The organism is Streptomyces lincolnensis, assembly GCF_021173675.1.
Classification (GTDB): domain Bacteria; phylum Actinomycetota; class Actinomycetes; order Streptomycetales; family Streptomycetaceae; genus Streptomyces; species Streptomyces lincolnensis_B.
In genome coordinates this window covers 226929-278686 of record NZ_JAIHON010000008.1, presented here as the reverse complement: position 1 = coordinate 278686, position 51758 = coordinate 226929, and the positions used below count along the sequence as shown (strand labels likewise).

53 protein-coding genes (1 of these 53 only partly in view) are annotated in these 51758 nt (G+C 72.2%); 24 read left to right on the top strand and 29 right to left on the bottom strand.

Features of this window, described 5'->3' with window-relative positions; all coding sequences use genetic code 11:
• On the bottom strand, positions 1–241 hold a 241-nt coding region (locus tag K4B79_RS25065), incomplete at its 3' end, for a hypothetical protein (RefSeq protein ID WP_232029152.1).
• A gap of 37 nt (positions 242–278) precedes the next feature.
• Positions 279–1127, bottom strand: coding sequence for an LLM class F420-dependent oxidoreductase (locus tag K4B79_RS25060; protein ID WP_232029151.1), 849 nt, complete (start codon positions 1125–1127; stop codon positions 279–281).
• A 166-nt stretch (positions 1128–1293) separates the two neighbouring features.
• On the opposite strand from K4B79_RS25060, the gene K4B79_RS25055 reads away from it, so the two are divergent.
• The gene (locus tag K4B79_RS25055) at positions 1294–2835 is read left to right on the top strand and encodes a CehA/McbA family metallohydrolase (RefSeq protein ID WP_232029150.1); all 1542 of its coding nucleotides are present in this window, start codon (positions 1294–1296) and stop codon (positions 2833–2835) included.
• A 179-nt stretch (positions 2836–3014) separates the two neighbouring features.
• Positions 3015–4118 (top strand): glycosyltransferase, encoded by a 1104-nt coding sequence (locus tag K4B79_RS25050; protein ID WP_232029149.1) that lies wholly within the window; start codon positions 3015–3017, stop codon positions 4116–4118.
• 31 nt (positions 4119–4149) lie between these two features.
• Here K4B79_RS25050 and K4B79_RS25045 read toward each other — a convergent pair whose 3' ends face one another.
• The 6 genes from K4B79_RS25045 to K4B79_RS25020 form a co-directional block, all read right to left on the bottom strand.
• Positions 4150–4563: a hypothetical protein gene (locus tag K4B79_RS25045; protein WP_232029148.1), complete on the bottom strand. Its 414-nt coding sequence runs from the start codon at positions 4561–4563 to the stop codon at positions 4150–4152.
• A 32-nt stretch (positions 4564–4595) separates the two neighbouring features.
• Positions 4596–5084, bottom strand: a complete 489-nt coding sequence (locus K4B79_RS25040) for a protease inhibitor I42 family protein (protein WP_232029147.1) — start codon at positions 5082–5084, stop codon at positions 4596–4598.
• Positions 5085–5135: 51 nt separating this feature from the next.
• The gene (locus K4B79_RS25035) at positions 5136–5507 is read right to left on the bottom strand and encodes a hypothetical protein (protein WP_232029146.1); all 372 of its coding nucleotides are present in this window, start codon (positions 5505–5507) and stop codon (positions 5136–5138) included.
• A gap of 306 nt (positions 5508–5813) precedes the next feature.
• Positions 5814–6131, bottom strand: coding sequence for a hypothetical protein (locus tag K4B79_RS25030; RefSeq protein WP_232029145.1), 318 nt, complete (start codon positions 6129–6131; stop codon positions 5814–5816).
• Positions 6128–6910, bottom strand: a complete 783-nt coding sequence (locus K4B79_RS25025; RefSeq protein WP_232029144.1) for a phytanoyl-CoA dioxygenase family protein — start codon at positions 6908–6910, stop codon at positions 6128–6130. Before K4B79_RS25025 ends, K4B79_RS25030 begins: the two co-directional genes overlap by 4 nt.
• Before the next feature lie 109 nt (positions 6911–7019).
• Positions 7020–7484, bottom strand: coding sequence for a hypothetical protein (locus K4B79_RS25020; protein ID WP_232029143.1), 465 nt, complete (start codon positions 7482–7484; stop codon positions 7020–7022).
• A 342-nt stretch (positions 7485–7826) separates the two neighbouring features.
• Here K4B79_RS25020 and K4B79_RS25015 point away from each other — a divergent pair, with 342 nt between their 5' ends.
• A complete protein-coding gene (locus K4B79_RS25015; protein ID WP_232029142.1) occupies positions 7827–8249 on the top strand; it encodes a hypothetical protein in 423 nt (140 codons plus the stop codon).
• Positions 8250–8269: 20 nt separating this feature from the next.
• Here the strand turns inward: K4B79_RS25015 and K4B79_RS25010 are convergent, their stop codons facing one another.
• Positions 8270–9355, bottom strand: coding sequence for a hypothetical protein (locus K4B79_RS25010; protein WP_232029141.1), 1086 nt, complete (start codon positions 9353–9355; stop codon positions 8270–8272).
• Positions 9356–9493: 138 nt separating this feature from the next.
• Here K4B79_RS25010 and K4B79_RS25005 point away from each other — a divergent pair, with 138 nt between their 5' ends.
• Positions 9494–9895: a nitroreductase/quinone reductase family protein gene (locus K4B79_RS25005; protein WP_232029140.1), complete on the top strand. Its 402-nt coding sequence runs from the start codon at positions 9494–9496 to the stop codon at positions 9893–9895.
• A gap of 8 nt (positions 9896–9903) precedes the next feature.
• On the opposite strand, the gene K4B79_RS25000 is transcribed toward K4B79_RS25005, so the two are convergent.
• From K4B79_RS25000 to K4B79_RS24980, 5 genes are all read right to left on the bottom strand, one after another.
• Positions 9904–10680: an alpha/beta fold hydrolase gene (locus K4B79_RS25000; RefSeq protein ID WP_232029139.1), complete on the bottom strand. Its 777-nt coding sequence runs from the start codon at positions 10678–10680 to the stop codon at positions 9904–9906.
• A 132-nt stretch (positions 10681–10812) separates the two neighbouring features.
• Entirely contained in the window at positions 10813–12264 is a 1452-nt protein-coding gene (locus K4B79_RS24995) for an aldehyde dehydrogenase family protein (protein ID WP_232029138.1), read from the bottom strand.
• Between the two features lie 50 nt (positions 12265–12314).
• Positions 12315–14045 carry an N-acyl-D-amino-acid deacylase family protein gene (locus K4B79_RS24990; RefSeq protein WP_232029137.1) on the bottom strand — a complete coding sequence of 577 codons (1731 nt, stop codon included), beginning with the start codon at positions 14043–14045 and terminating at the stop codon, positions 12315–12317.
• A 121-nt stretch (positions 14046–14166) separates the two neighbouring features.
• Positions 14167–15285, bottom strand: a complete 1119-nt coding sequence (locus tag K4B79_RS24985; protein WP_232029136.1) for an LLM class flavin-dependent oxidoreductase — start codon at positions 15283–15285, stop codon at positions 14167–14169.
• Positions 15286–15408: 123 nt separating this feature from the next.
• Positions 15409–16179 carry an SDR family NAD(P)-dependent oxidoreductase gene (locus K4B79_RS24980; RefSeq protein ID WP_232029135.1) on the bottom strand — a complete coding sequence of 257 codons (771 nt, stop codon included), beginning with the start codon at positions 16177–16179 and terminating at the stop codon, positions 15409–15411.
• Positions 16180–16304: 125 nt separating this feature from the next.
• On the opposite strand from K4B79_RS24980, the gene K4B79_RS24975 reads away from it, so the two are divergent.
• Positions 16305–17039, top strand: a complete 735-nt coding sequence (locus K4B79_RS24975; RefSeq protein WP_232029134.1) for a hypothetical protein — start codon at positions 16305–16307, stop codon at positions 17037–17039.
• A gap of 42 nt (positions 17040–17081) precedes the next feature.
• Complete coding sequence (locus tag K4B79_RS24970) at positions 17082–17858, top strand: hypothetical protein (RefSeq protein ID WP_232029133.1); 777 nt, start codon at positions 17082–17084, stop codon at positions 17856–17858.
• Positions 17859–17902: 44 nt separating this feature from the next.
• Here K4B79_RS24970 and K4B79_RS24965 read toward each other — a convergent pair whose 3' ends face one another.
• The 3 genes from K4B79_RS24965 to K4B79_RS24955 all read right to left on the bottom strand — a co-directional run bounded on the left by K4B79_RS24965 (position 17903) and on the right by K4B79_RS24955 (position 20838).
• On the bottom strand, positions 17903–18550 hold the full coding sequence (locus tag K4B79_RS24965; RefSeq protein ID WP_232029132.1) for a response regulator transcription factor: 648 nt from the start codon (positions 18548–18550) through the stop codon (positions 17903–17905).
• A 69-nt stretch (positions 18551–18619) separates the two neighbouring features.
• Complete coding sequence (locus K4B79_RS24960; RefSeq protein WP_232029419.1) at positions 18620–19564, bottom strand: LLM class F420-dependent oxidoreductase; 945 nt, start codon at positions 19562–19564, stop codon at positions 18620–18622.
• Positions 19546–20838, bottom strand: a complete 1293-nt coding sequence (locus K4B79_RS24955; protein ID WP_232029131.1) for an amidohydrolase family protein — start codon at positions 20836–20838, stop codon at positions 19546–19548. Before K4B79_RS24955 ends, K4B79_RS24960 begins: the two co-directional genes overlap by 19 nt.
• A gap of 232 nt (positions 20839–21070) precedes the next feature.
• On the opposite strand from K4B79_RS24955, the gene K4B79_RS24950 reads away from it, so the two are divergent.
• The gene (locus tag K4B79_RS24950) at positions 21071–24028 is read left to right on the top strand and encodes an AfsR/SARP family transcriptional regulator (RefSeq protein WP_232029130.1); all 2958 of its coding nucleotides are present in this window, start codon (positions 21071–21073) and stop codon (positions 24026–24028) included.
• Between the two features lie 220 nt (positions 24029–24248).
• Positions 24249–24431 carry a hypothetical protein gene (locus K4B79_RS24945; protein ID WP_232029129.1) on the top strand — a complete coding sequence of 61 codons (183 nt, stop codon included), beginning with the start codon at positions 24249–24251 and terminating at the stop codon, positions 24429–24431.
• Between the two features lie 123 nt (positions 24432–24554).
• On the opposite strand, the gene K4B79_RS24940 is transcribed toward K4B79_RS24945, so the two are convergent.
• Positions 24555–26120: a FadD3 family acyl-CoA ligase gene (locus tag K4B79_RS24940; protein WP_232029128.1), complete on the bottom strand. Its 1566-nt coding sequence runs from the start codon at positions 26118–26120 to the stop codon at positions 24555–24557.
• A 93-nt stretch (positions 26121–26213) separates the two neighbouring features.
• Between K4B79_RS24940 and K4B79_RS24935 the strand changes: the two genes are divergently transcribed.
• Genes K4B79_RS24935 through K4B79_RS24920 form a run of 4 tightly spaced genes read left to right on the top strand, consistent with a single transcriptional unit; the run spans position 26214 to position 29556 of the window.
• A complete protein-coding gene (locus K4B79_RS24935) occupies positions 26214–27365 on the top strand; it encodes a lipid-transfer protein (RefSeq protein ID WP_232029127.1) in 1152 nt (383 codons plus the stop codon).
• Complete coding sequence (locus tag K4B79_RS24930; protein ID WP_232029126.1) at positions 27365–27781, top strand: Zn-ribbon domain-containing OB-fold protein; 417 nt, start codon at positions 27365–27367, stop codon at positions 27779–27781. Before K4B79_RS24935 ends, K4B79_RS24930 begins: the two co-directional genes overlap by 1 nt.
• A complete protein-coding gene (locus K4B79_RS24925; RefSeq protein ID WP_232029125.1) occupies positions 27778–28551 on the top strand; it encodes an enoyl-CoA hydratase/isomerase family protein in 774 nt (257 codons plus the stop codon). Before K4B79_RS24930 ends, K4B79_RS24925 begins: the two co-directional genes overlap by 4 nt.
• A gap of 36 nt (positions 28552–28587) precedes the next feature.
• Positions 28588–29556: an alpha/beta fold hydrolase gene (locus tag K4B79_RS24920; protein WP_232029124.1), complete on the top strand. Its 969-nt coding sequence runs from the start codon at positions 28588–28590 to the stop codon at positions 29554–29556.
• An 18-nt stretch (positions 29557–29574) separates the two neighbouring features.
• Here K4B79_RS24920 and K4B79_RS24915 read toward each other — a convergent pair whose 3' ends face one another.
• From K4B79_RS24915 to K4B79_RS24905, 3 genes are all read right to left on the bottom strand, one after another.
• Entirely contained in the window at positions 29575–30099 is a 525-nt protein-coding gene (locus K4B79_RS24915) for a hypothetical protein (protein ID WP_232029123.1), read from the bottom strand.
• A 33-nt stretch (positions 30100–30132) separates the two neighbouring features.
• Positions 30133–32505 (bottom strand): outer membrane protein assembly factor BamB family protein, encoded by a 2373-nt coding sequence (locus K4B79_RS24910; RefSeq protein WP_232029122.1) that lies wholly within the window; start codon positions 32503–32505, stop codon positions 30133–30135.
• Positions 32506–32691: 186 nt separating this feature from the next.
• Complete coding sequence (locus K4B79_RS24905; RefSeq protein WP_232029121.1) at positions 32692–33456, bottom strand: VOC family protein; 765 nt, start codon at positions 33454–33456, stop codon at positions 32692–32694.
• Between the two features lie 133 nt (positions 33457–33589).
• Here K4B79_RS24905 and K4B79_RS24900 point away from each other — a divergent pair, with 133 nt between their 5' ends.
• A complete protein-coding gene (locus tag K4B79_RS24900; RefSeq protein ID WP_232029418.1) occupies positions 33590–34225 on the top strand; it encodes a TetR family transcriptional regulator in 636 nt (211 codons plus the stop codon).
• Between the two features lie 118 nt (positions 34226–34343).
• On the opposite strand, the gene K4B79_RS24895 is transcribed toward K4B79_RS24900, so the two are convergent.
• A complete protein-coding gene (locus K4B79_RS24895) occupies positions 34344–34796 on the bottom strand; it encodes an Lrp/AsnC family transcriptional regulator (protein ID WP_232029120.1) in 453 nt (150 codons plus the stop codon).
• An 82-nt stretch (positions 34797–34878) separates the two neighbouring features.
• On the opposite strand from K4B79_RS24895, the gene K4B79_RS24890 reads away from it, so the two are divergent.
• Complete coding sequence (locus K4B79_RS24890) at positions 34879–35502, top strand: LysE family translocator (protein WP_232029119.1); 624 nt, start codon at positions 34879–34881, stop codon at positions 35500–35502.
• A gap of 22 nt (positions 35503–35524) precedes the next feature.
• On the opposite strand, the gene K4B79_RS24885 is transcribed toward K4B79_RS24890, so the two are convergent.
• Positions 35525–35995, bottom strand: coding sequence for a nitroreductase/quinone reductase family protein (locus K4B79_RS24885; protein ID WP_232029118.1), 471 nt, complete (start codon positions 35993–35995; stop codon positions 35525–35527).
• A gap of 84 nt (positions 35996–36079) precedes the next feature.
• Positions 36080–36235 (bottom strand): Arc family DNA-binding protein, encoded by a 156-nt coding sequence (locus K4B79_RS24880; RefSeq protein WP_232029117.1) that lies wholly within the window; start codon positions 36233–36235, stop codon positions 36080–36082.
• Positions 36236–36285: 50 nt separating this feature from the next.
• Here K4B79_RS24880 and K4B79_RS24875 point away from each other — a divergent pair, with 50 nt between their 5' ends.
• The gene (locus tag K4B79_RS24875) at positions 36286–37518 is read left to right on the top strand and encodes an RNA-guided endonuclease InsQ/TnpB family protein (RefSeq protein ID WP_232029116.1); all 1233 of its coding nucleotides are present in this window, start codon (positions 36286–36288) and stop codon (positions 37516–37518) included.
• Positions 37519–37554: 36 nt separating this feature from the next.
• Here K4B79_RS24875 and K4B79_RS24870 read toward each other — a convergent pair whose 3' ends face one another.
• Complete coding sequence (locus K4B79_RS24870; protein WP_232029115.1) at positions 37555–38814, bottom strand: acyl-CoA dehydrogenase family protein; 1260 nt, start codon at positions 38812–38814, stop codon at positions 37555–37557.
• Between the two features lie 96 nt (positions 38815–38910).
• Here K4B79_RS24870 and K4B79_RS24865 point away from each other — a divergent pair, with 96 nt between their 5' ends.
• The 3 genes from K4B79_RS24865 to K4B79_RS24855 all read left to right on the top strand — a co-directional run bounded on the left by K4B79_RS24865 (position 38911) and on the right by K4B79_RS24855 (position 41327).
• Positions 38911–40092, top strand: coding sequence for a thiolase C-terminal domain-containing protein (locus tag K4B79_RS24865; protein WP_232029114.1), 1182 nt, complete (start codon positions 38911–38913; stop codon positions 40090–40092).
• A gap of 91 nt (positions 40093–40183) precedes the next feature.
• Positions 40184–40612 (top strand): pyridoxamine 5'-phosphate oxidase family protein, encoded by a 429-nt coding sequence (locus tag K4B79_RS24860; protein ID WP_232029113.1) that lies wholly within the window; start codon positions 40184–40186, stop codon positions 40610–40612.
• 49 nt (positions 40613–40661) lie between these two features.
• Positions 40662–41327: a pyridoxine/pyridoxamine 5'-phosphate oxidase gene (locus K4B79_RS24855; RefSeq protein ID WP_232029112.1), complete on the top strand. Its 666-nt coding sequence runs from the start codon at positions 40662–40664 to the stop codon at positions 41325–41327.
• Positions 41328–41447: 120 nt separating this feature from the next.
• On the opposite strand, the gene K4B79_RS24850 is transcribed toward K4B79_RS24855, so the two are convergent.
• From K4B79_RS24850 to K4B79_RS24840, 3 genes are read right to left on the bottom strand one after another with little or no spacing between them, the layout of a single operon-like run.
• Positions 41448–42080 (bottom strand): GNAT family N-acetyltransferase, encoded by a 633-nt coding sequence (locus tag K4B79_RS24850; RefSeq protein WP_232029111.1) that lies wholly within the window; start codon positions 42078–42080, stop codon positions 41448–41450.
• A gap of 55 nt (positions 42081–42135) precedes the next feature.
• Positions 42136–42573 carry a Zn-ribbon domain-containing OB-fold protein gene (locus K4B79_RS24845; protein WP_232029110.1) on the bottom strand — a complete coding sequence of 146 codons (438 nt, stop codon included), beginning with the start codon at positions 42571–42573 and terminating at the stop codon, positions 42136–42138.
• On the bottom strand, positions 42570–43019 hold the full coding sequence (locus K4B79_RS24840; RefSeq protein ID WP_232029109.1) for a DoxX family membrane protein: 450 nt from the start codon (positions 43017–43019) through the stop codon (positions 42570–42572). The genes K4B79_RS24845 and K4B79_RS24840 overlap by 4 nt, the downstream gene beginning before the upstream one ends.
• Positions 43020–43234: 215 nt before the next feature.
• Between K4B79_RS24840 and K4B79_RS24835 the strand changes: the two genes are divergently transcribed.
• From K4B79_RS24835 to K4B79_RS24810, 6 genes are all read left to right on the top strand, one after another.
• On the top strand, positions 43235–44824 hold the full coding sequence (locus tag K4B79_RS24835) for a subtype B tannase (protein ID WP_232029417.1): 1590 nt from the start codon (positions 43235–43237) through the stop codon (positions 44822–44824).
• Between the two features lie 138 nt (positions 44825–44962).
• Positions 44963–46177 (top strand): flavin-containing monooxygenase, encoded by a 1215-nt coding sequence (locus K4B79_RS24830; protein WP_232029108.1) that lies wholly within the window; start codon positions 44963–44965, stop codon positions 46175–46177.
• 192 nt (positions 46178–46369) lie between these two features.
• Positions 46370–48595: an acetate--CoA ligase family protein gene (locus tag K4B79_RS24825; protein ID WP_232029107.1), complete on the top strand. Its 2226-nt coding sequence runs from the start codon at positions 46370–46372 to the stop codon at positions 48593–48595.
• A gap of 17 nt (positions 48596–48612) precedes the next feature.
• On the top strand, positions 48613–49395 hold the full coding sequence (locus tag K4B79_RS24820) for an enoyl-CoA hydratase/isomerase family protein (RefSeq protein ID WP_232029416.1): 783 nt from the start codon (positions 48613–48615) through the stop codon (positions 49393–49395).
• Between the two features lie 41 nt (positions 49396–49436).
• Positions 49437–50030: a flavin reductase family protein gene (locus tag K4B79_RS24815; protein WP_232029106.1), complete on the top strand. Its 594-nt coding sequence runs from the start codon at positions 49437–49439 to the stop codon at positions 50028–50030.
• A 242-nt stretch (positions 50031–50272) separates the two neighbouring features.
• On the top strand, positions 50273–51202 hold the full coding sequence (locus K4B79_RS24810) for a bacteriocin fulvocin C-related protein (protein WP_232029105.1): 930 nt from the start codon (positions 50273–50275) through the stop codon (positions 51200–51202).
• A 281-nt stretch (positions 51203–51483) separates the two neighbouring features.
• On the opposite strand, the gene K4B79_RS24805 is transcribed toward K4B79_RS24810, so the two are convergent.
• Positions 51484–51758, bottom strand: partial view of an MFS transporter gene (locus K4B79_RS24805; protein WP_232029104.1) — the end only. Its footprint extends 1045 nt past the window's final position; 275 of the gene's 1320 nt are visible here — the last part of the coding sequence; its start codon lies beyond the right edge, outside the window — the gene reads right to left on this strand; its stop codon occupies positions 51484–51486.

The following is a 51758-nucleotide window of genomic DNA, read 5'->3' as shown; positions in this document are numbered from 1 at the left end:
CCCCGCGCAGTTCCCCGCGCAGTTCCCCGCGCAGTTCCCCGCGCAGTTCCCCGCGCAGTTCCCCGCGCAGTTCCCCGCGCAGTTCCCCGCGCAGTTCCCCGCGCAGTTCCCCGCGCAGTTCCCCGCGCAGTTCCCCGCGCCCCTGAAAGGCCGGGGCCGCGCCCCGTGCCTCCAGGGGCGCGGGGCCGTATCGACCTGCGGCTCCGCCGCGTGGGCGCGACCAGCCATGACGGACCCGCACCCCGGCCACCCAGCGCGCCCGGCAGACGAGACTCCGACTACCCCACGAACGCTCCGTACTCGTCCAACGCCCGCAATACTTCCGCCTCCCCCGCCGGAGGCAACTGCGCCACGACCTCCTCGATGCCGAGGTCGGCGTAGTGGGCGAGCTTGCCGGGGCTCGGAAACACGGCGTACGGCACCACCTGGAGCGCGGCCGGATCCCGCCCCGCCTCGGCCCACACACCCCGCAGGACCGGCAGCGAGTCGGACAGCCCGCGCCCGCCGATGGGCAGCCACCCGTCGGCGTACTCGCTGATCTGGGCGAAGAGCTTCGGCCCCGCGGCTCCGCCGATCAGTGTGCGCGGACCCACGACCGGTCCGCGCGGCTTCTGCGCGGGCTTGGGATACGCGGCGCTGGCCCGGACGCTCCCGAACTCGCCCTCGTACGCGGTGGGCTCCTCCGCCCACAGGGCCCGCATCAGGGCCATCCGGTCCCGGACCAGCTCCCGCCGACTGCGCCACTCCACGCCGTGGTCGGCGGCCTCCTCCACGTTCCAGCCGAAGCCGAGGCCGAGCGTGAAGCGGCCGCCGCTGAGGTGGTCCAGGGTCGCGACCTGCTTGGCGAGGTCGATCGGGTCGTGCTGGGCGACGAGCGTGATGCCGGTGCCGAGGCCGAGCCGTTCGGTGACCGCGGCGGCCTGGCCGAGCGCCACGAAGGGGTCGAGGGTACGGCCGTACTCGGGCGGCAGGTCGCCGCCCGCCGGGTACGGCGTGGTCCGCTCGACCGGGATGTGCGTGTGCTCGGGCAGATAGAGACCGGCGAACCCGCGCTCCTCCAGCTCACGGGCGAGCCGGGTCGGGGTGATCGTCTCGTCGGTGAGGAAGATCGTCACGGAGATACGCATGGTCCATCTGTACCGGGGACGGGGACGGATGTCCATACCGACCGGTCGGTAACACTGCTTGGTGTGGCATCGGACCCGGCGTCCGACTCCCGCCCCTCCCCTCACCGTTCCCGCCAATTTCCCCACCGTTGTGGACAGTTCACGCCCACGGGGAACACTGCTCCCCATGTGTGACGACGACGCGAGACCCGAATCGGCCCTGGGAAGACGCACACTGTTCGTGACGAGTGCCGCCGCCGCGCTTACGTTGGGAAGCGTGAGCTTCGCTTCAGCGGCAGACGCGGGCGACCCGGCCGACGGGAGCCAGGAGACGAGGACGCTCCGGGGCACCCTGCCCACCGGCTCCCCCGACTTCGTGTACGTACCCGTCGAGATCCCCGCCGCCGTGCGGGAGATCAGGGTCGCGTACACCTACGACCGGCCCACCGTCCCCGCGGGCACGGCCGGCAACGCCCTCGACATCGGCATCTTCGACGAGCGCGGCACCGACCTGGGCGGCCGGGGCTTCCGCGGCTGGTCCGGCGGGGCCCGCACGGAGTTCTTCGTCCGGGCCGACGACGCGACACCCGGCTACATCCCGGGCCCGGTGCGCGAGGGCACCTGGCACATCGCGCTCGGCCCCTACACCGTCGCCCCGCAGGGACTGTCGTACGAGATCACCGTGACGCTCATCTACGGCGAGCCGGGCGAGGTCGTGCCCCCGAAGTACCCGCCGTCCCGGGCCAAGGGACGGGGCCGGGCCTGGTACCGCGGCGACTGCCATCTGCACTCCTGGTACTCCGACGGCCGCCGCACCCCGGCGGAGATCGCGGCGCTCGCGCGGGCGGCGGGCCTGGACTTCATCAACTCCTCGGAGCACAACACGCACGCGGCCCACCCGCACTGGGCGGACCTGGCCGGCGACGACCTGCTGATCATGCTGGGCGAGGAGATCACCACCCGCAACGGCCATGTGGTCGCCCTCGGCACCGACCCCGGCACCTTCGTCGACTGGCGCTACCGGGCCCGCGACAACCGTTTCGGCCGCTTCGCCCGCCAGATCCGCCGCGCCGGCGGCCTGGTCGTCCCGGCCCATCCGCACGCCACCTGCATCGGCTGCAACTGGAAGTTCGGCTTCGGCGAGGCGGACGCGGTCGAGGTGTGGAACGGGCCCTACACACCCGACGACGAGGTGGCGCTGGCGGACTGGGACGGCATGCTGGTCGCGTCCGTGCGGGAGGGTCGTGACGGCCGGGGCTGGATCCCGGCGATGGGCAGCAGCGACGCCCACCGGGACCCGGACGCGGTGGGTTCCCCGCAGACGGTGGTGCTGGCCGACGACCTGACCCGCGAGGCGATCCAGGAGGGCATCCGGGCGGGCCGGTCGTACGTCGCCGAGTCCAAGAACGTGTCGGTGTCCTTCACCGCGACCGCCGGACCCGGTCAACACGCGGACATCGGCGGCCGGTTGGAGGTCGCCCCCGACACCCCGGTCACCGTCCGCGCGGAGGTGACGGGCGCGCCGCGGTGCGTGGTCCGGTTCGTCACCGACCAGGGCGTGCTGTTCACGAGCCCGCCGCTGCCGGTCTCGGGGGCGGGGGTCGTGGAGTGGCGTACGACGCCGTCCTACGCGGCCTATGTGCGCGCGGAGTTGCGGCACGACACGGCGGCGGGGCCGCTGCCGGGGGCGTTGGCGGCGTTCACCAATCCCATCTTCCTGGCCCCGTAGATCAATCCCATCTTCCTGGCCCTGCAGGTGATGACGCATCAGTACGTGAAAGTTCAAGGAAAATTGGGAAGGACGGGCGCGATCGCCCCTTGTCACCCACCCATGCGCCGCAAACTGACCTCGTGAAAACGATTTTCTGTAGCACGGGCGCATATGGCCACACTTATCCGCTCATCCCCTTGGCTCTCGCCGCGCACGACGCCGGCCACGACGTCCTGTTCGCCACGGCCGACCCCTTCGACACCGAGCTCAAGGCTTTCGGGCTGAAGACCGCGAGGGTGGGCCTGAGGATTGCCGACGCCTTGGACCTCGAACCCGGCGGTCACCTGGACTTCGACGCGATCGCACGCATGTTCGCCGAGACGCTCCCGCGCGCCGTCCTGGACGATCTGGGCCCGTTGCTCGCCGAGACGAAGCCCGATCTCGTCGTGCACGAGGCGGCCTGCGTGGGGGCGTTCTTCGCCGCGAAGCTGGCCGGTGTCCCGGGGGTCTGCCATGGCTTCGGGAAGGTCGACGGCTTTGTGACGACCGACCCCGCCGCGCCGGCCACGACCGACCTCCTCGCGGCCTTCGCCGACACCATCGGAGTTCCGTACGAGGGCTTGGCCATGGGCGGCGGTGGCGACCCCTACCTCGACATCTGCCCACCCGTGCTCCAGACCCCGGAACTGCTCGCCGCACCGAACCGCATTCCCCTGCGCCCGGTCGCGGTGAACGCCGAGGACGAGGAGCTGCCCGCCTTCGTACGCGAACGGAGGCAGGAACGGCCGTTGGTGTACCTCACGCTGGGGACCGTCTTCGCCGGCCTCGCGCAGGAGGTGCTGGCCGGTGCCGTCGAGGGCGTGGCCGCCCTCGACGTGGACCTGCTGGTGGCCACCGGCCCGGCCCTTGATCCGGCCGCGCTGGGTACCGTGCCGGACAACGTCCGCCTTGAGGCGTGGGTGCCGCAGTCCCGCCTGCTGCCCCACGTCGACCTCGTCGTGCACCACGGAGGAAGCGGCACCACGCTCGCCGGCCTGGCCGCCGGGCGCCCCCACCTCGTCCTGCCCCAGGGCGCCGACCAGCTCGCCAACGCCCATGCCGTCACCAACGCGGGAGCGGGCGACTGGCTCAGCGGCGAGGAGTTCGGCCCGGGCGCGGTGACCGCGAAGGTGCGCTCACTGCTCGCCGACGACAGTGTGCGCGGGGCCGCCCGGAGGGTGGCGGCGGACATCGCGGCGATGCCGTCGCCGGAGGACACGGTGCAGCGGCTGGTGCGGATCGCCGACGGGGCCAGGTCTTGACCTGGGCCTTGGGCTTGGGCTTGACCTGGGCCTAGGCGCGGCCGCGGGCGCGGGCGTCGCGGCGCAGGCCGATCAGTTCGGTGACCGTGTCCAGCCAGCGGGCGGTGCGGTCGGCGCGGGTGTCCCGGTCCTGGCCGGGGGCGGCCTGCGCGGCCGTCTCCAGCCAGTCCCGCAGATGCGCGGACGCCTCGCGAGAGGGCAGCGGCTCCGGCAGACCGGCGGAGTAGGCCAGCCCGCCGGCCCGGACGATCTCCGCCACGAAGTGCACCGACCGCGGCACGACACCGAGCCGGTCCAGCGTCACGGCCGCGGCGACGGCACCGTCCCCGAACAGGGCCGTACGGAAGGCGTCCTGGGTGAGGCCGTAGCGCAGCAGGACAGGGATGTCGGTGGCGGCGAGAAGCTCGTCGTCGGTGCGGGTGGCGGGGGTGGGGTCGGGTGACATGAGGGCCTCGTTCAGGGTCCGGTGCGCCGCGGTCAGCGGACGGTGATCTCGTACACGAAGTACTCCACGCGGTCGTCCGGCGCACCGGTGGCCGTGGGGACGGGGCTCGCGGCGGGGGCGCCGCTGGGCGCGGGCGAGGCGGTGACCTCGTCGGCGCCGTGACAGAAGCCGTTCGGACAGTGCAGCAGCTTCACGGTGGCCCGGCCCGCCTTCACACCGGTGAAGTCGAAGTACTCCATGCCGTCGTCACCGGCGTCGGTGTCCTCCCGCTTGCCTCCGTGATCGAGGACGCCCGGGTCCGGCTTCGGGTCGGCGAGATACCAGTTCTCGCCCATGGCCGAACTGGCCGGGACCTCCAGGGTGAAGTCCTGGCCGACGTCGATGGTGATGGTCCGCTGCGAGGTGCCATAGGCGGTGGAGCCGGAGTCCGAGGAACCGCAGGCGGTCAGGGCGAGGGCGGTCAGCGCGAGGGGCAGCGCGGCCACGACGGTCATCCGGCTCACTGCGGTGGGAGTACGCAAGGTCAGTCCTGCTCGATGTAGACGCGGTTGACGCTGTCGATGCCCCTCAGTTCAGTAGTCGGAGAGGGCCGAGGGACGCTCGGCGTACGTCGGCATGGTGGTGAGGTGACGGGCACCGGCCGGAGTGGGGGAGGTCGTCAAGGAGCCGTTCCCGGTCTCCACGGCGGCCGCCCGCGTCGAGACGAGCCCGTCGCTGCCCGCGTACGCCCCCTTCGCGAGGTGCACCTTGTCCGCGAGCTCGTGCAGGGCGTCCCGCAGGGTGCGGGTCTCCGCCTCCCACGCGGCCGCGTACGCGTTGAAGGCCGCGGCGGAGTCCTCACCGCCGAGCGCGTCCTGCGTGTAACACGCCACCGGCGCCACGGCCGCACGGATCTTCTCCGCGTCGTCCCCACAGCCGTCCAACTCCTTGGCCGGCCCCGACATCCTCGCCGTCGCTACCTGATAACCCTGCCCAGCGGCCATCGCCGTCCCCCGTACCCGTTCCCGTCCCACCGAACCGTCAACTCGCCTGCCCCCAACGGCAAACGACGAGCAAAGCGATCAAGCCGACGGGAGGCTAACACGCGCCATGGTGGCCGGATCCTGTGGATCGTGTGGTGTGCACAGGGCTCGCACATCGTCAGCCCCATCAGGTGCCACGACGTACGACAGTCCCCCGCCGTTGGAGCCGACGACCAGAGCCCAACCAGGCGGGCGACAGCAGACGTTCGCCGGTCTCCGGCGCGCCGCTCACCGTGACCTCCTCCGGCCCGCCTCGATCGTGAATACGGCGGTCAGGCAGATGGCCGCCACGGCCATCGAGCCGTAGAAGGCGCCGTTGAGGAGTGGGCTGTTCGCGCCCTCCGTCGTGCCGTCCGGGTGGGTGCAGGACTTCTCGAAGGGGAAGGTGGCGGTGTGCGGGCCGGCGCAGCGGTTGTGCAGGTCGTCGTCGAGTACGTGCGCCTTGACCCAGGAGAGTCCCCAGACGAGGAGGAAGATCCCGACGGAGGCGCACGCGGCTCCCCACAGCCGGTTCAGGCGGGCGTCGCGCGCGGCGGCTCCTGTCATGCGGCGGAGCGTACCCGGCCCAGGCCCTGGCGGATCGCGGTCTCCACGGGTGAGTACGCGCCGTCGGCCCGCTCCAGTTCGTACGGCGTGGCCGGGAGCAACGGCGGCTGGGCCATGAAGCGGGGGCGCGTCCCGTGGTGTGGCTGTGCCGAGTGCACCAGGAAGGGGTGGCAGAGGAAGACGTCGCCCGGGGATCCGGTGGCGAGGGCGAGTGGCCGGTGGTCGGAGGCGGCGACCAGATCGGGCGCGAGGGTCAGGCCGCTCGCCCCGTCCTCCCCGTACTTCTCCAGCACCTTCGGCACGTCGAGGTGTGAGCCGACCCGGATCCGGGTCGGGGCGTCCTCCTCGCCGACCTCGGTGAAGAGGTACAGCATCAGCAGCGCCCGGCCCCGGGAGCGCAGGTTGGTGAAGTACCAGGTCTCGCCCTCCGGCAGATAGCTCCCCTCGATGTGCCAGCCCGCGTCGTCCGGCTCCTCCTCGTGCGGGAAGCGCAGCGGGAACGTGCCGAGCGAGTAGCGCGGCTCCCAGCGCCCCGCGCCGACGAGCAGGTCGTACGCGTGGTGCAGGGCCGGTGAGTTGGGCGCGGCGGCGAAGGGCCCCTGCGCCATGCCGGGCACCCAGTGCACGGGCCGCGTCCACGTCGCCGGGTCGTCCGGGTCGCAGCCCGTCTCCCGCCACAGCAGCCGCGCGCAGTCCGCGGCCACGCGGGGCGCGACGGCGCCCTCCAGCTTCACGAAGCCGTCGCGGAGGAAACGGGATACCAGGGTCGTGTCGTCCATGCCCCCATCGTGCGGCGGCACGGACCCCGGCCACCCGACATTCCCGGCACGGCCTTTGTCGGGTGGGGCGCCGGTTCCCCCCTCGGCCCCCTCCCCGTTCCTGTGACGGTCAGCGCGAGTTGAGAGGTGACCTGCCATGGATACGGGTCAGTCGGTCGTGTCGGCTCTCGCGGGCGGCCGGGACCGGTGGTTCCTGTGTCCCGGAGGGAGCGAACACGATCAGATACGCCTCCAGGGCCGGGGCTCTCTCGGTATCCGCGCCCGGAGCCGCGGCGTCGAACCGCTCGCGGGAGTCCGAGCGGCCTTGGGCCCACACCCGCACGTCATACGTCCGGGACGGATCCAGCTCGATCGCCGGCGCCCCCGGGACGGCCTGCCGCCCGAACACGCCGACGGCTTCACCGGCACTCCCCGCCAGGCCGTTCATCGTGTCGAACGCCGCCATACGGCCCGCGTGGACAGGCCGGTACGCCACCGAGGCGAGTAGCTCCCACCCGTCCCCCGGCGCCTGGTCGTGCCGGCTGCTCAAGGCCAGGACAACGGGCGCGGTGTGCACCTGCACGCGTGATCTCACGATGATGCAACCAGGGATGGCGACGACCGCTTCGCTCGTCCGGAAGTCCAAGTCCGGTCCGTCATCCCTCTGTTCGAAGCCTGGTTCCCACAACTCCCCGACACGGAAGTGGCTGTACTCGATGCGGACGGCGCCGGCTCGGCTGATGTGCGGCATGCCCAGAGGTTGGCAGGAAGAGCCGTACCGCGCACGCCAAGAAGGCGACGCCTGCGTCCACCTGAAGGGGGCGCCCTGACATCTGTCAGGGACCGGAGGGCCCCGGCGGCCTTCTAGGTTGCGGTGCGCACCGCCTCTGTCGGTCCATCCACCGCTCCCCCCACAGACACAGGAGGAACCGAACCCATGCGTACCAAGAGCTCACTCCTCGGCGCGGTCGGCACCATGACCCTCATGCTGGCCTCGGTCTTCGCGTCCGGCACGGCCCAGGCGGCGTCGTCCGGCGCCTCCGCGGTCGCCCCGACCATCTCACCGGCGGCCGACTCTCGGCTGGTGCCCGACGGCAGCCACATCACCTGCGACACGGGGAACTTCTGCGCCGGGGTCTGGGACCCGACGGTCAACCAGTGGCGGGTCTTCTTCCTCTACCACTGCAACCGCTACTACCTCTCGAACTGGCAGGGCACGGGCGAGGTCATGAACAGCCAGACCGACAACGCCCAGGCCACCACCTACGGCCAGAGCGGCAACGTGATCCAGACCTTCCCGGTCAGCACCGACGCGCCCGACGTGGACTGGGACCCGGTCTGGTCGATCCGCAACTGCTGAACCTTCAGGGAGCCGGTGGGCTACTCGTCGCTGTCGAAGGCGATGTGCAGGTGGTCCCTGTGCACCCGGTCCGAGAAGTACGTCCCGCCGCCCCTGCCCAGCAGCCGCGGGCCGCCCACCCGGTACGCCCCCGCCCTGGCCGCCGCGCGCATGAAGCCGTCGATCAGGGCGTCGGGGGTGGTGGGGTCGATCACCGTACGGCCGTTCACGGCCCAGACGTCGAAGGCACGCATGCGGGTGTGGTCGCTGAGACGGCCGGTGCCGAAGACGTTCCGCGGGTGGCCGGTGCGGACGACGCTGACGTCGATGTCGTAGGACTCGGCGAGGGTGAGCAGGGCCCGCAGGGGGGCGGGGCGGAGGTGGCCCGCGCGGACGTCGGCCTCGGCGGCGGGCGGGAGGTGGATGCGGTCGTGGGTGACGGTCCGCCGGATCAGAGGGCCGGGACGGGCGAGGGGGCGTCCGGGGCAGGAGGGGAGGAGGTCCCGGACCTGCCAGCCGGAGGGCGCGCGGGTCAGGCGTACGTCGACCGTGGCGCCGCCGTCCACGACGGAACCGTCGGCCGCCCGCCGCCACTGCCGCAGCGGAACCAGGACGCTGGCGCGGTCCCCGGCGAGGCCGCCGTACTGGGCGGCGATGACCCGGACCGTGGCCTCGGGGGCGGGGGTGAGCAGCGGGGCGGCCCGGGAGACGAGGTGCGCCGCCCGGGCGGGCGGTACGTCCTGGGCCCGGGCCCGCTGCCTGGCAGGGCCGGGTCCCCGCTGTCCCCGGGGCCAGGTGCCGAGTGCCTCCAGGAGCCGTACCGCCGACGCCTTCGCCAGTGGTTCGACCTCCGTGCGGGCGAGGGGCCACGGGGAGGCGGTGGGGAGCGGGGGCTCCGGGGGGATGGTGGGGGTCGCGGGAGGCGCGGGGGGCGTGGAGGATGCCCCCGAGCCCGGTGAGCCCGGTGTGTGCGCGGGCGTGCGCCGCGTCGACGCGGCGGTGCCCGCCGTCGTTCCCGGCTCCCCGCCGCCGTCCGACGTGCAGCCGGCACCGCCGAGTCCGGCCGCGCCGAACCCGGCGGCGGCGGTGGCGGCCAACAGCAGCGTGCGTCTGGCTGGTTCGGTCACGCCTCCAGGGTCGCGCCGGGGGCGCCGCGGCTGTCAAGGAGGGGCTGGGGCACCATCGACAGCAGCACCCTCACCCGATCACGACCGCCGCGCACGCCCCAGGCTCGCACCCCGAGCACACATCCAGGAGGCCCGCCCATGCCCCGCCGAGCCGAGCAGAAGTACCGGATCGTCACGGCCTTCCAGCGCCGCCTCAATCCCCTCATGCGCCGCCTGCCCCTCCAGACCGTGCTGGAGACCACGGGCCGTACGTCGGGGCTGCCGCGCCGGACGCCGCTGGGCGGGCGGCGGGTGGGGGACTCCTTCTGGCTGGTCTCGGAGTTCGGCGAGCGGTCCCAGTACGTCCGCAACATCAAGGCCGATCCGAGGGTGCGGGTGCGCGTCAACGGGCGGTGGCACACCGGTACGGCCCATCTGCTCCCCGACGACGACCCGGTCGCCCGTCTGCGCACCCTGCCCCGCTTCAACAGCACGGCGGTACGGGCCATAGGGGCGGACCTGCTGACCGTACGGGTGGATCTGGACACCGGCCGCCCCTGACGCCGGGCTCAGGACGCCCGCGCCCACACCTCCCCCACCATCTCGGCCACGACCCCCGGCACCCGCAGCGTCGGCAGATGGTCGCAGTCCGCGGACCGGACCAGGCGGCAGTCGGGCAGCGCCTGCGCCATCTCCTCGTTGCAGCGGATCGTGCGGAGCTGGTCCTGCTCGCCGAGGAGGAGGGCGCTGGGCATGGACAGTTCGCCGAGGCGCGGGAAGGCGGGCGGGTCCTCGGCAACATGGCCGTAGGTGGTGAACCAGGCCGGGATCGCGGCTCGGATCAGGGTCGCGGCCTCGGTGTCGGGGGGTGTGCCCGCGGCGGCCCAGAGACGCAGGGAGAGGGCGAGGAGGCCGTCCATGTCGCCCGCCTGAGCCAACTCGGCGATCCGCCCGGTCAGTTCCTTGTCCTCCAGGTCGGGGTAGCCGGTGATGCCCGGCACCAGCAGGACCAGTCCGGCGATCCGCCCGGGCTCGTTCAGCGCCCCGCTGACCGCCGTCGCCCCGCCCATGCTCGTCCCGACGAGCACGGCCCGCCCGACCCCGAAGTGGTCCAGGACCGTCTTCAGGTCCCCGGCTGCGGTGTACGACACCGTCGGCGCCGGCGACCGCCCGAACCCCCGGGCGTCGTACCGGATGACCCGCCGCCCCTCGGCCAGCGCCGGCAGCACCGGCTCCCACACCCGCGAATCGGCGACCCCGGGATGCAGCAGGACCAGCGGCACCCCTTCGCCACCCGTGTCGTCCGCCCAGACCTCGCCGCCCTCGACGCGCACCATGGTTTCCATACGCCGAACTCTGCCCGACCACCCACCCGGACACCAGGAAGCGGTCGGCCAAGCCAAGCCCTCCGTCCGACGGCCAAGCCCTACGTCCGGCGACCGGCCCCAAGCCCGTCCCCGCCCTCGGCGGCCGCTCCCTCACCCCGGCCACACGATCGCCTGCACCTCGCTGTACGCGTGCAGCGCGTACGAGCCGACGTCCCGCCCCACGCCGCTCTTCTTGAAGCCGCCGAAGGGGGCCTCCATGTTGCGGCCGACGGTGTTGACGCCGACTCCGCCGGCCCGCAGCCGCCGGGCGACGCGGAAGGCGCGGGCGACGTCGGCGGACCAGACGTAGTCGATGAGGCCGTAGTCGGTGTCGTCGGCGAGGGCGACGCCCTCCTCCTCGTCGTCGAAGGGGAGGACGCAGACGACGGGGCCGAAGATCTCCTCGCGGGTGACCCGCATGTCGGGGGTGCAGTCGGCGAGGAGGGTCGGGGCGACGTAGAAGCCCCTCTCCAGGGGCGGGCGTTCGCCTCCCGCCACCACCGCCGCTCCCTCCTTGCGGCCCAGTTCGACGTACGACTCCACGCGGTCCCGGTGGGCCGCCGAGATGACCGGGCCGACCACCGTGCCGGGGGCCGAGGGATCGCCCACCTTCAACCGGCCCGCGTAGGCGGCCAGTTGCTCCACCACGCGGTCGTACACGCCCCGCTGGGCCAGCACCCGGGTCGGGGCCGTGCAGATCTGGCCGCTGTAGAAGGAGAAGGTGGTGCCGATGCCAGCGACGGCCGAGCCGAGGTCGGCGTCGTCGAAGACGATCGCGGTGCCCTTGCCGCCCAGTTCCATCAGCTGGCGCTTGATCGCGCGCCCGCACACCTCGCCGATGCGCTGTCCGACGGCCGTGGAGCCGGTGAAGCTGACCATGTCGACGTCGGGCGAGTCGACGGCCGCCGCGCCGACCGCCACCGACCGGCCGCTGACGACGTTCACGACCCCGGGCGGCGCCCCGGCCGCCTCCAGCGCCTCGGCCATGCGGTAGACGGACAGCGGGTCCTGCGGGGCGGGCTTCACGACGACCGTGTTGCCCATGGCCAGGGCGGGGGCGACCTTGCCGGCCGGGTTGGCCCAGGGATTGTTGTAGGAGGTGACGCAGGTGACGACGCCGACGGGCTGGCGGACGGCGAGCGCCCCCATCACGGCCGCCTTCCCCATGGGTCCGGCCTCGTTGATCTGCGGCGGGATCGCCCACTCGGCGGGTTCGACGCGGGCGTAGCGCTGGAAGCGGGCGGCGGCGACCCCGACCTGCAGGGACCGCGCGGTGCCGGTGGTCGCGCCGGTCTCCGCGCGGGCGAGGTCGGCGTACTCCACGAACCGCGCCCGGATGAGTTCGGCGGCCCGCGCGAGGACGGCCGCCCGCTCCTCCGGTGTCGTCCGCGACCACGGCCCGAAGGCCTCGCGGGCCGCGGCGCAGGCCGCGTGCACCTGATCCCGCGAGGCCTCCGGCGCCCACCCGACGGTCCGTTCGGTCGCCGGGTCGATCACCTCGTAGTGGCCGCCGTCCGGCTCCACCCAGGAGCCGCCGACGAACAGCCGCTGCCCGTCGGTCACTTGGCCGCCATCGGCCACTTGACCGCCATCAGCCACTTGGTCACCACCGGTCACTTGGTCGCCACCGTCCGGGTGTCACGCCCCGAGCGCAGCACCTTGCCCGGCACGGCCCCGCTCACGACGTCGTCGCGGATCGCCTCGACGCCGTTGACCCACACGGCCCGGATCCCGATGGCCTTGGAGTCCAGCCGCGGGCTGTCTCCCGGCAGGTCGTGCACCAGGGTGGCCGTGCCCGCGGCGATCCGTTCCGGGTCGAAGAGGACCAGGTCCGCATGGAAACCCTCCCGGATCCGGCCGCGCTCACGCAGCCCGAACAGCCGCGCGGGGTCGTCGGTCAGCATCTTCACGGCCTGCTCCAGGCTCGCCAGCCGCCGCCCGCGCAGACAGTCGCCGATGAAGCGGGTGGTGTACGGCGCTCCGCACATCCGGTCCAGGTGCGCGCCCGCGTCGGAACCGCCGAGCAGGACGTCCTCGTGCTGCCAGGCCTCGGCGCGCATCGACCAGGACGCCGGGTCGTTGTCGGTCGGCATCGGCCACAGAACCGTCCGCATCCCGTCGGCCGCGCAGATCTCCACCAGGCACTCGAACGGCTCCTGGCCGCGTTCGGCCGCGACGTCCGCCACGACCCGCCCGCTCAGGCCCCGGTTCGCCTCGCTGTAGGTGTCCCCGATGACGTACCGCCCGAAGTTCGTCAGCCGCCGGAAGACCCCGGCCTCCTTGGACCCGGCCCGCTCCAGCATCCCGGCGCGTACGTCCGGATCGCGCAGCTTCTCGATCCGCTCCGGGATCGGCAGCCCGAGGACCGGCCCCCACCCGGGGATCAGGTTCAGCGCGCAGAAGGTCCCCAGCGACATGTTCATCGGCGTCAGGATCGGCATCGTCAGCGCGACGACCCTGCCGCCCGCCTTCCGGGCCCGCTCGCTCGCCAGCAACTGCCGGGGCACGCGCTCCGGGACGGAGGAGTCGATCGTCAGGACGTTCCAGTTCAGGGGCCGTCCCGCCGCCGCGCTCATCTCCACGAACAGCTCGATCTCCGCGTCGCTGAACTGGTCGAGACACCCCGCGACGATCGCCTCGATCTGCGTCCCCTCGTGCTCCCCCACGGCCCGCGACATCGCCAGCAGCTCGGCGGGCAGCGCGTGCCGCGACGCCACCGGCTTCCCGTCACCGTCGGAGTGCGTGGACGACTGCGTCGTGGAGAACCCCCAGGCCCCGGCATCCATCGCCTCGTGCAACAGCCGCAGCATCGCGTCCAGTTGCTCCCCGCTCGGTTGCCCCCCGACCGCCTCCGCCCCCATCACGTACCGCCGCAACGCGCAATGCCCCACCATGAAGCCCGCGTTGACCGCGATCCGCCCCTCCAGCGCGTCCAGATACTCCCCGAACGAACTCCAGCTCCACGGCGCCCCCTCCTCCAGCGCCACCAGCGACATCCCCTCCACCTTCGACATCATCCGACGCGTGTAGTCGGCGTCCTCGGGACGGTCCGGGTGCAGCGGCGCGAGCGTGAACCCACAGTTCCCGGCCGCGACGGTGGTCACTCCGTGGTTGAGGGAGGGCGTGGCGTAGGGATCCCAGAACAGCTGGGCGTCGTAGTGCGTGTGCGGGTCCACAAACCCGGGCGCGAGCACGAGCCCGTGGGCGTCCTCGGTGGTCCGGCTGTCCCCGGTGACCGACCCGATGACGGCTATACGTCCGTCACGGATCCCGACATCGGCGGTGTAGGCGGGCGCGCCCGTGCCATCGACAACGGTCGCCCCTTTGATGACGTGATCGAACATGAGCGTTGCCTCCTCGAATACGGGACGGGCATCCCCACCCAGGGGCGCGGGGCTGTATCGATATGCGGCTCCGCCGCGTGGGCGCGACCAGCCACAACGCACCCGCACCCGCCATCGCTCCTCAGCCAGCCGCCCGGAACCGCGTAGTCCTGTGCACAGGATCCGTATCGATCTTCGGAATCACGTGCTCCCCCACCAACCGAATCGTCTGCAACGTCTCGGTCTTCGGCACCCCCACCGGCAACCCGAAACTGATCTGATCCGCCCCCGCCTGCTCCCACCGCTTGCACTGCCGCAGCACCTCGTCCGGATCCCCGCAGATCAGCAGCTCCTCCTGGATCATCAGCTCGATGAACTCCTCGGTGTACGGAGGCAGCGTCTCCGGCCACACGGGGAACCCCTCGGGCCGCGGAAACGTGTCGTGGTACCGGAACACCAGCGAGGGCAGATAGTGCAGCCCGCCGGCGACGGCGATCCGCACGGCCTCCTCGTGCGTCGGCGCACAGATGGCCGTGGTCGTCACCATCACGTTGTCGTTGACGAAGTCCCCCACCGGCTCCGCGTCCACGATCGCCGTCTTGTACTGCTCCAGGACCCACTCCATGTCGGAGACCTTCTGCACGCTGAAGCCGAGCACGCCGAGCCCCTTGCGCGCGGCCATGGCGTACGAGGGCGGCGACCCGGCGGCGTACCACATGGCCGGGTGGGACTTCCCGTACGGCTTGGGCAGCACCTTGCGTGGCGGCAGGGACCAGTGTTTGCCCTGGAAGCCCTCGTACTCGTCCTGGAGCCACATCTTGGGGAACTCGGCGATGGTCTCCTCCCAGATCTCCTTGGTGTGGTTCATGTCGGTGATGCCCGGCAGGAACCCGAGGATCTCGTGGGAGCCGGCGCCCCGCCCGCTGCCGAACTCGAAGCGGCCCTCGCTGAGGTGGTCCAGCATGGCCACCTTCTCGGCGACCTTCACGGGGTGGTTGACCTGGGCGAGGGGGTTGAAGATGCCGGAGCCGAGGTGGATCCGTTCGGTCGCGTGCGCGAGGTAGCCGAGGAAGACGTCGCTGGCGGAGAGGTGGGAGTACTCCTCCAGGAAGTGGTGCTCGGAGGCCCAGGCGTACTTGAATCCGGACCGGTCCGCCTGGATGACGTACTCGGTCTCCTCCATCAGCGCCTTGTGCTCGGCGAGCGGGTCGGTCTCGCGGCGCTTGCCGACGTATCCCTGTACAAAGAGCCCGAATTCCAAGGAGGTTCACCGTCCCCAGTCGTTTCTGACGAACCGTCAGATAGGTGCTGCCGCCGACTGTGGCACCGGCCGCATACACCGTCAATAGCTGACGGACAGTCAGCCGGGCTCCCGGCCGATACCTCAGCCCACAGAGACCCCCGCCAGCCACCCCCCGTCGATCACGAACGGCTGCCCGGTGATGTAGGAGGAGTCCGCGCAGCTGAGGAAGAGCGCGAGCCGGGCGACCTCCTCCGGCTTCCCGATCCGCCCGAGCGGGACGACCTTGCGGTAGAAGCGGTCGAGCCCCCGGGAGGCCGCCTCGCCGTCCACGTCGGGATCGAGGAGTGCCGGGTTGGACATCGCGGTGTCGATGGCGCCGGGGCACATCGCGTTGACCCGGATGCCGCGCCGGGCCAGCTCCAGGGCGGCGACCCGGGTGAGGCCGAGGACCGCGTGCTTGGTGGCGGCGTAGGCGCCCACGCCCGCCATGCCGGTCATCCCGGTGTACGAGGCGGTGTTGACGATCGTGCCGCCGTCGGACATCACCGGCGCCACGGTCCGGATGCCGAGGAAGCAGCCGACCTGGTTGACCTCGACGATCCCCATGAACTCGTCGAGGGGGGTGTCGACGAGGGTGTTGAAGCGGAGGACGCCGGCGTTGTTGACGAGCCCGTCGAGGTGGCCGTACGTGTCGACGGCGGCCCGTACCGCGGCCTGCCAGTCCCCCTCCCGCCGCACGTCGAGGGAGACGTACAACGCCCCGAGTTCGTCGGCGAGTTCCTTTCCCTGCTCGTCCAGCACGTCCGCCACGACGACCTCGGCGCCCTCCTCACGGAACAGCCGGACCTCCTGTTCCCCCTGCCCGCGTGCCGCGCCGGTGACGAGGACGACACGTCCGTCCAGCTTGCCCATGCGAACCCCCTCGGGATCGGTGGATACGGGCATCGTAGCGCCGAAACTGACGGTCCGTCAGGTGACCGAGGAGTAGGGATATTTGACTCTGTCTATACCGTCACGTGACCTCAATAATCACGCCCATGGCCAAGCGCAAATTACGCAACAGAAAAGTCAGGCTCGTGGCGATCGGGGCGGCACTCGCCACCGGAGGTGCCGTCGTCACCCTTCTCCCGTCCGCGAACGCGGCGGAGGAGAAGACGCCCGAGCAGATCATGTCGATGTGTCACCGGTCCGCCGTGATCAACGGCCAGCAGCGGTCGGTGCGTGATTTCAACGCCAGTTTCGGTGACGGTTTCGCCGCCGACAACTGCGACTTCGTGGAGACGAACTTCGAGACCTTCGACGGCCCCGCCGAGAAGTCCTCCATCGACTTCCCCAACTGCGAGCCGAACGCCACCGAACCGGCCAAGGTCTCGGTCACCTGGTCGGCGACGGTCGCCCAGGGCAAGGGGAAGTACACCGTGACCCAGCAGGGCGGCGGCGCGGGGATCTTCGGCTTCCTCAGCGGGTCCTGGCTCAAGCACAAGGGCACTCTCGACATGACGGTCGCGTCGGTGACCGCGGGCGACACGGAACAGCGGGAGGTGCCGGTCGGCAAGGTCCTCCACATGGAGTTCACGCCGAAGATCCAGCGCATGACCGGCGAATGGCGCGTACGGATCGACGCCAACCCGGGCAGCTTCGCGGTGAACCCCTCCCCGGAGCAGAACTTCGTGGCGCCCGAGGTCGTCGAGGGCCCGGTGATCCTGCCCGGCGCCGCGGGCGCCCCGGGCATCGCGGACGGCACGTCCAGGGCCGTCCTGACCGACTGCTGACCCCACCCCCCGCCCAGCACCCCCACATCACAGGAGACACCCATGCCGAGAAGGCATCGGAGCAAGAAGAAGCGCCTCACCCTCGTCCTGGCCCCGCTCGCGGCCGCCGCCGTGGCCGTGCCGCTGATGAACCAGGCGGGCGCCGCGACCCCCGACGAGGTGACCGCGGACTGCGCGGCGGACGCCGACACGCTGGAGAACTGCGAGTTCGTCGACGTCCAGTTCAAGCGGAACAGCCTCGGCCCGAACCAGCGGGTCTCCGCGGTGACCGACAACTGCGGTACGACGGGCACCGCGTCGAAGACGTTCAACGTGAGCACGTCCGTCACCAGGACCATCCAGCTGGAGGACGGGTTCACCGCCGCCGCGGACACCAAGATCGGCAACTCGGTCTTCGAGATCGGCGTCAAGTTCAACACGTCGGAGATCAACATCACGCGTGACGACAAGACGACGGCCCTGCAGTTCAGCCGTACGGACACCGTGCAGGCGGACAGCATCGGCTTCTTCATGTGGTCCGCCAAGCGCACCGACGTGAGCGGATTCCTCAGGGCCACCTACAAGGAGGAGCAGAACGGCCAGAAGGTCTTCTTCTCCCCGAGCGAGGGCGCCACGAGCGTGCACGTCTTCTATCCGCAGATCCTGAAGAACGGAACGCCCGACGGGCGGCTGTGGCTGCGGAATGTGAAGTGCGGCACTCCTGAGGCATCCGGCCTCCGGAATTCCACGCGTGCTCTCAGGTCCGAGCCGGGATTCGGCGCGGGCGGCGGGAACGTCACCGACGTGGAAATACCGCTGACGGAGATTCCGTCGTCATAAGTCCCCAGTCCCCAGTCCCCCGGACAAGTCCCCCGACCTGATTTTCAGGTGCGAAGCACGGGCGCGGCTCCCAGCCATCGCAGGACCGCGTCCGTGCTTCCGCGTGCGTCGAGCTTGGCGTAGATGTTGCTGAGGTTGTTGCGCACGGTCTTCTCGCTCAGCCTGAGGCGCAGCCCGATCTCCTGGGCGCCGAGGCCGGTCGACAGCAGCTCCATGATCTGCCGTTCGCGCGGGGAGAGCAGCCCGCGCAGCCGCTCCATCGCCTCGCCGCCCGCGGTCAGGTGCCGGGCTCCCTCCCGCAGGGCGGCGCAGGCCGTCGGGGAGAGATAGGTGTGCCCGACGGTGGCGCCGAGCACGGCCGAGGAGAGCATGCAGGTGCAGTAGTCGCCCGCGACGAGGTACCCGGCGCCGTCGCGGAACACCTCGACGATCGTCTCGGTGTCCCGGCGCGGGCTGACGACGATCACCGGGACGCCGGTGCTCTCCAACTGCCGTAGCGCGTGCGTGGGTTCGTCGCAGTGCAGGACGACGACGTCCACGCTCGCGGGGACCCGGAAGGGCGGGGTCAGGCGCACGGCCCGGCCCACGTGCGGATCGTCCGGGGCCGGCCAGTCGTCGTGCGGCCACTCACCCTCCGCGCAGGCGAGAGCGACACGGACTCGCTCGACCGGGGTTCGCTGGGAGGATCGCACGTCACGTGTCCTTCCGCCGGAGCTGTCACGTCCGTACGTCCGTACATACGCGACCCGGCGTGGACATGTTCAAATCTTCAAGAGCTGTGGGCCCACCTGCTCCCCGAACGCCGCGATCTGGTCCGTGAGTTCGGTACGGCTCCGGCTGCGGAAGCGCACCTGGATCTGGTCCACACCCATCGCGGAGTACGCCCGCAGCGACTCGGCGAGTTCCCCGGGGCTCCCGGCGAGGGTCCGCCGGCCGACCTCCCACCCGGGCTCCCCGACGTACAGCGGTTCGGCGATCGCGCCGACCGTGAGGGGCTCCTCGATCCCCGCCTCCGCCCGCAGCCGTTTCAGCGTGGCGATCTGCGCGGGCAGCCGGTCCCGCGGATCCCCCTGCGGCAGCCAGCCGTCCCCCTTGAGCGCGGCACGGCGTACGGCGGCGGGGGACGATCCGCCGACCCACACGGGGACGCGCTCCTGGGCGGGCCGGGGCCGCTGGGCGAGGCCCTCGAAGTCGTAGAGCTTGCCGTGGTGTTCGGGGAACTCCTCGGGCCCGAGGGCGGCCCGCAGCGCGTCGACCGACTCGTCCAGCACGGCCCCGCGCCGCTCGAAGCCGACGCCCAGCGCCTCGAACTCCTCCCGTACGTGCCCGGCCCCGACCCCGAGGATCAGCCGCCCCCCGCTGAGGTGGTCGAGCGTGGCGTACTGCTTCGCGGTCAGCAGGGGGTGCCGCAGCCCCACCACCGCCACATGGCTGAGCAGCCGGACCCGCTCGGTCACCCCCGCGAGGAAGGCGAGGGTGGCCACGGGGTCGTACCAGACCGTCCCCATCGCGGCCGCGAGACGGCGCGGAATCGCCACATGGTCGCAGCTCGCCACGTACGCGAACCCGGCCCGGTCGGCCGCACGGGCGATCTCGACAAGATCGACGGGTCCCGCGGCGGCCTCCCAGGGTTCGGCGTAGAGCGTGCTCTGGGACTGGACGGGGAGCTGGATGCCGTACGCCAGGCTCACCGCGGCCCGTCCCAGAGGCCGTCCTTGGTGAGCCCCAGCAGCTCGATCGCGTTCCCCCGCACGATCCGTTCCACGACGTCCGGGGCGAGGTGGCCCATCTGGGCCTCGCCGACCTCGCGGGACTTGGGCCAGGTGGAGTCGGAGTGGGGGTAGTCGGTCTCGTAGAGGACGTTGCCGACGCCGATGGAGTCGAGGCTGCGCAGGCCGAAGGCGTCGTCGAAGAAGCAGCCGTAGACGTGCTCGGCGAAGAGTTCGGACGGGGGCCGGTGGACCTTGTCGGCGACGCCGCCCCAGCCGCGGTTCTCCTCCCAGACGACGTCGGCGCGCTCCAGGATGTACGGGATCCAGCCGATCTGGCCTTCCGCGTACATGACCTTGAGGTTGGGGAAGCGCTCGAACTTGCCGCTCATCAGCCAGTCGACCATCGAGAAGCAGCAGTTGGCGAAGGTGATGGTGGAGCCGACGGCGGGCGGGGCGTCGGCGGAGGTGGAGGGCATGCGGCTGGAGGAGCCGATGTGCATGGCGACCACCGTGCCGGTCTCGTCGCAGGCGGCGAGGAAGGGGTCCCAGTCGTCGGTGTGGACGGAGGGCAGGCCGAGGTGCGGGGGGATCTCCGAGAAGGCGACGGCACGGGCCCCGCGGGCGGCGTTGCGGCGGACCTCGGCGGCGGCGAGTTCGGCGTCCCACAGGGGGATGAGCGGGAGGGGTATGAGCCGTCCCCGCGCGTCGGGGCCGCACCACTCCTCCAGCATCCAGTCGTTGTAGGCCTGGACGCAGAGCAGGCCCAGTTCGTGGTCCTGGGCCTCGGTGAAGGTCTGGCCGCAGAAGCGCGGGAAGGTGGGGAAGCAGAGCGCGGACTGTACGTGGTTGACGTCCATGTCGGCGAGGCGGGCGGGCACGTCGTAGGAGCCGGGCCGCATCTGCTCGTAGGTGATGATCTCCAGCCTGATCTCGTCCCTGCTGTAGCCGACCGCCGTGTCGAGGCGGGTGAGGGGCCGGTGCAGGTTCTCGTAGACCCACCAGTCGCCGATGGGGCCGTCGTCGCCGGGGGCGCCCATCACGGGCCGGAACCGGCCACCGAGGAAGGACATCTCCTTCAGCGGCGCGCGGACTATGCGCGGACCGGTGTCCAGGTACCTCTTCGGGAGCCGGTCCTGCCACACGGTGGCGGGCTCCACGGTGTGGTCGTCGACGGAGATGATCAGGGGGAAGGTCGCGTCGTTCGCCGTGCCGGTCTGCGTACCGGTCTGCGTGCCGGTCTCGATGCCGGTCTCGATGCTGGTCTCCATGGCGCTCACGGTAGCGCCGATCTGACGACCCGTCAGCTGTGCGGACCGGACCCGGTTCGCCCGTCCCCCGCCCCTGGTCATGGTGGTTCCTGTGCGGATGTGTGCGGAGAGTGCGTGAGGGCCTTGTGATATACCGCGCGCCTCGCTGTGATGGCTCTCTCCACAGCTGACGCATCTGCCATGAACAAGGCAAACTGGCGGGGTGGCTCAGTGACCTAGGGGGACGACGGTGATGGACGGTGTACCGCGCGTGCCGAAGCAGTGGCGTCCCGGCTCCGAGGAGGAGGCGGTGACCGCGCTGCTGCGCTTCGGCGTGCTCGGACCCGTACGCGCCTGGCGCGGCGAGGAGGCACTGAGCACCGGCTCCCCCCAGCAACGCGCCCTGCTCGCCGCCCTGCTGCTGCGCGAGGGCCGCACGGCGACCGCGGGCGAGCTGATCGACGCCCTGTGGGGCGAGGATCCGCCCTCGCAGGCGCTGGCGGCGGTGCGCACGTACGCGTCCCGGCTGCGCAAGGTGCTGGACCCCGGGGTCCTGGTGAGCGAGTCCGGCGGGTACGCGATCCGCGGGCTGCCCGAGGGCGCCCTGGACCTGGCCGTCGCCCAGGACCTGGCGACCGAGGCGGAGAAGGCGAAGAACGCCGGGGACCTGTGCCACGCCCGGGACGTCCTCGGCCGGGCCCTGGCCCTGTGGGACGGCGAGGTGCTGGCCGGGGTGCCGGGCCCGTACGCGGAGGCCCAGCGGGTCCGCCTGGAGGAGTGGCGCCTGCAACTCCTCGAAACCCGCCTGGACATGGACCTGGAACAGGGCTGCCACGCGGAGGCGATCAGCGAACTCACCGCCCTGACGGCCGCGCACCCCCTGCGTGAGCGCCTGCGCGAACTCCTGATGCTCGCCCTGTACCGCAGCGGCCGCCAGGCCGAGGCCCTGGCCGTCTACGCGGACACCCGCCGCCTCCTCGCCGACGAACTGGGCGTGGACCCGCGGCCCGGGCTCCGCGAACTCCAGCGCCGCATCCTCCAGGCCGACCCGGCCCTCGCGGAGCCGTCGGCCCCGCTGGCCGAGCCCGCGCCCGTCGCCGTCCGCCCGGCCCAGCTCCCCGCCACCGTTCCGGACTTCACCGGCCGCGCCGCCTTCGTCTCCGAGCTGGGCGAGGTGCTGGCCTCCGCGGAGGGCCGCGTGATGGCGGTGTCGGCGCTGGCGGGCATCGGAGGCGTCGGCAAGACCACGCTCGCGGTGCACGTGGCTCACCAGGCCCGGACCGCCTTCCCGGACGGCCAGCTCTACGTCGACCTCCAGGGCGCCGGAGCCCGCTCGGCCGAACCGGAGACGGTCCTCGGCTCCTTCCTGCGGGCGCTGGGCACCGCCGACTCGGCGATCCCCGACTCGCTGGAGGAACGGGCGGCGCTGTACCGCTCGGTCCTGGACGGCCGCCGGGTGCTGGTACTGCTGGACAACGCGCGGGACGCCGCCCAGGTCCGGCCGCTGCTGCCCGGCACCGAGGGCTGCGCGGCCCTGATCACCTCCCGGGTCCGGATGGTCGACCTCGCCGGAGCCCACCTGGTCGACCTCGACGTGATGTCCCCCGAGGAGGCCCTCTCCCTGTTCACCAAGATCGTCGGCGAGGAGCGGGTCGGCTCCGAGCGGGACGCCGCGCTGGACGTGGTGGCGGCCTGCGGCTTCCTGCCCCTCGCCATCCGCATCGCCGCCTCCCGGCTCGCCGCCCGCCGCACCTGGACGGTGTCGGTGCTCGCCGCCAAGCTGGCCGACGAGCGCCGCCGCCTGGACGAGCTCCAGGCCGGCGACCTCGCCGTCAAGGCCACCTTCGAGCTCGGCTACGGCCAGCTGGAGCCCGCCCAGGCCCGCGCCTTCCGCCTCCTTGGCCTGGCCGACGGCCCCGACATCTCCCTGGCCGCCGCCGCGGCGGTGCTCGACCTGCCCGTGGAGGACACCGAGGACCTGCTGGAGGCCCTCGTCGACACGTCCCTGCTGGAATCGGCGGCTCCCGGCCGCTACCGCTACCACGATCTGGTGCGGCTCTACGCGCGTGCGTGCGCCGAGCGGGACGAGTGGCCGCCGAGCGAGCGGCACGCGGCGATGTCCCGGCTGCTGGACTTCTACCTGGCCACGGCGGCCGGCGTGTACGTCCTGGAGCGCCCCGGCGACCGGCTCGTCGACCACCTGGCCACCCCCGAGTACCCGGGCCTGGCCTTCGCCGACCGGCACCGGGCACAGGACTGGCTGTACGCGGAGGCGGTGTCCCTGCTGGCCTGCGTCCGCCAGTGCGCGGGCACGGACCTGCTCCGGCGGGCCGTGGACGTGCTGTGGGCCGCCGTGGACCTGGCCGAGTCGGGCACCAACTCCAAGGCGTACGAGCAGGTCGCCTCGGCACTGCGCGAGGCGGCCCGGGAGGCCGGGGACCGGCGCGCGGAGGCACGGGCGCTGATCACCCTGGCCTACGCCCACAGCGTCACCGGCCGCTTCGACCTGGCCGACGAGGAGGCCGCCCGGGCCCGGGAGCTGACCGCCGGCTCGCACGACCCGCTGGCGAGCTGCTGGTCGTCCAACATCCTCGGCGTGATCGCGCTCTACCAGAGCCGCCACGACGACGGCGAGGCCCATCTCGCCCGCGCCATCGAGGGCTTCCGGTCCTGCGACGACCGCCCCGGCGAGGCGAGCGCCCTGTGCAACCTCTCCCGCATCCACCTGGCCACCGGCCGCACCGAGAGCGCGGTGGCCCTGGCCCGGCAGGGCACTCAGATGTACGACGCCATGGGGCACGCCCTCAAGGGCGCCAACGGCCGCTACGCCCTCGGGCTCGCCCTCACCCAGCACGGCGCGCTCCCGGAGGCGGCGGCCCGGCTCCAGGAGGCGCTGACGGTGTTCCAGGACAGCCGGCAGCGGCTGTGGGAGGGCATGTCCCTGTTCCGGCTCGCGGAGGTCGACCTCGCCGCCCGGCGCCCGGCCCAGGCCGCGTCGAACGCCGAGACGGCGCTGACCGTGCTGCGCGGCATCGGGGGCGACTGGCGGCGGGCCAACGTCCTCGTCGTCCTCGGCCACGCGCTCAGCGGCATCGGGCAGGTCGGCCGCTCACAGGTCTGCTGGCAGGACGCGCTGGAGGTGTTCGAGGCACTGGGCGCCCCCGAGGCCGACACGGTCCGCTCCCTGCTCAACCCGCTCGCGGTGGCCTGAGAGCACGACGCCGAAACGGCCGCCCGGACAGGCGTTCATCGTTCGTTTATCGCCGCCCGGCACTCTCGGTCCTGTCGTTCCGTCGCGTCGGGGGGCATGCGGGGCGACCTGGGCCGTTGCACTACGGTGAACGGTCCTACGCCTGTCCGGCGGCCCTCGGGGGAGTCGCCGGGCGGGCGGTCATCTGCAGGGCACCGAACTGTCAGGGGAGGCAGTCAACATGAGCGACGACAACAGCACCGGCACCGACAACATCCACGCCACGGGCACCGAGGACGAGACCGCCGTCGGCACGGAGAACATCCACGCCACGAGCGAGCCGGTCACGGCGAACCCGCTGAAGGCGGACGAGAACACCGAGGTGGGCACGGAGAACATCCACGCCACGGACAATCCCGCCTGACGAGCCACCTCGAAGACGGGGACCGGCCGCGGCGGCGCGGAGGGGGAGCCGCCGCGGCCGAGGTGACGCACTGTGGGGCCGGGTCGGGGGACCCGGCCCCACAGTCGTGTCCGGCCCCGGGTCTCAACCCACCTCGCGCAACTCCCCCTTCACCACCTTCCCGCTAGCGTTCCGCGGCAGCTCCCCCACGAACTCCACCGCCCTCGGCACCTTGTAGTTGGCCATCTCCCGGCGCGCCCAGGCGATCAGGTCGTCGCCGGACAGCACGGCTCCCGGGCGGCGGACGACGTACGCCTTGCCGACCTCGCCGAGACGCGGGTCCGGGACGCCGATGACGGCGACGTCGGCCACGTCCGGGTGGAGGCCGAGGAGTTGCTCGATCTCGGCGGGGTAGGCGTTGAAGCCGCCGACGATGAACATGTCCTTGATCCGGTCGGTGATGCGGAGGTTGCCGTAGGAGTCGAGGACGCCTACGTCGCCGGTGCGGAGCCAGCCGTCCGTGGACAGGACCTCGGCGGTGCCGGCCGGGTCGTCGTAGTAGCCGCGCATGACGTTGAAGCCGCGGACCAGGACCTCGCCGGGCTCGCCGGGCGGTGCCTCGACGCGGACCTCGGTGCCGGGGATCGCGCGGCCGGAGGTCGAGGCGATCACCGGCAGGGGGTCTTCGCGCCGGCACATCGTCACGATGCCGCTCGCCTCCGAGAGGCCGTACGCGGTCAGGACCGTCTCCACGCCCAGTTCGCCCCGCAGGCGTTCGACCAGCCGCAACGGCACCACCGCCGCACCGGTCACGACGAGCCGCAGGGCGGAGAGGTCGTAGGAGTCGCGCGCCGGGTGGTCAAGGAGCGACTGGTGGAGGGTCGGCGGGCCCGGCAGGACGGAGACGCGTTCCGCGGCGATGTTCGCCAGGGCCGTGCCGACGTTGAACACCGGCTGCGGGATCATCGTCGCGCCGCGCATCAGGCAGGCGAGCACCCCGGCCTTGTAGCCGAAGGTGTGGAAGAAGGGGTTCACGACGAGGTAGCGGTCGCCCTGCCTGAGGCCCGCCAGGTCGCACCAGACGCCGTACGCCCGCAGGGTCTGCGCGTGGGTGATGACCGCGCCCTTGGGGCGGCCCGTCGTACCGGAGGTGTAGACGATGTCCGAGGGCGTCTCCGGGTGTATCTCCGACGCCCGGGCCCGTACCTCGGCCGTCTCCACCCCGTCCCCGCCCGCCAGGAAGTCCTTCCAGGTGCGGTAGTCGGCCGGGGCGTCGTCCGACAGCACCACCACCTGCTCCAGGTCCGGCAGCCCCGGCCCCCGCGCGACCGCGCGGCGCAGCGAGGCCACGTACGAGGTGCCGAGGAAGGTGCCGGTCACGAACAGCAGCCGCGCCCCGCTGCGCCGCAGCACGTCCGCCGCCTCGGCGCCCTTGAAGCGGGTGTTGAGCGGGACGAGCACCGCGCCCGCCGAGACCGCGCCGAGCGCGGCCACGATCCAGTCCAGCGAGTTCGGCGCCCAGATCGCGACCCGGTCGCCGGGCTCGACACCGCTCGCCATGCACGCGGCGGCCGACCGCTCGATACGGGTGCCGAGTTCGGCGTACGTGATCCGGGTACGGCCCTCCACCACCGCCTCGACGTCCGGATAGTGCTCGGCCGCCGACCGGACGAGTCCCGGAATGCTGCCCCACTGAACGTCTCCGCGCACGGCACGCCTCCCAACCCCGGAGCTGACTACCCGTCAGATTAGCTGTACCCTGACGACCTGTCAGCAGCCCTTCGGCAGTGTGGAGGTGTGCGCATGGCCGGACTCAAGGACGCCACCGCGATCGTCGGCATCGGCCAGACCCCGTTCGCCAAGCACCTCCCCGAGGACGAGAAGACCCTCGCCTGCCGGGCCGTCCTCGCCGCCCTCGACGACGCCGGGATCGCCCCCTCGGAGGTCGACGCGCTCGCCTCCTTCACGATGGAGGAGACCGACGAGGTCGAACTCGCCAAGGCCGTCGGCCTCGGCGACCTCACCTTCTTCAGCAAGGCCGGTTACGGCGGCGGCGGTTCCTGCGCCACCGTCGCCCACCTCGCCACCGCCATCGCGGCCGGACAGGCGACGGTGGGGGTGGCCTGGCGGTCCCGCAAGCGCGGCTCCGGACCCCGCCCCTGGACCGACACCACCGTCCAACTGCCCACCCCCGCCCAGTGGACCCGCCCCTTCGGGCTGCTCAGGCCCGTGGACGAGATAGCCATGCTCACCCGCCGCTACCTCCACGAGCACGGCGCCACCCGCGACCACCTCTTCAACGTCGCCCTGGCCTGCCGCAACCGCGCCAACCAGAACCCCGCCGCGATCATGTACGACCGCCCGCTGACCCGCGAGATGTACATGACCTCCCGCTGGATCAGCGAGCCCCTCTGCCTCTTCGACAACTGCCTCGAATCGGACGGGGCGTTGGCGTGCGTGGTCGTAGGGAGGGAACGCGCGAGGGACTGCCGCCACCGGCCCGTCTACGTCCACTCCGCCGCCCAGGGGCTGCCCGCCCAGCACCACGGCATGGTCAACTACTGGAACGACGACCCGCTCACCGGCCCCGCCTGGACCGCCGCCCGGCACCTGTGGAAGCACGCCGACCTCACCCCCGAGGACATCGACGTCGCCCAGATCTACGACGCGTTCACCGCGCTCGTCCCCCTCTCCCTGGAGGGCTACGGCTTCTGCGGGAGGGGAGAGGGAGGGGCGTTCACCGAGGGGGGCGCCCTGGAGATCGGCGGCCGGCTGCCGATCAACACCGGGGGCGGCGGGCTCAGCGAGGCGTACGTGCACGGCTTCAACCTCCTCACCGAGGGCGTGAAGCAACTCCGCGGCACCAGCACCGCCCAGGTCCCGGGGGCCGCTTCCTGTCTGGTCACCGCCGGGGAAGGGGTCCCCACCTCGGCCCTGCTGCTGAGGAGCCCCTGATGCTGAACCCGGTCGTGGACACCGACGGCGCCCCCTTCTGGGAGTACGCCGCCCGGGGCGAGCTGCGCGTCCAGGCGTGCGCCGACTGCGGCGAACTCCGCTTCCCGCCCCGCCCGTGCTGCCCGCACTGCCAGTCCTTCGCGAGCGAGTGGCGCCCGGTGTCGGGGCGCGGGCGGATCTGGTCCTACGTCGTCCCCCATCCGCCCCTGCTGCCCGGGTACGCGGAGCAGGCGCCGTACAACGTGGTCGTGGTCGAGCTGGCCGAGGCGCCGCGGATCCGGCTGGTGGGCAACCTGGTCCGCGAGGCGGGAGCACCGCTGAACTCCCTTCCCGCGGACCGGATCCGGATCGGCGCCGGAGTGCGGGTGGTCTTCGGTCCGGACGGGCTGCCCCAGTGGGTCCTGGAGCGGCCGTGAGCGCCGTGCGCCTGGACACCGACAAGGACACCGGGGTCGCGGTCGTCACCCTCGACCGGCCGGAGCGGCTCAACGCGATCGACCTGGCGACGGTGGAGGAACTCAGGGCGGTGTGGCGGGAGGTGCGGTTCGACGCGTCCGTGCGGGCCGTGGTGCTCACCGGGGCCGGGGAGCGCGCCTTCTGCACCGGGATCGACCGGGACGCGGCGGTGCCGCAGCCGGAGTCGCCGTACATGGCGGACGATCCGCTGCTGCGCGTCGGGCCGAAGTCCAACGACCTGTGGAAACCGGTGATCGCGGCCGTGCGCGGAATGGCCTGCGGCGGGGCCTTCTATCTGCTCGGCGAGAGCGACTTCCTGGTGGCGGACACCACCGCGGAGTTCTTCGACCCGCACACCACGTACGGCATGGTCAGCGCCTACGAGTCGGTCCTCATGGCCCAGCTGATGCCCCACGGGGAGGCGGCCCGCACGGCACTGACGGGAACGGCCGAACGGCTGTCCGCGCACCGGGCGCACGCCGTCGGGCTGGTCACCGAACTCACCGAGCCGGGCGGCGCGTTGGCGGCCGCGACGGCGGTGGCCGCGGTGATCGCCGGGCATCCGACGGAGGCGGTGCAGGGCACCGTGCGCGCACTGTGGGCGGCGAAGGAGGCCGCTCTCACCCAGGGGTTCGCGCAGGCGCCACATCTCGTCGCGCTGGGCAATCTGCCCGGCGAGCGGCAGGCCGAACTCTTCCGGGCCCGACAGCGCACGTACAGATTGCGTTAGCAATTTAGATGTCCTGTACAGGCGTATGCTCGGCTCATGGTTGAACATCGCATGGTCGACGTGAACGGCATCCGGCTGCACATCGCGGAGCAGGGCGAGGGCCCCCTCGTGGTGCTCCTGCACGGCTTCCCCGAGTCCTGGCACTCCTGGCGCCACCAGTTCGCGCCGCTGGCCGCCGCCGGGTTCCGGGTGGTCGCGCCCGACCAGCGCGGGTACGGCCGCAGCGACCGTCCCGAGGACGTGAGCGCGTACAGCATCCTCCACCTGGTCGGTGACGTGATCGGCCTGATCCACGCGCTCGGCGAGGAGCGGGCGTTCGTCGTCGGGCACGACTGGGGCGCCCCGGTGGCCTGGCACACCGCGCTGCTGCGGCCCGACGTGGTGCGCGGGGTGGCGGGGCTGAGCGTGCCGCCGCCGTTCCGCGGGGAGCGGCCGCCGCTCCAGGCCATGCGGGAGCGGTTCGACGGGCACTTTTACTGGAACTACTTCAACCTGCCGGGCGCGGCCGACGCCGAGTTCGGCAAGGACACCCGCACCACGCTGCGCAAGCTCCTCTACGGCGCCTCGGGCGACTCCCCCACGGCCGGCCGCTACGAGCAGGCCCTCGTCGCCGACCTGGAGCGCGGCTGGCTCGCGGACAGCCCGGACCCCGAGACGCTGCCCGACTGGCTCACCGAGCAGGACCTCGACGAGCTCACCGACAGCTTCGCCCGGGGCTTCACCGGCGCCCTCAACTGGTACCGCAACCTCGACCGCAACTGGGAGCTCACCGCCCCCTGGCACGGCGCCGTCGTCAGCCCGCCCGCCCTCTACATGTACGGCGACCGCGACCTGGTCCCGGCCTTCCCGGGCACGCCCGAACTCATCGCCGCGCTCCCCCGCTCGATGCCCAACCTGGTCCGCGACCCGATCGTCCTGCCGGGCTGCGGCCACTGGACCCAGCAGGAGAGGCCGGCCGAGGTGAACGCGGCGCTGGTGGAGTTCCTGACCGGGCTGCGCGGCTGACCGCCGGCGCACGAGCGCTCAGCTCATGAGGTCGGCCTCCGGGTCGGCCTCGCAGCGGGCGACCGACGTCACGAGCTGCTTGCCGAGCTCCACCCGGGTCTTCGCGGTGCCGTCGGCGGGGACGCGGACGGTGACGGAGCTGCCGTAGAAGAGCATGCCGCCCTTGTCGTCGTAGAAGGTGACCGCGGCCTGGAACTCGGCCGCCCGGTTGTTCGGGTTCGTGATCTCGACCGTCGCGTAGGGACGCGTCTCGGTCGCGCAGCTGACCAGCCGGGCCGTCCCGTCCCTCAGCGCCCTGCTGCTGCCGGTGCCGGTACCGCCAGAGGTGCTGCTGGAGTTCGAGCCGTTGTACGAGCCGTTGTACGACGAGGAACCGTTGTGGTTCTGGCTGGAGCTGCTGCATCCGCCCCCGCCGCCGTCGCCGCCGCTCCCGCTCTTGTGGCCGTGGCCGCGGCCCGTCGAGAAGCCGGTCAGCGCCAGCCCCATCATCGCGACGACCGCCGTCAGCCTGAGTGCACGCCGTGCACGCCCCCGTGTCCGCATGTGATCACTGTAGCGACGCCCGCGGCGCCCGCCTCACGCGGTACGGGCCGTTCCGGTTCCCTTCTCCGCGTCCAGGGCGTACACGCAGCGGTCCTTGCTGCACGCGTACACGACCCCGTCCCTGACGACCGGGGAGCCGGTGATCTCGCCGCCGGTGGCCAGCTTCCAGCGCAGGCGGCCGTCGTCGGCCTTGAGGGTGTACAGCAGGTGGTCGGTGGAGCCGAAGTGGATCCGGCCCTCCGCGACGGCGGGGGCGCCCACGATGTCCCCGCCGGCCTGGAAGCGCCACTTGGGAGTGCCGGTGACGGCGTCGAGCGTGTAGAGGCCCTTGCCGCTGCCGACGTGGACGTGGCCCGCGGCCACCAGGACCGGGTCGACCGAGGAACGCGCCTCGGTGGCGATACGCCAGCGGTCGCGGCCGTCGGTGGCGTCGAGGGCGTAGACCGTGCCCAGGTAGTCGGCGAGGTAGATGCCGCCGCCGGTGACGGCCGGGCCCGGTACGAAGGTCGGCGGGCACAGGAAGACCGCCGGGGCCTCGAAGTGCCAGCGGACCCGGCCGGTCGCCACGTCCAGGGCGAGGACCCGGGTGCCGGCGGAGACGTACACATAGCCGTCCTGCGCGGGGGCCACCCGGACCGGTACGCCGCCGCAGGAGGCCGCGTCGCCGATCGGGTACGACCAGCGCTCCTCGCCGGTGCGGGCGTCCAGGGCGCGCAGCCGGGCGTCCTGCCAGGCGTAGACCGTGCCCGCGTGCAGGGTCGGGCCCGCCTCGGGGGACTCGAAGTCGGTCTGGCAGCCGGCGATCTCCCACAGCTTCTGTCCGTTGGACGCCTCCCAGCCCTGTACGCCGCCGCCGCGGGTGCCGGTGATCACGGTCCCCCGGTCGGCCTTCAGGGAGTACACCCAGGCGTCGGTGTTCAGCCGCCACAGGTCGGCGCCCTCCCGGGCCTCCAGGGCGAAGAGGGTGGGTCCGTCGGAGGCGTGGATCCGGCCGTCCGCGACCGCCATCGACCAGGCCACGTCCCGTGTCTTGAAGCGGCGGCGGCCGGTGGCCACGTCCAGGGCGTGCACCTCGAAGGAGGTGACGTAGACCAGGTCGTCGGCGACCGAGGGGGTGCCCCAGACGTCGTTCGACATGCGGAAGCGCCAGGGCCGCCAGCCGCTCGCCGTCTCCGGCGGCAGCGCGGGGGCCGCGGGTACGGCGGGGCCCACGGCGGGGTCGGTGCCGTTGACGCCGGGGCGGGGCTTGGACCAGGAGGCGACCAGGCCGGCCTCCGGCGGGGGCGCCTTCACGGCGGCGGCGCGGGCGTCGGCGACGCGCGGACCGGGTCCGATGGGCACCTGGGCGCCCGCCAGGCGCACCGGGCCGGTGTCGGGGCCGCCGGCGGGCACGGGCGCCACGGCGGACGGCGCCGGGCCCGGGACGACGGGGTCGTGGGACGGCGGGGGCGGCACGGGAGCGACCCGGCCACCGGCGCTGCGGCCGCCGCTCTGCACCGGTTTCGCGGGCCGGCCGCCGCGCCGCGACTCGATCAGGCTCACCGCCCGCTCGGGCAGCCACGCGGACGCCGTACCGCTGTCGTCGGAGCCGGAGCCGTAGAGGTGGGGGGCCAGCTGGGCCTGGAGGTCGGCCGGGTTGGGGCGGCCGGTGGCCTCCATCTGCATGAGGGACTCGATCAGCGGACGCAGCTCGTCCGGGAGTCCTTCGAGGTCGGGGCCCTCGCGCAGCAGCATGAAGACCGTCTCGACCGGGTTGGCGCCGTGGAAGGGCGGGTGGCCGGTGGCGGCGAAGACCAGCATGGAGCCGAGCGAGAACACGTCGCTCGCGCCGGTGACGCTGCGGGAGTCCTTCGCCTGCTCGGGGGACATGTAGGCGGGGGTGCCGACGGCGACGTTCGTCATGGTCAGACGTGTGTTCGATACGCCGGAGGCGATACCGAAGTCGATCACCCGCGGGCCGTCCTCGACCACCAGGACGTTGGACGGCTTGAGGTCGCGGTGGACGAGACCGGCGCCGTGGATGGACTGGAGGGCCTCCGCCACGCCGGCCGCCAGCCAGCGCACCGCCTGGGCCGGGAGCGGCCCGCACTCGTTCACTATCTCTTCGAGCGAGGGGGCCGGGACGTACGCGGTGGCCAGCCACGGCACGGCGGCGCGGGGATCGGCGTCGACCACGGCCGCCGTGTAGAAGCCGGAGACCGCCCGGGCGGCCTCCACCTCACGGGTGAAGCGGACCCGGAAGAGCTGGTCCTCGGCGAGTTCCGTACGGACGGTCTTGATCGCCACCCGACGGCCGGACGCCGAGCGCGCGAGATAGACCAGCCCCATGCCACCGGCACCCAGCCGTCCCAGCACCTCGAACGGTCCGATCCGCCGCGGATCGTGCTGTGTCAGCTGATCCACCACTGCCTGCCACCTCCCCGTACGCGCCGCCTCACACCCACGTATGTACACGACCGCGTGCAGCGTCTCACCACCGCACCGCCCTGGCGGCACGCACCCCGATTCTTCCTGGCCGGGGCGCTGGTTGCGAACCCGGTGACGAATGGGGTGTCTCACATCAAATCAGGACTGAACGCCGATTCGGCGCCACTACCGCCGCTCCAGCACCGCGAACGACGCCCCCTGATTGTCGGTGACGACGGCCACCCTGCCGTACGACGTCTCAAAGGGTGGCGCCTGGACGCGTCCGCCGAGCCGGTTCACCGCGCCGAGGACCTCCGCGCAGTCCGCCACCCGGAAGTGGACCAGGAAGTGCGGCGGCATCTCCGGCGGGAAGACGTCGGAGACCGGGGCGCGGCCGAAGTCGGGGTGGGCGTCGGGTCCGAAGAGGGCGTCGTGGAAGAGCCCGCCGTAGAAGGTGTTGGCGCTCTCGGTGTCCCGGGCGTACAGCTCGGCCCAGGCGAAGGTGCCCGGCTCGTGCCGTACGCCGAAACCGGCGTGGGTGCCCGCCTCCCAGAGGCCGAAGACGGCGCCGTCGGGGTCGGTGACCAGGGCGGCGGTGCCGAGCTCGCCGACCGGCATGGGGGCGGTGACGACCTGCCCGCCGGCCGCCCAGACCCGGTCGGCCAGGCCCTCGATGTCCGGGGTGGCGAAGTACACCGTCCAGACACTGGGCAGCCGGCCGTCCGCCTTGCGGGCCAGCGCGGCGACCGGCCTGCCCTCCTGATGCGCCCATACGGAGCCGCCGTACGCCGTCGGCGGGTCGGTGAAGGTCCACCCGAAGAGCTCACCGTAGAACCGCTTGCCCGCCTCGATGTCGGGAAGCTGCGCGTCCACCCAGCAGGGGACGCCCTCCCCGAAGACGCCCTCCCCGAAGACGCCCTCTCCGTACCGCGATGCCCTGTTTTCGGCCATGTCGCCAACGTAACGGTCTCTCACGCGACGCGCAGACCAGCGCACCTGCCCCAAAGGGCCCGTGCACCCCATTTGCAGTCGGCCGAATCGCGCTCCGATCACCCCTCGGTAAGCTGACGGCATGACAGGACAAGTGCGTACCGTCGACGGCCGCGTGGCCGGTCGGCGTGGGCAGGCGACCCGGCAGAAGCTGCTCGACTGCCTCAGCGAGATGCTCAGCTCCTCCCCCTATCGGGACGTCAAGGTCATCGATGTCGCCCGGAAGGCGGGCACTTCGCCCGCGACCTTCTACCAGTACTTCCCGGACGTCGAAGGCGCCGTCCTGGAGATCGCCGAACAAATGGCCACCGAGGGCGGCCAGTTGACCGAGCTGCTGGCCGGCCGGTCATGGGTCGGCAAGGCCGGATGGCAGACCGCGCAGGAACTCGTGGACGGCTTCCTGGACTTCTGGCGCCGCAACGACGCGATCCTCAGGGTCGTCGACCTCGGGGCCGCCGAGGGGGACAAGCGGTTCTACAAACTCCGTATGAAGATCCTGAACTCGGTCAACAACTCCCTCGCGGACGCGGTCACCGAGCTTCAGTCCAAGGGCAAGGTCGACAAGGACGTCAACCCCGCGGCGGTCGCGGGCTCGATCGTCGCGATGCTCGCGGCCGTGGCCTCCCATCAGAAGGGTTTCCAGACGTGGGGCGTGAAGCAGGCTGAACTCAAGCCGAACCTCGCGCTGTTGGTCCACCTCGGTGTGACGGGGAAGAAGCCGACGAAGTAGAGACCGAGACCAGAGATATCCACGGATCTTTTTCCGGCCCAAGTCCTGTCACGCAGGCGGCAGTCCACACCGGTGGACTGCCGCCTGTCGCGCTGTACGGGCGCGTGGCGCGGTCCCGCTACGCGGGCAGCGGGCGGTCCTTGACGACGTGCTTCATCACCAGCGTCGAGTTCAGCCGCTGCACCCCCGGCAGCGTCGCCAGCCGCTCGTCGTACAGCCGCTGGTAGGCGGCCAAGTCGGCGGCGACGATCCGCAGCAGGTAGTCCGGCTCCCCGAACAGCCGCTGCGCATCCACCACTTCCGCGATCTCGCCGACCGCCCGCTCGAACCCGGCGACGGTGTCCCGGTCCTCCTGCCGCATCGAGACGAAGACCAGCGCCTCGAAGCCCAGCCCCACGGCCGTGCGGTCCACCACCGCCCGGTAGCCGCTGATGGCCCCCGACCGCTCCAGCTCGCGCAGCCGCCGATGGCACGGCGAGACGCTCAGACGCACCCGGGCGGCCAGCTCGGTCACGGTCAGCCGCCCGTCCTGCTGAAGCTCGGCAAGAATCTTCCGGTCCATGTCATCCATGAGGGAAATTCTCCCTCACTTTCGCGGATCATGGGCAAACTTCGACAACACATTCGGACCGATCCCACCTAATCTCGCCCCCATGGATTCCGCGACGCTCCTCTCCTTCCTCGCCGTCGACCTGCTACTGGTGTGCGTACCGGGCGCCGACTGGGCGTACGCGATCTCGGCGGGGCTGCGCGGCCGGTCGGTGGCGTGGGCGGTGACGGGCCTGGTCGCCGGGTACGCGCTCCACACGGCGCTGGCCGTGGCGGGGCTGGCGGTCCTCGTGGCGCGCTCGCCGGGTCTGCTGACCGCGCTGACGGCGGCCGGGGCGGCGTATCTGGTGTGGCTGGGCTGGAGCGTGCTGCGCCGGCCCGGCACCCCGGGGGCGGCCGGGGAGGACCTGGCCGAATCCCGCGCCCGGGTCTTCCTGCGCGGCGCCACGATCAGCGGGCTCAACCCCAAGGGACTGCTGCTGTACCTGTCGGTCCTCCCCCAGTTCCTGGTGACCGGGAGCGGGCACCCGCCCGTGGCCGCGCAGACCGCCGCCCTCGGCCTCCTCCACATGGCCTGCTGCGCCGCCGTCTACCTGACCGTCGGCGTCACCGCCCGTGCCCTCCTCGGCGCCCGCCCGGCCGCGGCCCGGGCGGTGACCCGGACCTCGGGGGCGGCGATGCTGGGGATCGGGGCGTTCCTGCTGGTACAGCGGCTGGCGACGCTGTAGCCGTCATGACCGGCCGCGGCCTTCAGCGTCGTACGATGCGAAAGAGCCGTATCTCCCGCTCCACCCGGCGCTGGTACGTGGCGTACGGCGGCCAGAAGGCCAGCACCTGCTTCCACGCGGCCGCCCGCTCCTCCCCCTCCAGCAGCCGGGCCGTGACGGGGATGTCCCGCCCCTTCCAGCTGACCTCGGCGTCGGGATGGGCGCGGAGGTTGGCGGTCCAGGCGGGATGGCCGGGCCGCCCGAAGTTGGAGCCGATCAGGATCCAGCTCTCGCCGCCCCGCTCGGGCATGCAGGCCAGCGGTGTGCGCCGGCGCTGCCCGGTCCGCGCGCCGGTCGAGGTCAGCAGCAGGCCCGGCAGCACCTGGGCGCTGACCAGCAGCCGACCGCGGGTGAGGCGGTGGACGGCCTTGTCGAGCACGGGGAAGACGTACGGGGCGACCTTGGCGAAGCCGCGCAGCGAGGAGATCTTCTGCACGATCCGCATCCCGTTCACCGGAGGCCTCCGAGGATGCCCCGACCTTCAGTCCGGGGAGGAATTGCACTCCTGCGGGGCAGGGCAGGGAGAGCCGAATCGCCGTCAGGGCGATTCGGTGTCTGGCATGGCGGCTCGCTCGGCCTCCAGGCGGTAGACGATCTCGGAGTTGAGGGACCTGCGGGCGGACCTGGCCTGTCCGGCCAGCCATTCGTGGAGGTCGGCGGGCAGGCGGAGGGTGATGCGCTTCTCTTCATCCATGACTCCACACTAGTGGGCTTCGAGTGGCTCGACAGTGGTACGGTGACACCATGGCGACACCAAGCAAGACTTCGGGGGATGCGGGCCACGCCCGGTACACCTACCGGCTCCGCGCGTCGTCGACCGCCCGCACGGCTCTGCTCGCCGAGTGGGACCGCTGCCGGTGGATCTGGAACGAATGCGTCGCCAAGTCGAAGCAGACCCACACCGCCAACCGGGCCCTTGCCGAGGACGCGGAGAAGCTGGTGTGCGGCCCGGCGGGCCTGGACAGGATGCCGACCTGGGCCCGTAGCGCGAACGCGTGGCTGCGCGAGGGCGCCTCGGTGCCGCAGCAGCAGATCATCCGGGACTTCGCGAAGTCCCGCGCCAAGGCGCTGAAGGACATCAAGGAGCGCCTGCCCATGCGGCAGCGCGCCGGGATGCCCCGGCACAAGAAGAAGCGCGAGGCGCTGCCCACGCTGAACTACACCACCCGCGGCTTCCGCCTGAAAGACGGCCGCCTCCACCTCGCGGGCGGCATCGCCCTGATCGTCGTGTGGTCCCGCGACCTCCCGGCCGCGCCCTCGTCGGTACGCGTGTACCGCGATGCGATCGGCCACTGGTACGCCTCGTTCGTCGTCCCGGCGCAGGTCCAGCCACTCCCGGCCACCGGCGCCGTCCTCGGCGTGGACTGGGGCGTCAAGGAAACCGCGACCACCACGTCCGACGCCCACGACCTGCCCCACCCGCAGCACGGACGCAAGGCCCAGGCCAAGCTGTCGCGGTACGACCGGATGGTCGCCCGCCGCAGACCCAAGAAGGGACAGGCCTCCTCGAAGGGCCACCGCGAGGCCAAGAAATCCCGCGCCAAGGTCTACGCGAAGATCGCCCGGCAGCGGCAGGACACCGCCCGCAAGTGGGCCAAGCGCGTCGTGACCGACCACGACGCCATCGCCGTCGAGGACTTCCGCCCGAAGTTCCTCGCCAAGTCCACCATGGCCCGCAAAGCCGCCGACGCGGCGATCGGCGCGACCAAGACGGCCCTGATCGAGATGGGCCGCAAGCACGGACGCGACATCCGCCTCGTGCACCCTGCCTACACCACCATGGACTGCGCGTCGTGCGGAGCGAGAACCAAGCACGCACTGCCCCTTTCCGAACGAACCTACGCATGCACCGCATGCGGAGCCGAGTCCCCCAGGAACAAGAACTCCGCCCGCGTGATGCTCCTCCGGGCTGGTCTCAACCCGGCTGGCGTCGAGGGCGCAAGACCCCCGGGAGCGCTGCTCCCGGAGGCAGCCTGAGCCAGGAATCCCCTCCCCTACAGGGAGGGGAGGACGTCAAACCGTCACCTCCTGGCCCCGGAAGAGCCGTGCCGTGTCGGCGGCGTGCGCCCGCAGCCGGTGCACCGGGCCGCACAGCAGCTCGTCGCCCGAGGCGCGCTTGAAGTACAGATGGGCCTCGTGTTCCCAGGTGAAGCCGATGCCACCGTGCAGCTGGATGCCCTCGGCGGCGGCGGTGCGCAGGGCCTCCAGGGCCTGGGCGAGGGCGAGGCCGCCGACCCGCTCCCCCTGGGCGGTGGCCCAGGCCGCGTAGTACGCCGCCGAGCGGGCCGCCTGGAGCTGGACGTACACGTCGGCCAGCCGGTGCTTGACCGCCTGGAAGGACCCGATCGCCCGCCCGAACTGCTCGCGCTGCCCCACGTACTCCACGGTCCGCGTCAGCGCCTGGTCGGCGGCCCCGACGGCCTCGCAGGCCAGGACGGCGGCGGCGGTGTCCCCGGCGGCTGCGAGGGCGGGAAGGACACCGGTGGTCTCGTCCCCCAGCAACTCGGCGTCCACGTGCCGCAGTTGGACGCGTGCCTGCGGCCGGGTCTGGTCGAGGGCGGTCTGTCGTACCCGGACGAGGCCGGGCGCGTCGCCGGGCACGAGGAAGAGGAGAGTGCGGGAGCGGGCGAAGCCGCCGGTGTGCGCGGCGACCAGGAGGAGCCCGGCGCTGTGCCCGTCGAGCACCTGGTCGGCCTGCCCGTACAGCCACCAGCCGTCGCCGGCCCGCGTGGCCTGCACTCCGCCGGCCCGACCGCCGCCCGCCCAGTCGCCTCCCGCCCAGTCGCCTCCACCGCTCTCGCCGCGCCCCTCGCGGTTCCCGCCGTTCTCGCGGTTCCCGCCGCCCCCGCCGTTCTCGCCCGTGAGCGCGAGGGCCGTGGCCAGGTGGGTGCCGGGGACGGCGAGGGTCGCGGTGAGGGTGCCGGAGGCGAGGCGGGGCAGCAGGTCCGCGCGCTGGGCGTCCGTGCCGAGGGCGAGGACGAGGGGCGCGACCAGGACGGCGGTGGCGAGCAGGGGCGAGGGGGCGAGGAAGCGGCCCGTCTCCTCGCAGGCGAGGGCGAGGTCGGTCACCGTGCCGCCGACACCGCCGTACCGGTCGGGGAGGGCGAGGCCGGGCAGACCGAGCTGTTCGGCGAGGGCGGTCCACAGCGCGGGGTCGTGCCCGGCCGGGGTGTCGACGGCGGCCCGCAGCTCGTGCGGGCCCAGGCGGCTGCGGAGCAGCTCGCGGAGGGTACGGCGGATCCCGTCCTGCTCGGGAGTGAAGCTGGCGTCCATGGCTCTTCCCTCCGTATCTGACGGTCCGTCATATTAGGAGCGCCGCAACGAGATGCACAGAGGCCGGACGAGATACCCAGAGGCTGGAGGCCGCCCATGACTCCCGGGAACCGGAACGTCGCCGTGGTCGGGGTGGCCCTCTCCGACTGCGGCCGGGTCGAGGACGCGACCCCGTACGCCCTGCACGCCCAGGCGGCCCGCCGGGCCCTGGCGGACGCGGGCCTGGACCGCTCGCTGGTGGACGGCCTCGCCTCGGCCGGACTCGGCACCCTCGCCCCCGTCGAGGTCGCCGAGTACCTGGGCCTGCGCCCCACCTGGGTCGACTCCACCTCCGTCGGCGGCGCCACCTGGGAGGTCATGGCCGCGCACGCGGCGGACGCGATAGCCGCCGGGCACGCGAACGCGGTCCTGCTGGTCTACGGCTCGACGGCCCGCGCCGACATCAAGGCCGGCCGCCGCACCGGCACCCTCTCCTTCGGCACCCGGGGGCCGCTCCAGTTCGAGGTCCCCTACGGCCACACCCTCATCGCCAAGTACGCCATGGCCGCCCGCCGCCACCAGCTCGAACACGGCACGACGATCGAGCAGTTGGCGTCGGTGGCGGTCCAGGCACGGGCCAACGCGGCGCTGAACCCGGAGGCGATGTTCCGCGACCCGATCACCGTCGAGGACGTGATGGGGGGACCGATGATCGCGGACCCCTTCACCAGGCTGCACTGCTGCATCCGCTCCGACGGCGGGGCGGCGGTCCTGCTGGCCGCCGAGGAGTACGTCCAGGACTGCCGCACCTCCCCCGTGTGGATCCTCGGCACCGGCGAGCACGTCTCCCACGCCTCGATGTCCGAGTGGCCCGACTTCACCGTCTCCCCGGCGGCCATCAGCGGCCGCCTCGCCTTCCAGCGGGCCGGCGTGCGCCCCGACGACATCGACCTCGCCGAGATCTACGACGCCTTCACCTACATGACCCTGGTGACCCTGGAGGACCTCGGCTTCTGCGGGAAGGGCGAGGGCGGGGCCTTCGTGGAGAAGGGCCGGCTCCTGGTCGAGGGCGGAGAACTGCCGGTCAACACGGACGGGGGCGGGCTGTCGGCCCAACACCCCGGAATGCGGGGCCTGTTCCTGCTGGTGGAGGCCGTACGGCAGCTGCGGGGCGAGGCGGGGGCGCGGCAGGTGCGGCGCCGGGGCGGTGGCGGCCTGCCGGAACTGGCGGTGGCCTCGGGGACGGGCGGCTGGTTCTGCTCGTCGGGGACGGTGGTGCTGGGGCGGACACGAGCGTAGGGATGCTTCGCCGCGTGAGCGGGAACAGGGCCCACCCCGACGGTCGTTGAGGCGTGACAGGACGACGACGCCCGAACCGCTGGAGGAAAGCATGGCTGCCCTGACCCGCGAAGAGCGTGAACAGTTCCTTGCCGAGCCGCATGTGGCCGCGTTGGCGGTGGACGCGGGAGAGGGGCGGGCGCCGCTCACCCTGCCGATCTGGTACCAGTACGAGCCCGGCGGCGACATCTGGATCCTGACCGGGCTCGATTCCCGCAAGCATCAACTGATCCGCGCGTCGGGGCGTTTCGCCCTGATGGTCGACCGAGTCGAGCCCACGCTCCGGTACGTGTCGGTGGAGGGGCCCGTCGTCGACACCAAGCCCTTCACCGAGGAGGAACTGCGGGAGATCTCCGCCCGCTACCTCCCGGCCGAGAAGGTGGACGGCTATGTGGAGTACGCCCTGAAGAGCCACGGCGAACAGGTGATCATCCGGATGCGGCCCGAGCGGTGGGTGTCGTCCGAGATCGGTTCGCTGTGAACCGTGCGGGCGTCCATGCCTGGAGGCATGCAGGCGTGACAATCAGGGGATGGGAACCGATCTTCATGAGCTGCTGAGGTCGCTGCGGGTGTGGGACCCGGAGGTCACCGCGCTTCCGGCCTTCGACCCGGCCACCGCGCCCGCGACCCCGCTGGACCTGTTCACCTCCTGGTTCGCGGAGGCGGTGGCGGCCGGGCAGACCGAGCCGCACACCATGTCCCTCGCCACGGCGGACGCCGAGGGCCGGCCGGACGTACGGACCGTGATGCTGCACGGCGCCGACACCGACGGCTGGTCCTTCGCCACGCACGCGGACAGCCGTAAGGGAGGGCAGCTGGCCGCGCGCCCGTACGCCGCCCTGGGTTTCTACTGGCCTGCGCTGGGGCGGCAGGTGCGGGTGCGGGGGCCGGTCACCGCCGCGCCCTCCGAGGAGGGGCAGGCCGACCTGCACGCCCGCTCCACCGGCGCGCTGGCCGCCGCCCTCACCGGTCGGCAGAGCCGGGTCCTGGGCTCGCTGGAGGAGTTGGCCGAGGTGTCCCAGGCCGCCTGGGAGCGGGCCCGGCGCGAGCCCGCCGCCCCCGTCCCCACCTGGACGCTCTACCGGCTGCGGCCCGACGAGGTGGAGTTCTTCCAGGGGGACGAGCGGCGACGGCATGTGCGGCTCGTCCACCGCCGTACGGACCAGGGGTGGGTTCAGGAACTGCTCTGGCCCTGAGGGTCATGCGGGTCATGCGGGTCATGCGGGCCCTGTGGATCTCGGGGGCTGCGTGTCCTGGAAGGCGTACACCGCGAAGTCCGCGACCGGGCGGTAGCCGATGCGCTGGTACAGCCCGTTTCACGGGCTCGGCAGCGGATCCGTCGCCAGCCGGCCGTGCACATGGGCGTCGCGGAACGCGTCCTGGCGGCCCGCCTCGAACATCGAGCCGCGCAGGGTGCCCTCGTAGCGGTATCCGCACCGCTCGGCGACGCGGCACGAGGCGTCGTGGCCGACGGCGTGGTCGAGTTCCAGGCGGTGCAGGCCGAGGTCGGTGTGGCCCCAGTGGGTGACGAGCGCGAGGGCGCGGGTGGCGACGCCCTGCCCGCGGGCCTCGGGCAGGACCCAGTAGCCGATGCGGGCTCTGCCCAGGACCTCATGGATGGCGTTGACGCCGATCTGGCCCAGCGGCACGCCCGTCCCGGCGTCCGTCACGCAGTACGTCGCCATGCTCCCGTCCTCCGCCTGTGCGGCCTTGGAGAGCAGGGAGGCACGGGCGCTGTCGGCGTCGGTGACCGGTATCAGCGGTGTGTTCCAGCGCCGGAACTCCGGGTCCGTGCACCCTCGCAGCCAGCTCTCGACATCGACGTCCGACTCCGCGTCCCAGGCGCGCAGCCGCAGTCCGTGACCGTGCAGCTCGGGGAAGGGGAAGCGGGGGGACGGGGACGGGGGGAACGAGGGACCTGTCCTGTGCTGGTCGTCGATGTGGGCCATCGGGCCATTGAAGCCGGTCCCCGGCGCCGTTTCCTCCGGAATACCCGGCCGCCCCTCACCGCGCCGGCCGGAACACCGGGACCCCCTCGCGGAAGGCGACCTCCAGCGCCATCCCGGCCCGCAGGGCGTCGTGCGCGCACTCCACGACCTCCGTCATCATCCGCGGCCCCTCGGCGAGGTCGACGACGGCGGCGACGTACGGAGTGCGGTCGCCGAAGGGGGGCAGGTCGTTGCGGTGGACGACGGACCAGGTGTAGAGCGTGGCCCGGCCGCTCGCCGGCTCCCAGGCGACCTCCTCGCTCCAGCAGTGCGGGCAGAACTCGCGCGGGTAGTGGTGGACCCGCCCGCACGCCCCGCAGCGCCGGAGCAGCAGCATCCCCCGCGCGGACGCGTCCCAGTAGGTCCGGGTGAAGGCGTCGGCCTCGGGGACGTCGTAGCGCACCCCGCTCCCACCGGGGGACGCGGCGGAGGGCCCGGCGGAGGGCGCGGTCACTGGAACAACCCCAGCGCGCTGTCGAGCGACCAGCTCTGCCAGGACATCCCGAACAGCGCCACCAGGGAGATCAGCGCCATCATCGAGTTCTGCCCCTGCTCGGCCCAGTCATGGATCATGAGGGTGAAGTAGAGGACGTTCAGCAGCAGTCCGCCGACCAGCGCGAGGGGCGTCAGGAAGCCGAGGATCAGCCCGAGCCCCAGGGCGAGCTCGGCGTAGGCGACGACGTACGCCATGGTCCTCGGGCGCGGAGCGACGACGACGTCGAAGCCGCTGCGCACCGCGGTCCACCGGTGCTTGGCGGCGATGCCCGCGGCCCAGGTGATCCCGCCGCCCTCGAACCACGTGCTCTTGTCCTTGTGCCGCCAGCTCTCCAGCCACCACACCCCGAGCCCTATCCGCAGCACGGCCAGCCACTGCGCACCCGTGAGCCAGATCGAGTCCATGAATCTGACGGTACGTCAGATGACGGGTGCCGGGAAGCCCACGCGAGACGGGACGAGTGAAACCTGTGGGTCCGGCATGAAGCTGTGGGTCTCCCATGAACACCCCGGAATTGTTGGCAATTTCGTCCACACCGCTACTACCTTCACAGACGCAAGCAGCGAACCCGAAGGAGTCGAACGTGAAGCACAGGGCAGTCAAGCGCAGGAGCGTCGTCATGGGGATCGGCGCGACGGCGGGCGTCGCGGCGGTCGGTGGCATCGCCCTGAACGCGAACGCCTCGGCCGGCGGCACCTCGAACGGCGCGAACGGCGCCCTCGTCTTCGACCCGGACGGCTACACCGAGCTGTCCACCACCGTCACCGACACGGCCGGCAACGACCACAGCGTGACGTACCACTTCTGGAAGGCGATCACCTACGTCGCGAAGCCGGTGGACGAGGCCTACCAGTCCCTGAACGTCAGCGTGCCCGTCACGATCGACGGCAAGGCGGTCGACGCGTCGGACGCCCCCATCCTCCTCGCGAACTCCGTCGGCGGATACATGCCGTCCTCCGTGGCGGACGCGACCGGGATCGGGGGCGCGGGCATGGGCGGCGGAGCAGGTGGCGGGGCGCCCTCCGCGAGCGCCTCCGCCTCCCCGTCGGCCGGCGCCCCGGCCCCCGGCGCCAACGGCAACACCAACGCCGACGGCGGCGCCATGAACGCCAACCAGCTCCTGGCCCTGGCCGCCGGCTACGTCGTCGTCGAGCCCGGTGCGCGCGGCCGTACCCTCAAGGACTCCTCCGGCGAGTACTACGGCACCGCCCCGGCCGCGATCGTCGACCTCAAGGCGGCCGTCCGCTACATCCGCTCCAACAGGGGCCGCATCCCCGGTGACGTCGAGCGGATCGTCTCCGCGGGCACGAGCGCGGGCGGCGCCCTGTCCTCGTTGCTCGGCGCCTCCGGCGACAGCCCGCTCTACGACCGGTACCTCAAGGAGATCGGCGCGGCCGACGCCTCCGACGCGATCTTCGCCACCGGCGCCTGGTGCCCGATCATCGACCTGGAGCACGCCGACGGGGCCTACGAGTGGTGCTGGGGCACCAACACGCTCAGCACCGGCGAGCAGGTCGACCAGACGGTCTCCAAGGAACTGCGGTCCCAGTTCGCCGAGTACCAGGCCAAGCTGAGGCTGCGCGGCCTGAAGGGCTCCGGCTTCGGGACGCTCACCGCGCGCAACTACGACGACTACCTGGTCGAGCAGTACCTGGAGCCGTCGGCTACCGCCTACCTCAAAGGCCTGTCGGACTCCGCCCGCGCGACCTACCTGGCCGCCAACACCTTCATCGACTGGGACGGCACCAGGGCCACCTTCACCTGGGCCGACTTCCTCACCCACGTCGGCGCCCGCAAGAAGGACGCGCCCTCCTTCGACGCCTGGGACCTGTCCTCGGGCGAGAACAACGAGTTCGGCGCCGGCACCACCGAGGCACGGCACTTCACGGCGTACGGCGCCAGGAACGACACCACGGGTCTGGCCACGAAGCGGATCGCGAGCGACATCCCCGAGAAGCTGAACCTCATGAACCCGATGTACCACCTGGTGGAGAAGGCCAACGGGAGGCGCTCGAAGCACTGGTGGATACGCCTGGGCACGAAGGACTCCGACACCTCGCTGACGATCGCCGCGAACCTGGCCGCCGCCGCGAGCGGCCTGGGCGACGACGTCAACCACCTCTACTACTGGGACCAGGGCCACGGCGCGAACACCGACCCGGGCGACTTCATCACCTGGATCGCCGAGGTGACGGGACACAAGAAGTAGCCCAGGGCACTCCACCGCCACACGCAGGAGACCTACGTCACAGGCCCCACCCACATCTCCTACAGCCGTGATCGATCCGCAACCAATTCCGGTCTTGACCGAGACCCATCAATCCGGTGCCTGGTTACGCTCGCGCACATGGCCGACTCCACAGCGTCCTCTCCCGCGTCCGCGCACCCCGCGCAGCCGCACCCCGCAGACCGCCCCGTCTACGTCATCGGCGGCGGCCCCGGCGGACTCGCCGCCGCGTACGCCCTGCGCGCCCAGGGCATCCGTGCCGTGGTCCTGGAGAAGTCCGACCGGGTCGGCGCGTCCTGGCGGCGCCACTACGACCGGCTGCACCTGCACACCACCCGCCGCCTCTCGGGCCTGCCCGGACTGCCGATGCCCCGCCGGTTCGGCCGCTGGGTCTCCCGGGACGACGTGGTGCGCTATCTGGAGAAGTACGCCGAGTTCCACGAGCTGGAGATCGTCACCGGCGTCGAGGTCTCCCGCGTCGAGCGCTCGGCCGACGGCGCCGGCTGGCTGCTGCACGCCACCGGCGGCCGCGAACTGACCGGCGCCGCCGTGGTCGTCGCCACCGGCTACAACCACACCCCGCGCGTCCCGGACTGGCCCGGCCGCGCCACCTACACCGGCGAACTGCTGCACGCCGGCGACTACCGCAACGCGAAGCCCTACGCGGGCCGGGACGTCCTCGTCGTCGGCGTCGGCAACACCGGCGCCGAGATCGCCGTGGACCTGATGGAGGGCGGCGCCGCCCGGGTCCGGCTCTCGGTGCGCACGGCCCCGCACATCGTGCGCCGCTCCACGGCCGGCTGGGCCTCCCAGTACACCGGTGTCCTGGTACGGCGCCTGCCGGTGGCCCTGGTCGACCGGCTGGCCCGGCCGGTGGCGAAGGTCAGCGTGCCGGACCTCTCGGCGCACGGCCTGCCCCGCCCCGACACCGGTCTGTACTCCCGGGTGACCGAGGGGTCCATCCCCGTGCAGGACGTCGGTCTCATCGACGCCGTCCGCAAGGGCGTCGTCGAGGTCGTCGCCGCCGTCGAGAGCTTCGAGGACGGCAAGGTGGTCCTCGCCGACGGCTCCCGGATCGAACCCGACACCGTCATCGCCGCCACCGGCTACAGCCGTTGCCTGGAGGACCTCGTCGGCCACCTCGACGTGCTCGGCCCCCGCGGCAGGCCGGTCGTCCACGGTCCCCGCTCCCCGGAGCACGCGCCCGGCCTCTACTTCACCGGCTTCACCAACCCCATCAGCGGCATGTTGCGTGAACTGGCCATCGACGCGGTGCGGATCGCGAAGGCCCTCGCGAAGGACGGCGGCCGGCGCATCTCCCGACTCCCCTCCTGACGGCCCGCATTTCGGCGAGAAAGCCGCCTCCCCTTCCCCGCGCGTCCTGCGACTCTGGAGCGACGGGCCTTGAGCCGGGTCGGTTCTTTCTGTGTGCACGCCCATTCCTGACACTCCGTCAGTTCTGTAATCTGACAGGGCGTCAGTTACTTGCTGTCACACACTTGCTGTCACACAGGAGCGGGCGGACCGATGCTTGGATCAACCCACGGCACCCTCACCACCGACTCCCGCCGGGCCCGGGTCATCGCCTGTGGCGAGCAGCCCGGGCCCACCGTCCACGGCCGGCCCGCCGAGGTGGACGATCTCGACGTCGGCGGACGGCCGTTGTACGCCGCCGTCCCCGATCTGGACCGCTTCTTCCGGCCCGAGTCCGTCGCCGTGATCGGCGCCTCGGACGCCGAGGGCCGGCCCAACACCGGTGTCACCCGGCAGCTGCTCGCCTGGTCGGAGCGGGTCGGGGCCCGGCTGCACCCGGTGCATCCGACCCGTACGACCGTCTTCGGCATCCCCTGCTCCCCCTCCGTCGCCGCCCTGCCCGAGCCGGTCGACCTCGCCGTGCTGTTGGTCGCTGACCCGCTTCCGGTGATCGAGGAACTGGCCGAGGCCAAGGCGAGGTTCGCGGTCGTCTTCGCCTCCGGGTTCGCCGAGACCGGCCCCGAGGGCGCGATCGAGCAGGCCCGGCTCGCGGCGGCCGTGGGCAGGTCGGGGATGCGGATGCTGGGCCCCAACACCAACCTCAACGCCTTCGAGCGCTTCCGGGACGACCTCGACGGGCCCGCCATCGCCCTGATCACGCAGTCCGGCCACCAGGGCCGCCCCGTCTTCGCCCTCCAGGAGCTCGGCATCCGGCTCTCGCACTGGGCGCCCACGGGCAACGAGGCCGACCTGGAGACCGCCGACTTCGTCTCCTACTTCGCCGAGCGGCCCGAGGTCGGCGCCATCGCCTGTTACGCCGAGGGGCTCAAGGACGGCCGCTCCTTTCTGCTCGCCGCCGACCGGGCCGCCCGGCGCGGGGTGCCCGTCGTCGCGGTCAAGGTGGGCCGCACCGAGACCGGCGCCCGTACGGCCGCCTCCCACACCGGCAAACTCACCGGCGCCGACACGGTGGTGGACGCGGCGATGCGCCAGTACGGCGTGATCCGCGTCGACGGCCTGGACGAACTCCAGGACACCGCCGCCCTGTTGGCGCGGTCCCGGCCACCGCGCGCGGACGGGGTCGTCGTCTACTCGATCTCGGGCGGCACGGGCGCGCACTTCGCCGACCTGGCCACGGAGGCGGGGCTGCGCCTGCCGGCCCTGTCGCGGGCCAAGCAGGCCGAGCTGCACCAGTGGATACCCGAGTACCTGAGCGTGGCCAACCCGGTGGACAACGGCGGCCACCCGGTCGGGGACGAACGCGGCCGGAAGATCATCGACGCGATCCTCGACGACCCGGAGGTGGGCGTGCTGATCTGCCCGGTCACCGGGCCCTTCCCGCCGCTCAGCGACCGGCTCGTGCGGGATCTGGTGGACGCGGCCGAGCACACGGACAAACTGGTGTGCGTGGTGTGGGGCTCGCCGGTGGGCACCGAGCCGGCGTACCGCGAAGTGCTGCTCGGTTCGTCGCGGGTCGCGACCTTCCGTACCGTCGCCAACTGCATCACCGCCGTACGCGCCTATCTCGACCACCATCGCTTCGTCTCCGGCTACCGCTCCCCGTTCGACTCGGCGCCCCGCACCCCGTCGCCGTCGTTCCGCAAGGCGCAGGCGCTGATGCGCCCGGGCCAGCAGCTGAGCGAGCACGCGGCGAAGCAACTGCTGCGGGCGTACGGCATCCGGGTGCCGCGCGAGCAGCTGGTGACCAGCGCGGCGGCGGCCGTGCGCGCGGCGGGCCTGGTCGGCTACCCGGTGGTGATGAAGGCGTCCGGGGCGCGCATCGCCCACAAGACCGAGCTGGGCCTGGTCAAGGTCGGGCTGACCTCGGCGAGCCAGGTCCGGGACGCCTACCGGGAGTTGACCGACATCGCGCGCTACGAGGACGTCTCGCTGGACGGCGTCCTGGTGTGCCAGATGGTCGAGCGGGGCGTCGAGATGGTCGTCGGCGTCACCCGGGACGAGCTGTTCGGGCCGACCGTGACGGTCGGGCTCGGCGGGGTGCTGGTCGAGGTGCTGCGCGACACCGCCGTACGCGTGCCGCCCTTCGGGGAGGAGCAGGCGCGGGCCATGTGCGCCGAACTGCGCGGGCGGGCCCTCCTCGACGGGGTCCGGGGGCGTCCGCCGGCGGATCTGGACGCGCTCGTCGAAGTCGTCCTGCGGGTGCAGCGCATGGCGCTGGAACTCGGCGACGATCTCGCGGAGCTGGACATCAACCCGCTGATGGTGCTGCCGCACGGGCAGGGCGCGGTGGCGCTGGACGCGCTGGTGGTGTGCCGGTGACGAAGGAGACGGAGGTGATGGAGGTGACGCAGGCGACCGACGGCCAGGTCTCGTACCTCACCCTCAACCGGCCCGAGACCCTCAACGCCCTCACCCCCGGCCAACGGGACCTGGTCATCGAGCTGTTGGGGCGGGCCTCGGCCGATCCGGACGTCCGCGCGGTCGTCCTCACGGGCACGGGCCGCGGTTTCTGCGCGGGCGCCGACCTGCGGGGGGCGGCCACCGGCGGGGAGCGGGTCGCGGGTGACGTGGCGCGCACGCTGCGCCTGGGCGCGCAGCGCCTGATCGCCGCCGTACTGGACTGCGAGAAACCGGTGATCGCGGCCGTGAACGGCACGGCGGCCGGGCTCGGCGCGCATCTGGCGTTCGCCTGCGACCTGGTCGTCGCGGCCGAGTCGGCGCGGTTCATCGAGGTGTTCGTACGGCGAGGACTCGTGCCGGACGGGGGTGGCGCGTACCTGCTCCCCCGGCTGATCGGGCCGCAGCGGGCGAAGGAGCTGATGTTCTTCGGGGACGCGCTCACCGCGGCGGACGCCGAACGCCTCGGTCTGGTCAACCGGGTCGTGCCGGACGCCGAGTTGGACAAGACCGCCCGCGCCTGGGCGGAGCGGCTGGCCGCCGGGCCCACCCGGGCCCTCGCCCTCACCAAGCAGCTCGTCAACGCCTCCCTCGACACCGACCGTGCCGGCGCGTTCGCCGCGGAGGCCGCCGCGCAGGAGATCAACATGACGACGGCGGACGCGCGGGAGGGCGTAGGAAGCTTCGTGGAGCGCAGAAGCCCTGAGTACAGGGGCCGCTAGCCTTCTCATCTGACGACCTGTCAGGTTCAATGGAGGGCGTGATGGGACAAGCCGGAATGGCCGAAGCCGCCGTCCGCTACCTCAGGGCAGCCGGGGCGCAGCCCGTGGAGGCGTTGCCGCGGCCCGAGTTGCGGTGCGTAGGCGAGGACGAGCGGGCGCCGGTCGACCAGGCCGAGTTCCGCCGGGTGCTGGGGAACTTCGCGACCGGAGTGACCGTGGTGACGGCACCCGCCACCGACAGCGGGGCCCCGCCCGCCGGTTTCGCCTGCCAGTCCTTCTCCTCCCTCTCCCTCGACCCGCCCCTCGTCGCCTTCATGGTCGGCCGTACGTCGACGACCTGGCCGCGGATCGCCCGCGCGGGCGTCTTCTGCGTCAACGTCCTCGGCGCCCACCAGGGCGAGCTGTGCCGCGGCTTCGCCGTCAGCGGCCGGGACAAGTTCGCCGGCGTCGTCTACGACGCGTCCCCCGCCTCCGGCTCCCCACGCCTCGCCGACGCCCTCGCCTGGATCGACTGCACGATCCACGCGGTGCACACGGGCGGCGACCACCTCATCGTGGTGGGCCGGGTGGACGACCTGGGGGCGTCCGACATGGACGAGCCGCCGCTGTTGTTCCACAAGGGGCGGTTTCTCTGACCGAAGGCCCGGAGGTCCCTCGGCGAGGGGCCGAGCGGGGCGGATCGCGCGTGCTCGCGAGGGTGACGCGCATTCTCATCGAATTGATTGACGCTCTCCGGCGCCCCGGAGAAGGCTGGCTCCTCGGGTGTCTCCGGAGCGCGCTCGAGTGCCGACAGGACACGCGGGCCGCGAAGGACGTGCGAACACTCACCGGACGAGCGCCATGGAACGGGTCGTCACGCAAACGTGGGGAGAAGTTCATGACCGAGTGGATTCTGGCATTCGACGCCGACTGCCGTTTCTGTGAAGAAGTCGTCGATCGGGTGGGGAACTCCGTCGACGGAACGCTGACCACCGCGGGCCTCACAGAACCCAGGGTCCGTGCGCTGCGCGCGCGTGCGCTGGGGGACGGGGCCGAGTGGGCCCCGACCCTGCTGGCGGTCGACGGCGACCGTGTGCGGGCCTGGACCGGTACCGCGCTGTCCCTGCGCCTGGCTCGGCTGTTGGGGCCGTCGGACTCGCTGCGGGTGGTGCGCGCGCTGCGCGGCCTCGACGCGCTGCGGTCACCGGGCCGCCGGGGAATCCTCAGGGCGGTGCCGGGGCTGGCCCTGGGGACGTTCCTGGTCACCGGCGGCCTGGCGACCTCACCCGCACAGGCGGTGTCCCGCGCCAAGGGGAGCAAGGCGTCGCGATGGGTGCACGCCCATCGCGACCGACTGCCCACCGGCTACGCCGAGTTCGTCTCCTATCCCGCGGACTACCGGCGCGCCGTCTACGGAGCGCTGCCCGCCTCGGCCCGGAGCGATCTGTGGGTGGCGCACTTCGCGCACTACCGGAAGACGCACCCGGGTCTGTCGGCCGGGCAGTCCGCCGTCCTGGACGACGCGACACGGCTGGCACCGCAGATCATCGCGGGACGCGGGAAGGGAGCGGCCGCCGACGATCTGGAGACGGCGGTGGTGTCGGCGTTCGGCGAGAGCGGCGCCCGCGCGGTCCTCAGGACGCTCGGCCCCGCCGACACGCACAGCGCGACACCTCGGCGCGCCCAGGGCGTCCAGGCCGAGGACTGCAATTCCCGGTGCGGAGTGGGGACCGGCAGCTGCTCCTCGGTGTGCTACAGCGGGTGCACCTGGACGGACTTCGGCTGCGGCCCACTGTGGCTGGCGCCGTGCAGCGGGCTCTGCAACTGAGCTTTCCCGCACGTGGGTTGCGCCTTCCGCCAGCGGCCGGCCGTGGCACATGAGGTCGGTGGTGAACGGGTCCGGGCGGTCCGGGGTCCCGGACCGCCCGGCGATCCGCCGCCCCTGTTCCACGGCCCTCCAAGCCGGCGCCACCTCGCTCGACAAGGGCCAGGCCGACACCGCCGCCGTGTCGTGCGCACAGACGGCGAGGGTGCCGTATCCCTGTGGACCGAACAGAGCGGGGACGACGAGCACCGCATCGGGGATGACAGAGCCGTACCCCACCTGAACTAGGCCGTCACCGGCACAGAGGCCACCGGCCGGCGCCGGATCACCAGCGCCATCAGCGCCGCCGCCGCGCAGAGCGCGCCCGAGGCGTACCAGACCATGTCGTACGTCCCGAAGACGTCCCGCGCGACGCCGCCGAGGAAGGCCACCAGCGCGGCGCCGACCTGGTGGGAGGCGAGGACCCAGCCGAAGACGATGGCGCTGTCGTCGCCGTAGTGCTCGCGGCACAGCGCGACGGTGGGCGGGACGGTGGCGACCCAGTCGAGGCCGTAGAAGA

Excerpts from the sequence above, each read along its gene's own strand:
- K4B79_RS25060 (WP_232029151.1), bottom strand. The coding sequence starts at position 1,127 with ATGCGTATCTCCGTGACGATCTTCCTCACCGACGAGACGATCACCCCG.
- K4B79_RS25055 (WP_232029150.1), top strand. The coding sequence starts at position 1,294 with ATGTGTGACGACGACGCGAGACCCGAATCGGCCCTGGGAAGACGCACA.
- K4B79_RS25045 (WP_232029148.1), bottom strand. The coding sequence starts at position 4,563 with ATGTCACCCGACCCCACCCCCGCCACCCGCACCGACGACGAGCTTCTC.
- K4B79_RS25035 (WP_232029146.1), bottom strand. The coding sequence starts at position 5,507 with ATGTCGGGGCCGGCCAAGGAGTTGGACGGCTGTGGGGACGACGCGGAG.
- K4B79_RS25030 (WP_232029145.1), bottom strand. The coding sequence starts at position 6,131 with ATGACAGGAGCCGCCGCGCGCGACGCCCGCCTGAACCGGCTGTGGGGA.
- K4B79_RS25025 (WP_232029144.1), bottom strand. The coding sequence starts at position 6,910 with ATGGACGACACGACCCTGGTATCCCGTTTCCTCCGCGACGGCTTCGTG.
- K4B79_RS25015 (WP_232029142.1), top strand. The coding sequence starts at position 7,827 with ATGCGTACCAAGAGCTCACTCCTCGGCGCGGTCGGCACCATGACCCTC.
- K4B79_RS25005 (WP_232029140.1), top strand. The coding sequence starts at position 9,494 with ATGCCCCGCCGAGCCGAGCAGAAGTACCGGATCGTCACGGCCTTCCAG.
- K4B79_RS25000 (WP_232029139.1), bottom strand. The coding sequence starts at position 10,680 with ATGGAAACCATGGTGCGCGTCGAGGGCGGCGAGGTCTGGGCGGACGAC.
- K4B79_RS24990 (WP_232029137.1), bottom strand. The coding sequence starts at position 14,045 with ATGTTCGATCACGTCATCAAAGGGGCGACCGTTGTCGATGGCACGGGC.
- K4B79_RS24980 (WP_232029135.1), bottom strand. The coding sequence starts at position 16,179 with ATGGGCAAGCTGGACGGACGTGTCGTCCTCGTCACCGGCGCGGCACGC.
- K4B79_RS24975 (WP_232029134.1), top strand. The coding sequence starts at position 16,305 with ATGGCCAAGCGCAAATTACGCAACAGAAAAGTCAGGCTCGTGGCGATC.
- K4B79_RS24970 (WP_232029133.1), top strand. The coding sequence starts at position 17,082 with ATGCCGAGAAGGCATCGGAGCAAGAAGAAGCGCCTCACCCTCGTCCTG.
- K4B79_RS24955 (WP_232029131.1), bottom strand. The coding sequence starts at position 20,838 with ATGGAGACCAGCATCGAGACCGGCATCGAGACCGGCACGCAGACCGGT.
- K4B79_RS24950 (WP_232029130.1), top strand. The coding sequence starts at position 21,071 with ATGGACGGTGTACCGCGCGTGCCGAAGCAGTGGCGTCCCGGCTCCGAG.
- K4B79_RS24945 (WP_232029129.1), top strand. The coding sequence starts at position 24,249 with ATGAGCGACGACAACAGCACCGGCACCGACAACATCCACGCCACGGGC.
- K4B79_RS24935 (WP_232029127.1), top strand. The coding sequence starts at position 26,214 with ATGGCCGGACTCAAGGACGCCACCGCGATCGTCGGCATCGGCCAGACC.
- K4B79_RS24930 (WP_232029126.1), top strand. The coding sequence starts at position 27,365 with ATGCTGAACCCGGTCGTGGACACCGACGGCGCCCCCTTCTGGGAGTAC.
- K4B79_RS24920 (WP_232029124.1), top strand. The coding sequence starts at position 28,588 with ATGGTTGAACATCGCATGGTCGACGTGAACGGCATCCGGCTGCACATC.
- K4B79_RS24915 (WP_232029123.1), bottom strand. The coding sequence starts at position 30,099 with ATGCGGACACGGGGGCGTGCACGGCGTGCACTCAGGCTGACGGCGGTC.
- K4B79_RS24905 (WP_232029121.1), bottom strand. The coding sequence starts at position 33,456 with ATGGCCGAAAACAGGGCATCGCGGTACGGAGAGGGCGTCTTCGGGGAG.
- K4B79_RS24895 (WP_232029120.1), bottom strand. The coding sequence starts at position 34,796 with ATGGATGACATGGACCGGAAGATTCTTGCCGAGCTTCAGCAGGACGGG.
- K4B79_RS24890 (WP_232029119.1), top strand. The coding sequence starts at position 34,879 with ATGGATTCCGCGACGCTCCTCTCCTTCCTCGCCGTCGACCTGCTACTG.
- K4B79_RS24880 (WP_232029117.1), bottom strand. The coding sequence starts at position 36,235 with ATGGATGAAGAGAAGCGCATCACCCTCCGCCTGCCCGCCGACCTCCAC.
- K4B79_RS24875 (WP_232029116.1), top strand. The coding sequence starts at position 36,286 with ATGGCGACACCAAGCAAGACTTCGGGGGATGCGGGCCACGCCCGGTAC.
- K4B79_RS24870 (WP_232029115.1), bottom strand. The coding sequence starts at position 38,814 with ATGGACGCCAGCTTCACTCCCGAGCAGGACGGGATCCGCCGTACCCTC.
- K4B79_RS24865 (WP_232029114.1), top strand. The coding sequence starts at position 38,911 with ATGACTCCCGGGAACCGGAACGTCGCCGTGGTCGGGGTGGCCCTCTCC.
- K4B79_RS24860 (WP_232029113.1), top strand. The coding sequence starts at position 40,184 with ATGGCTGCCCTGACCCGCGAAGAGCGTGAACAGTTCCTTGCCGAGCCG.
- K4B79_RS24855 (WP_232029112.1), top strand. The coding sequence starts at position 40,662 with ATGGGAACCGATCTTCATGAGCTGCTGAGGTCGCTGCGGGTGTGGGAC.
- K4B79_RS24850 (WP_232029111.1), bottom strand. The coding sequence starts at position 42,080 with ATGGCCCACATCGACGACCAGCACAGGACAGGTCCCTCGTTCCCCCCG.
- K4B79_RS24840 (WP_232029109.1), bottom strand. The coding sequence starts at position 43,019 with ATGGACTCGATCTGGCTCACGGGTGCGCAGTGGCTGGCCGTGCTGCGG.
- K4B79_RS24835 (WP_232029417.1), top strand. The coding sequence starts at position 43,235 with ATGGGGATCGGCGCGACGGCGGGCGTCGCGGCGGTCGGTGGCATCGCC.
- K4B79_RS24830 (WP_232029108.1), top strand. The coding sequence starts at position 44,963 with ATGGCCGACTCCACAGCGTCCTCTCCCGCGTCCGCGCACCCCGCGCAG.
- K4B79_RS24825 (WP_232029107.1), top strand. The coding sequence starts at position 46,370 with ATGCTTGGATCAACCCACGGCACCCTCACCACCGACTCCCGCCGGGCC.
- K4B79_RS24820 (WP_232029416.1), top strand. The coding sequence starts at position 48,613 with ATGGAGGTGACGCAGGCGACCGACGGCCAGGTCTCGTACCTCACCCTC.
- K4B79_RS24815 (WP_232029106.1), top strand. The coding sequence starts at position 49,437 with ATGGGACAAGCCGGAATGGCCGAAGCCGCCGTCCGCTACCTCAGGGCA.
- K4B79_RS24810 (WP_232029105.1), top strand. The coding sequence starts at position 50,273 with ATGACCGAGTGGATTCTGGCATTCGACGCCGACTGCCGTTTCTGTGAA.